52 protein-coding genes, 2 tRNA genes and 1 pseudogene are annotated in these 41,140 nt (G+C 63.1%); 28 read left to right on the top strand and 27 right to left on the bottom strand.

The genetic code is table 11. From position 1 onward, the window contains the following. Positions 1-235 precede the first annotated feature (235 nt). The 7 genes from KBI52_RS12960 to rpmH all read right to left on the bottom strand — a co-directional run bounded on the left by KBI52_RS12960 (position 236) and on the right by rpmH (position 5,652). Complete coding sequence (locus tag KBI52_RS12960) at positions 236-982, bottom strand: pyrimidine 5'-nucleotidase (protein ID WP_173946320.1); 747 nt, start codon at positions 980-982, stop codon at positions 236-238. A gap of 83 nt (positions 983-1,065) precedes the next feature. Beyond that, positions 1,066-1,971: an acetylglutamate kinase gene (gene argB, locus KBI52_RS12965; RefSeq protein ID WP_210807925.1), complete on the bottom strand. Its 906-nt coding sequence runs from the start codon at positions 1,969-1,971 to the stop codon at positions 1,066-1,068. Positions 1,972-2,046: 75 nt separating this feature from the next. After that, a complete protein-coding gene (locus KBI52_RS12970; protein ID WP_210807927.1) occupies positions 2,047-2,415 on the bottom strand; it encodes a DUF423 domain-containing protein in 369 nt (122 codons plus the stop codon). Next, on the bottom strand, positions 2,412-3,077 hold the full coding sequence (gene yihA / locus KBI52_RS12975) for a ribosome biogenesis GTP-binding protein YihA/YsxC (RefSeq protein WP_210807929.1): 666 nt from the start codon (positions 3,075-3,077) through the stop codon (positions 2,412-2,414). The genes KBI52_RS12970 and yihA overlap by 4 nt, the downstream gene beginning before the upstream one ends. Positions 3,078-3,212: 135 nt before the next feature. Continuing rightward, positions 3,213-5,072: a membrane protein insertase YidC gene (gene yidC, locus KBI52_RS12980; protein WP_210807931.1), complete on the bottom strand. Its 1,860-nt coding sequence runs from the start codon at positions 5,070-5,072 to the stop codon at positions 3,213-3,215. Further along, positions 5,065-5,499 carry a ribonuclease P protein component gene (gene rnpA / locus KBI52_RS12985; RefSeq protein ID WP_210807933.1) on the bottom strand — a complete coding sequence of 145 codons (435 nt, stop codon included), beginning with the start codon at positions 5,497-5,499 and terminating at the stop codon, positions 5,065-5,067. Before rnpA ends, yidC begins: the two co-directional genes overlap by 8 nt. An 18-nt stretch (positions 5,500-5,517) precedes the next feature. Beyond that, positions 5,518-5,652 (bottom strand): 50S ribosomal protein L34, encoded by a 135-nt coding sequence (gene rpmH / locus KBI52_RS12990; RefSeq protein WP_027314822.1) that lies wholly within the window; start codon positions 5,650-5,652, stop codon positions 5,518-5,520. Positions 5,653-5,919: 267 nt separating this feature from the next. Here rpmH and KBI52_RS12995 point away from each other — a divergent pair, with 267 nt between their 5' ends. The 3 genes from KBI52_RS12995 (at position 5,920) to KBI52_RS13005 (ending at position 8,490) form a co-directional block, all read left to right on the top strand. Beyond that, positions 5,920-6,714 carry a TVP38/TMEM64 family protein gene (locus KBI52_RS12995; protein WP_210807935.1) on the top strand — a complete coding sequence of 265 codons (795 nt, stop codon included), beginning with the start codon at positions 5,920-5,922 and terminating at the stop codon, positions 6,712-6,714. Positions 6,715-6,871: 157 nt separating this feature from the next. Further along, positions 6,872-8,308, top strand: a complete 1,437-nt coding sequence (locus tag KBI52_RS13000; RefSeq protein WP_210807937.1) for a HAMP domain-containing sensor histidine kinase — start codon at positions 6,872-6,874, stop codon at positions 8,306-8,308. A 105-nt stretch (positions 8,309-8,413) separates the two neighbouring features. Next, positions 8,414-8,490: transfer RNA gene (locus KBI52_RS13005), tRNA-Arg, on the top strand. Between the two features lie 94 nt (positions 8,491-8,584). On the opposite strand, the gene KBI52_RS13010 is transcribed toward KBI52_RS13005, so the two are convergent. Next, positions 8,585-8,752 (bottom strand): hypothetical protein, encoded by a 168-nt coding sequence (locus KBI52_RS13010; protein WP_173946328.1) that lies wholly within the window; start codon positions 8,750-8,752, stop codon positions 8,585-8,587. 147 nt (positions 8,753-8,899) lie between these two features. Here KBI52_RS13010 and KBI52_RS13015 point away from each other — a divergent pair, with 147 nt between their 5' ends. Then, positions 8,900-9,166 carry a GlsB/YeaQ/YmgE family stress response membrane protein gene (locus KBI52_RS13015; protein ID WP_173946329.1) on the top strand — a complete coding sequence of 89 codons (267 nt, stop codon included), beginning with the start codon at positions 8,900-8,902 and terminating at the stop codon, positions 9,164-9,166. Between the two features lie 56 nt (positions 9,167-9,222). On the opposite strand, the gene KBI52_RS13020 is transcribed toward KBI52_RS13015, so the two are convergent. Continuing rightward, positions 9,223-9,450: a YgaP-like transmembrane domain gene (locus KBI52_RS13020; RefSeq protein WP_173946366.1), complete on the bottom strand. Its 228-nt coding sequence runs from the start codon at positions 9,448-9,450 to the stop codon at positions 9,223-9,225. A 146-nt stretch (positions 9,451-9,596) separates the two neighbouring features. On the opposite strand from KBI52_RS13020, the gene KBI52_RS13025 reads away from it, so the two are divergent. After that, positions 9,597-10,091: a ferritin-like domain-containing protein gene (locus KBI52_RS13025; protein ID WP_173946330.1), complete on the top strand. Its 495-nt coding sequence runs from the start codon at positions 9,597-9,599 to the stop codon at positions 10,089-10,091. Positions 10,092-10,168: 77 nt separating this feature from the next. On the opposite strand, the gene KBI52_RS13030 is transcribed toward KBI52_RS13025, so the two are convergent. From KBI52_RS13030 to KBI52_RS13040, 3 genes are all read right to left on the bottom strand, one after another. After that, positions 10,169-10,417: a hypothetical protein gene (locus tag KBI52_RS13030; protein WP_210807939.1), complete on the bottom strand. Its 249-nt coding sequence runs from the start codon at positions 10,415-10,417 to the stop codon at positions 10,169-10,171. Continuing rightward, on the bottom strand, positions 10,404-11,048 hold the full coding sequence (locus KBI52_RS13035) for an acyl-homoserine-lactone synthase (protein WP_210807941.1): 645 nt from the start codon (positions 11,046-11,048) through the stop codon (positions 10,404-10,406). Before KBI52_RS13035 ends, KBI52_RS13030 begins: the two co-directional genes overlap by 14 nt. Before the next feature lie 84 nt (positions 11,049-11,132). Then, complete coding sequence (locus tag KBI52_RS13040; protein ID WP_173946333.1) at positions 11,133-11,864, bottom strand: LuxR family transcriptional regulator; 732 nt, start codon at positions 11,862-11,864, stop codon at positions 11,133-11,135. Positions 11,865-12,092: 228 nt separating this feature from the next. On the opposite strand from KBI52_RS13040, the gene KBI52_RS13045 reads away from it, so the two are divergent. The 10 genes from KBI52_RS13045 (at position 12,093) to KBI52_RS13090 (ending at position 17,533) form a co-directional block, all read left to right on the top strand. Then, positions 12,093-12,305 carry a helix-turn-helix domain-containing protein gene (locus tag KBI52_RS13045; RefSeq protein WP_210807943.1) on the top strand — a complete coding sequence of 71 codons (213 nt, stop codon included), beginning with the start codon at positions 12,093-12,095 and terminating at the stop codon, positions 12,303-12,305. After that, a complete protein-coding gene (locus KBI52_RS13050) occupies positions 12,290-12,460 on the top strand; it encodes a hypothetical protein (RefSeq protein ID WP_210807945.1) in 171 nt (56 codons plus the stop codon). The genes KBI52_RS13045 and KBI52_RS13050 overlap by 16 nt, the downstream gene beginning before the upstream one ends. A 68-nt stretch (positions 12,461-12,528) precedes the next feature. Next, a complete protein-coding gene (locus KBI52_RS13055; protein ID WP_173946334.1) occupies positions 12,529-13,056 on the top strand; it encodes a hypothetical protein in 528 nt (175 codons plus the stop codon). 11 nt (positions 13,057-13,067) lie between these two features. Next, complete coding sequence (locus tag KBI52_RS13060; RefSeq protein ID WP_210807947.1) at positions 13,068-13,460, top strand: phage holin family protein; 393 nt, start codon at positions 13,068-13,070, stop codon at positions 13,458-13,460. Next, on the top strand, positions 13,460-13,876 hold the full coding sequence (locus KBI52_RS13065) for a DUF3618 domain-containing protein (protein ID WP_173946336.1): 417 nt from the start codon (positions 13,460-13,462) through the stop codon (positions 13,874-13,876). Before KBI52_RS13060 ends, KBI52_RS13065 begins: the two co-directional genes overlap by 1 nt. Before the next feature lie 21 nt (positions 13,877-13,897). Further along, positions 13,898-14,605, top strand: coding sequence for a hypothetical protein (locus KBI52_RS13070; RefSeq protein WP_173946337.1), 708 nt, complete (start codon positions 13,898-13,900; stop codon positions 14,603-14,605). 441 nt (positions 14,606-15,046) lie between these two features. Then, complete coding sequence (locus tag KBI52_RS13075) at positions 15,047-15,400, top strand: response regulator (protein WP_210807949.1); 354 nt, start codon at positions 15,047-15,049, stop codon at positions 15,398-15,400. A gap of 50 nt (positions 15,401-15,450) precedes the next feature. After that, positions 15,451-16,491: a UV damage endonuclease UvsE gene (locus KBI52_RS13080; protein ID WP_247654365.1), complete on the top strand. Its 1,041-nt coding sequence runs from the start codon at positions 15,451-15,453 to the stop codon at positions 16,489-16,491. 80 nt (positions 16,492-16,571) lie between these two features. Further along, the gene (locus tag KBI52_RS13085) at positions 16,572-17,024 is read left to right on the top strand and encodes a response regulator (protein WP_210807954.1); all 453 of its coding nucleotides are present in this window, start codon (positions 16,572-16,574) and stop codon (positions 17,022-17,024) included. A gap of 185 nt (positions 17,025-17,209) precedes the next feature. Then, positions 17,210-17,533 carry an SWIB/MDM2 domain-containing protein gene (locus KBI52_RS13090; protein ID WP_152713681.1) on the top strand — a complete coding sequence of 108 codons (324 nt, stop codon included), beginning with the start codon at positions 17,210-17,212 and terminating at the stop codon, positions 17,531-17,533. Positions 17,534-17,539: 6 nt separating this feature from the next. Here KBI52_RS13090 and KBI52_RS13095 read toward each other — a convergent pair whose 3' ends face one another. Beyond that, entirely contained in the window at positions 17,540-18,145 is a 606-nt protein-coding gene (locus tag KBI52_RS13095; RefSeq protein WP_173946341.1) for a hypothetical protein, read from the bottom strand. Positions 18,146-18,268: 123 nt separating this feature from the next. On the opposite strand from KBI52_RS13095, the gene KBI52_RS13100 reads away from it, so the two are divergent. Together KBI52_RS13100 and KBI52_RS13105 are read left to right on the top strand one after the other, a co-directional pair. Beyond that, entirely contained in the window at positions 18,269-19,132 is an 864-nt protein-coding gene (locus KBI52_RS13100; protein ID WP_210807956.1) for a D-amino-acid transaminase, read from the top strand. 54 nt (positions 19,133-19,186) lie between these two features. After that, positions 19,187-19,540, top strand: a complete 354-nt coding sequence (locus tag KBI52_RS13105; protein WP_210807958.1) for a hypothetical protein — start codon at positions 19,187-19,189, stop codon at positions 19,538-19,540. 36 nt (positions 19,541-19,576) lie between these two features. Here KBI52_RS13105 and KBI52_RS13110 read toward each other — a convergent pair whose 3' ends face one another. The 3 genes from KBI52_RS13110 to KBI52_RS13120 all read right to left on the bottom strand — a co-directional run bounded on the left by KBI52_RS13110 (position 19,577) and on the right by KBI52_RS13120 (position 22,357). After that, a complete protein-coding gene (locus KBI52_RS13110; protein WP_210807960.1) occupies positions 19,577-20,581 on the bottom strand; it encodes a hypothetical protein in 1,005 nt (334 codons plus the stop codon). A gap of 158 nt (positions 20,582-20,739) precedes the next feature. Next, complete coding sequence (locus KBI52_RS13115; RefSeq protein ID WP_210807962.1) at positions 20,740-21,342, bottom strand: DUF1134 domain-containing protein; 603 nt, start codon at positions 21,340-21,342, stop codon at positions 20,740-20,742. A 181-nt stretch (positions 21,343-21,523) separates the two neighbouring features. Then, the gene (locus KBI52_RS13120; protein ID WP_173946346.1) at positions 21,524-22,357 is read right to left on the bottom strand and encodes a 3'(2'),5'-bisphosphate nucleotidase CysQ; all 834 of its coding nucleotides are present in this window, start codon (positions 22,355-22,357) and stop codon (positions 21,524-21,526) included. Between the two features lie 172 nt (positions 22,358-22,529). Here KBI52_RS13120 and chpT point away from each other — a divergent pair, with 172 nt between their 5' ends. Next, positions 22,530-23,171, top strand: a complete 642-nt coding sequence (gene chpT / locus KBI52_RS13125; protein ID WP_173946347.1) for a histidine phosphotransferase ChpT — start codon at positions 22,530-22,532, stop codon at positions 23,169-23,171. Positions 23,172-23,180: 9 nt separating this feature from the next. Here the strand turns inward: chpT and KBI52_RS13130 are convergent, their stop codons facing one another. Together KBI52_RS13130 and ctrA are read right to left on the bottom strand one after the other, a co-directional pair. Further along, positions 23,181-23,618, bottom strand: a complete 438-nt coding sequence (locus KBI52_RS13130; RefSeq protein WP_210807964.1) for an EamA family transporter — start codon at positions 23,616-23,618, stop codon at positions 23,181-23,183. Positions 23,619-23,695: 77 nt separating this feature from the next. Further along, positions 23,696-24,397: a response regulator transcription factor CtrA gene (gene ctrA / locus KBI52_RS13135; protein ID WP_009763776.1), complete on the bottom strand. Its 702-nt coding sequence runs from the start codon at positions 24,395-24,397 to the stop codon at positions 23,696-23,698. Between the two features lie 518 nt (positions 24,398-24,915). On the opposite strand from ctrA, the gene KBI52_RS13140 reads away from it, so the two are divergent. Beyond that, positions 24,916-25,305: a flagellar export protein FliJ gene (locus KBI52_RS13140; RefSeq protein ID WP_173946349.1), complete on the top strand. Its 390-nt coding sequence runs from the start codon at positions 24,916-24,918 to the stop codon at positions 25,303-25,305. 54 nt (positions 25,306-25,359) lie between these two features. Here KBI52_RS13140 and KBI52_RS13145 read toward each other — a convergent pair whose 3' ends face one another. Further along, positions 25,360-25,983, bottom strand: a complete 624-nt coding sequence (locus KBI52_RS13145; RefSeq protein ID WP_173946350.1) for a GNAT family N-acetyltransferase — start codon at positions 25,981-25,983, stop codon at positions 25,360-25,362. Between the two features lie 251 nt (positions 25,984-26,234). Between KBI52_RS13145 and KBI52_RS13150 the strand changes: the two genes are divergently transcribed. Next, positions 26,235-27,248 (top strand): lysylphosphatidylglycerol synthase domain-containing protein, encoded by a 1,014-nt coding sequence (locus KBI52_RS13150; RefSeq protein ID WP_173946351.1) that lies wholly within the window; start codon positions 26,235-26,237, stop codon positions 27,246-27,248. Then, positions 27,245-28,072, top strand: a complete 828-nt coding sequence (locus tag KBI52_RS13155) for a class I SAM-dependent methyltransferase (protein ID WP_210807966.1) — start codon at positions 27,245-27,247, stop codon at positions 28,070-28,072. The genes KBI52_RS13150 and KBI52_RS13155 overlap by 4 nt, the downstream gene beginning before the upstream one ends. Before the next feature lie 11 nt (positions 28,073-28,083). Here the strand turns inward: KBI52_RS13155 and KBI52_RS13160 are convergent. Together KBI52_RS13160 and KBI52_RS13165 are read right to left on the bottom strand one after the other, a co-directional pair. After that, a pseudogene (locus KBI52_RS13160) lies at positions 28,084-28,338 on the bottom strand (helix-turn-helix domain-containing protein); the annotation flags it as partial. Positions 28,339-28,525: 187 nt separating this feature from the next. Next, positions 28,526-28,801, bottom strand: a complete 276-nt coding sequence (locus KBI52_RS13165) for a DUF1153 domain-containing protein (protein WP_009763782.1) — start codon at positions 28,799-28,801, stop codon at positions 28,526-28,528. A gap of 352 nt (positions 28,802-29,153) precedes the next feature. On the opposite strand from KBI52_RS13165, the gene mnmA reads away from it, so the two are divergent. From mnmA to KBI52_RS13185, 4 genes are all read left to right on the top strand, one after another. Next, on the top strand, positions 29,154-30,308 hold the full coding sequence (gene mnmA / locus KBI52_RS13170) for a tRNA 2-thiouridine(34) synthase MnmA (protein WP_173946354.1): 1,155 nt from the start codon (positions 29,154-29,156) through the stop codon (positions 30,306-30,308). Positions 30,309-30,330: 22 nt separating this feature from the next. Further along, on the top strand, positions 30,331-30,972 hold the full coding sequence (locus KBI52_RS13175; protein WP_210807969.1) for a class I SAM-dependent methyltransferase: 642 nt from the start codon (positions 30,331-30,333) through the stop codon (positions 30,970-30,972). Positions 30,973-31,111: 139 nt separating this feature from the next. Continuing rightward, complete coding sequence (locus KBI52_RS13180) at positions 31,112-31,330, top strand: hypothetical protein (RefSeq protein ID WP_173946356.1); 219 nt, start codon at positions 31,112-31,114, stop codon at positions 31,328-31,330. 144 nt (positions 31,331-31,474) lie between these two features. Further along, positions 31,475-31,551: transfer RNA gene (locus tag KBI52_RS13185), tRNA-Met, on the top strand. Between the two features lie 402 nt (positions 31,552-31,953). Here KBI52_RS13185 and KBI52_RS13190 read toward each other — a convergent pair. The 6 genes from KBI52_RS13190 to dapA form a co-directional block, all read right to left on the bottom strand. After that, positions 31,954-32,295 (bottom strand): hypothetical protein, encoded by a 342-nt coding sequence (locus KBI52_RS13190; RefSeq protein WP_210807971.1) that lies wholly within the window; start codon positions 32,293-32,295, stop codon positions 31,954-31,956. Positions 32,296-32,370: 75 nt separating this feature from the next. Continuing rightward, positions 32,371-33,141, bottom strand: a complete 771-nt coding sequence (locus KBI52_RS13195; RefSeq protein WP_173946358.1) for an amino acid ABC transporter ATP-binding protein — start codon at positions 33,139-33,141, stop codon at positions 32,371-32,373. A 7-nt stretch (positions 33,142-33,148) separates the two neighbouring features. Continuing rightward, positions 33,149-33,811, bottom strand: a complete 663-nt coding sequence (locus tag KBI52_RS13200) for an amino acid ABC transporter permease (RefSeq protein ID WP_173946359.1) — start codon at positions 33,809-33,811, stop codon at positions 33,149-33,151. An 88-nt stretch (positions 33,812-33,899) separates the two neighbouring features. Then, a complete protein-coding gene (locus KBI52_RS13205) occupies positions 33,900-34,742 on the bottom strand; it encodes a transporter substrate-binding domain-containing protein (RefSeq protein WP_173946360.1) in 843 nt (280 codons plus the stop codon). A gap of 75 nt (positions 34,743-34,817) precedes the next feature. Continuing rightward, positions 34,818-36,266: an FAD-binding oxidoreductase gene (locus KBI52_RS13210; RefSeq protein WP_210807973.1), complete on the bottom strand. Its 1,449-nt coding sequence runs from the start codon at positions 36,264-36,266 to the stop codon at positions 34,818-34,820. A 12-nt stretch (positions 36,267-36,278) separates the two neighbouring features. Next, entirely contained in the window at positions 36,279-37,178 is a 900-nt protein-coding gene (gene dapA, locus KBI52_RS13215; RefSeq protein ID WP_210807975.1) for a 4-hydroxy-tetrahydrodipicolinate synthase, read from the bottom strand. A 305-nt stretch (positions 37,179-37,483) separates the two neighbouring features. Between dapA and KBI52_RS13220 the strand changes: the two genes are divergently transcribed. The 3 genes from KBI52_RS13220 to KBI52_RS13230 all read left to right on the top strand — a co-directional run. Next, complete coding sequence (locus KBI52_RS13220) at positions 37,484-38,143, top strand: helix-turn-helix domain-containing protein (RefSeq protein WP_173946363.1); 660 nt, start codon at positions 37,484-37,486, stop codon at positions 38,141-38,143. 16 nt (positions 38,144-38,159) lie between these two features. Further along, a complete protein-coding gene (locus KBI52_RS13225; protein WP_210807977.1) occupies positions 38,160-39,317 on the top strand; it encodes an alpha-hydroxy acid oxidase in 1,158 nt (385 codons plus the stop codon). A 391-nt stretch (positions 39,318-39,708) separates the two neighbouring features. Further along, the coding region (locus KBI52_RS13230; RefSeq protein ID WP_210807979.1) for a M10 family metallopeptidase at positions 39,709-41,140 on the top strand (1,432 nt) is incomplete at its 3' end.

The raw sequence follows: 41,140 nt of genomic DNA on the forward strand, positions 1-41,140 counted from the left end.
ATCCCGATCCGGAAGAGCGCCGCACCTCAGACAATCGAGATCACCGGGACAAGCCCGGTGATGACGCGGAGAGGATCAGGACGGGCCCATCCCGATCCGGTGAGGCGCAGCGCCCTACAGGAGCGGGATCACCGGCACAGGGCCGGTGATGACGGAGGGGGTGTCAGCACCCGCCATTCCGATCCGGACAGGCACCGCGCCTCGCAGCATCATGATCGGGACGTGGAATGCCGGCCTATCGAGCCCGGCTCTCTTTCGCCGGCAGCGCGTAGGCGCGCAGGAAGTCCGCGAGATCGTTGGTGATGTAGTCGATGTCCGGCGTCTGGACGGCCTCCTGCTCGAAACTTTCCCGGAACGGATCGAACGTCTTGGGAACGATGAGCGTCGTCGTCATGCCGAGCTCGTGGGGCACGGTCAGGTTCTTGGCGATGTCCTCGAACATGGCGGATCGGGAGGGTTCGACCCCATGCTTCTCGAGGAAGATCTCGTAGGCGCGCCGGTCCGGCTTGGGCACGAAATTCGAGGCCGCGATGTCGAACACGTCCTCGAAATGGTCGAGGATGCCGATCTTCCTCGCCACGTTCTCCGCATGCTTGCGCGAGCCGTTGGTCAGGATGAGCTTGCGGCCCGGCAGCCTCTCGATGGCTTCGCCCAGGCTGTGGTTCAGCTCGATATCCGTGTGGTCGATGTCGTGGGCGAAGTCGAGAAAGTCGTGCGGATCGATGTCGTACTCGTCGATGAGCGCCCGCAGGGTCGTGCCGTACTTGTGATAGAAGTACTTCTGCAGAGCCTGGGCGGACAGCCCGTCGAGCCCGAAGAGCTCGGTGATGTAGAGCGTGATGCGCTGGTCGATCTGCGGCCAGACCCGGGAGGTGTGCGGGTAGAGCGTGTTGTCCAGGTCGAAGACCCAGGTCTCCACATGCGAGAAAAGCCGGGAGCCGGCGGATGACAGATGGTTTTCGGCAGACGGTTTCGCGTTCATGGATCCCAAAGACGACAATGGGGCCGTGCGGCCCCACTGACGGAAATATAGGGGTTTTCGGTCGATCCGTGAAGGGCGACGCTTTAGCCCCTCCGGATCAGGGTGCCGGCACCATGATCGGTGAACAGCTCCAGGAGCACCGCGTGGGGCACCTTGCCGTCGAGGATGACGACCGCCTCGACGCCCTTTTCCAGGGCATAGATGCAGGTCTCGATCTTCGGGATCATGCCGTCCGTGATCGTGCCGTCGGCGATCAGGCGGCGGCAATCCTCGATCGTCATCTCCGGGATCAGGTTCTTGTTCTTGTCCAGGACGCCCGGGACATCCGTCAGGAGCAGGAGGCGCTTGGCCGTCAGGGCGCCGGCGATGGCCCCGGCGAAGGTGTCGGCATTGACGTTGTAGGTCTGGCCGTCGTGGCCGGTCGCCACCGGGGCCAGGACGGGAATCAGCTCGGCCTGGAGCACCTGGTCCAGCACCGCCCGGTTCACGTGTTCCGGCTCGCCGACGAAGCCGAGATCCACCACCTTCTCGATGTTGGAATCAGGGTCGACGGCCGTCCGGGTCACCTTGCGGGCCGTGACCATGTTGCCGTCCTTGCCCGACAGCCCGACCGCCTTGCCGCCCTCGGCCCCGATCCAGCCGACGATCTGCTTGTTGATGGAGCCGGCAAGAACCATCTCGACCACCTCGACCGTGGCCGCATCCGTAACGCGAAGCCCGCCCTTGAACTCGGACTTGATGCCGAGCTTTTCGAGCATTCGGCCGATCTGCGGCCCGCCGCCATGGACCACGATGGGCTTGATGCCCGACTGCTCGAGCAGAACCACGTCCTCGGCGAAGTCCTCGGCGGCTGCCCGGTCGCCCATGGCGTGGCCGCCATACTTGATCACGACGACCTGCTGGTCGTAGCGCTGCATGTGCGGCAGGGCCTGCACGAGCACTTCGGCCTGCACATGAACGTCGGGGAGGGGCGTAGACGGATCGGACATGAACGGCTCCGGCGCGGGATCAGGATCAAACGGCCTGCCTTCTAGCCGAAGGATGGGCCGGTGCAAACAGCGACTTCAGGCTCGCAGGCGCAGAAGCGCCGAGATCCCCACCAGCACCCACCCCAGCATGAGGAGAATTCCTCCCGTCGGGGCGGCCCTGGGAAAGAGCGCCGCGCCCGAGAAGGCCCGGCGGGCAAGGTCGCCGCAGAAGAGGACAAGGCCGAGAATCAGCACGTAGCCGGCGATCTGGGCCAACAGGGGGTTCACGACCCCGGCTGCGATCAGTGCCACGAGGGCGAGCAGGGCGGGGGCGTGGAACAGCAGGAACTGGGCCGCCGTGGCGAGATTGCCACCCGTGATGTGCGCGGCGGCCGCCGACAGGCCCACGCCGAGGAGGCCCGACAGGGAGGCCAGGACGAGGAGAAGGCGGGCAGCGAGGCTCATCCCGCGCCCCGTTCGCTCAGGAGCTGGGCGACTTTGGCGCGCAGTTCCGGAATGCCGAAGCCGGTGCGGCTCGAGGTCGCCAGGATCTCCGGATAGGCGGCGGCGCGCTTCTCGATCTTCTGCAGGGTCTCGGCCATGCGCTTGTCGAGCTCGCCCTTCTTCAGCTCGTCGGCCTTGGTCAGGACGATCTGGTAGGAGACCGCGGCGGTGCCGAGGGTCTGCAGCACCGTCTCGTCCACCGGCTTAATGCCGTGGCGGGCGTCGATCAGCACATAGACGCGGGCAAGGCTCGCCCGGCCGCGCAGGTAGTCGTGGATCAGCTGCGTCCAGGCCGCGACCTTCTCCTTGTCGACGGCGGCATAGCCGTAGCCGGGCATGTCGACGAGATGGAAGCGGTCGTTGATGTTGAAGAAGTTGAGCTGCTGGGTGCGGCCCGGCGTATGCGACGTGCGGGCGAGCGTGTTGCGCCCGGTCAGGGCGTTGACAAGACTCGACTTGCCGACGTTCGAGCGCCCCGCGAAGGCGATCTCCACCTTGCTCATGGGCGGCAGGTTCTTCAGGGAATTGGCCGCCCAGATGAAGTCCGCCTCGCCGGCAAAGAGCTTGCGGCCGATCTTGAGGAAGGGGTCGACGTCCGGGTTCGGGGGGCTTGTCTCGGTCATGGGGTCCTTATCGGCGCTCGGACGGCATTCTTCAAGGCATCCGGTTGAATTCCTGTCGGGGCGTTGGATCGCAACGCCCCATACGAAAATCCCCGGGACGATGCCCGGGGATGATCCTGGTCGATCCGTGGCCGGTCAGCCCTTGGCCGGGCTGGCCTTGCGGCTGAAGGTCTTGCGCAGGTTGTCGAAGAGCTCAATCTTCACGCCGTTGCGCTTCATGATGAAGCCCTGCTGGGTCACCGAGAGCAGGTTGTTCCAGGCCCAGTAGATCACGAGGCCGGCCGGGAACGAGCCGAGCATGAAGGTGAAGATCACAGGCATCCAGGCGAAGACCTGCTTCTGAACCGGGTCCGGCGGCTCCGGATTCATCTTCATCTGCAGCCACATGGTGATGCCCATGATGATCGGCCAAACGCCGAGCATCAGGAAGTGGCCGACCACCGGCACCGCACCCGGGTTGTAGGGCAGGAGGCCGAACAGGTTGAAGATCGTGGTCGGATCCGGTGCTGCGAGGTCGCGGATCCAACCGAAGAACGGTGCATGGCGCATTTCGATGGTGACGAAGAGCACCTTGTAGAGCGCGAAGAACACCGGGATCTGGATCAGCACCGGCCAGCAGCCGGCGACCGGGTTGATCTTCTCCTTACGGTAGAGCTCCATCAGCGCCTGCTGCTGCTTCATCTTGTCGTCGGCATAGCGCTCGCGGATCGAGGCCATCTCCGGCTGCACCGCCTTCATCTTCGCCATCGAGGCGTAGGACTTGTTGGCGAGCGGGAAGAACAGGATCTTCAGGAGCACCGTGACGAGCAGGATCGCGATGCCGAAATTGCCGAACAGGTGGAAGAAGAAGTCGAGCACCTTAAAGAGCGGCTTGGTGATGAAGTAGAACCAGCCCCAATCGATCAGGAGATCGAAGTTCTTGATGCTGTACCGCTCGTGATAGGCATCGACGGTCGCGACCTCCTTGGCGCCCGCGAACAGGCGCTGGGTCACTTCCGTAGTCGCGCCGGGCTGGAGCGTCTGGGACGCGCCGGCGATCGTGGCCTGGTAGGTGCGGTCCGCCGTCTGGCCCTGCTGAGAGGTGAAGGAGCCCTGGAAAGGCTGCGTCTGGTCGGGAATGACGGCGGCGGCCCAATACTTGTCGGTGATGCCGAGGAAGCCGCCGGTGACCGAGTTCCAGATCTGGCCGACCGTATTGCCGCCCGAGATCGGCTCCTTCTTGTCCAGGTTCGCGTAGGTGAGCTCCTGCAGGCCCTCGTCGCCGAGAACGCCGATCATGCCCTCGTGCAGCACGTAATAGCCGAGGGTGACCGGACGGCCGTGGCGGGACACGAGGCTGTAGGATTGCAGGGTCACGGGTGCGGTGCCGCGGTTCTCGACCGCATCCTTCACCGTGAACATGAACTTGTCGTCGACCGAGATCGTCCGCCGGAAGACCAAGCCCTGCTCATTTTGCCAGGTCAGGGTGACCGGGCTGCCCGGCGTCAGCGAGGTCTTGTCGGCCGTCCACACCGTATTCTGGTTCGGCAGGCTGCCAGCCTGTGCGCCGATCCAGCCGAATTCCGCGTAATAGGGATTCTGGACGCCGGTGGGCGACAGGAGCACGATGATCGGGCTCTTGGGGTCGACCGTCTCGCGGTAGTTCTTCAACGCCACATCGTCGATGCGTCCGCCGCGCAGGTTGATCGAGCCGGCGATGGAGGGGGTGTCGATGGCGACGCGCGGCGAGGCGGCGAGGGCGGCCTCGCGGGTCAGGACGGAAGGAGCCGACGGGGTGCTTGGTACCGTTCCCGGCACGGTGGGCGAGGCTCCTCCGGCCTGGCTCGGGCTCGCGGGCGGATTGGGCGCATTGGGATTGACCTGCGTGGACTGCGCCTGCTGGGCGGCCTGCCGCTGCCGCTCCGCCTGTGGAGCCGCAAAGAAGTACTGCCAGCCCAGCAAGATCGCCAGCGACAGGGCGATGGCGACGATGAGGTTTCTATTGTCTTCACGCATTGGAATGTCCGCGACGCTCGCCGTTGGGGGGAGGTGAGGAAGATTTGGGACGCTCTGCGGGAGCCGCGCTTCTCGGCTTGGTGACCGTCCGCAGGGCGCGCCGAAGATCGTCGATGAGCACGTCGAAATCGGCGGAGAGGATGTCGCGGCGTCCGATGACGACGACGTCCGCATCGATATTCGCGTAATCCCGGCCCGCCGTGGGAATGGCGGCCCGGAGCCGGCGCTTGATCCGGTTGCGCTCGGTGGCGTGACCAACCCGCTTCGTGACCGTGAGACCGAACCGCAGGCCGAGGCCGGAGCCTTCGCGCAATCGAGCCTGGACCGACATCCGCTCGGTATGAAAGCGGCGGCCAGAGGCCGCCGCGACGAAGTCAGGTCTTTTCGTCAGACGCCCGAGGCTTAGCTCTGCGCGAGGCTCGCGCATCGGGCGATCCTAGGCTGCTTACGCCGACAGGCGCTTGCGGCCATGGGCGCGGCGAGCGGCAATGACCTTGCGGCCACCCTTGGTCGCCATGCGCGCACGGAAGCCGTGGCGGCGCTTGCGAACCAGCTTGCTCGGTTGATACGTCCTCTTCACGGCACATCTCCGGTCGAATGGGGCAGCGGTGCTCGATGGCTCGCGCCCGTCTGGTAATGATGGGGTTGCCCCCGAAACTGTCTCGAAAAAACGATCAGCGCCCCAGAAGAGCGCTGTCAGCTTGCGGGCTTATGACGGAATGGAGGGGCAAAGTCAACGCCGCTCTGGTCTTTATGCGGCAATCGGCCCGGTGGTATGGCCGCCCCGGCAGACCGGTAGGCCCGATCCGGCGAAGCCCTACATAAGGCATGGAATTCAGGAGGGGCCGTGCCCGACACGCAGCCAAAACTTGATAGCCCAAGAGAGCCGAGCCGTCTCCGGCGCATTTTGCCTCTCGTGTTGCTCACCCTGGCCATCGGCAGCATCTTCGCCACAGGTCTGCATCGCTCTCTGAGCTTCGAAGCATTCATCCGCTACCAATCCTGGCTTCAGGGACTCGTGGCAGCCCATCGATGGGTGATGCTGGGGCTTTTCGGCCTGATCTACGTCGTGGCCGTGACCCTGTCGCTGCCGGTCTCGGCCTTTCTGACCACCATCGGCGGTTATCTCTTCGGATGGCCGACCGGCGGAGCGGCCGCCTCCGTCGCGGCTACCCTAGGGGCGAGCAGCCTCTTCCTGATCGCCCGCACCTCCCTGGGGCGTCCGCTCCTGCAGCGGGCCGGTCCCCGGATCCAAAGCCTCGCGGCGGGCTTTCGCAGGCAGGCCTTCCTCTATCTGCTGTCCTTGCGCCTGATCCCGGTCGTGCCGTTCTGGCTGACCAATCTCGCGGCCGCCTTCTTCGGCATGCGGGTGAGGTCGTTCGTGCTGGCCACCCAGTTGGGCATGCTGCCGGTCTCCTTCGCCTTTGCCGTTGCCGGGTCGGGCCTCGACGAGGCAATGTCCAGGCATGAGAAGATCCGAGCCGATTGCCTTGCCGCGGGCAGAAGTGAATGCAGCATCGATTTCAGCCCCGGAAGTCTGTTGACGCCCGAATTGATGACCGCTCTAGCTATCTTGGGAATATTGGCGCTGGTTCCGGTTGCGCTGCGACATTGGCGCGGGCGCGTTCCCGGCAAGGGATGACGGCCGAGGGGTGGGAGAGGGGACGGACTTGATTCAGCCCTGACTCCATTTATCCCAACCGATGTTGGACCCGGCGGTGGAGTTTCTCGAGCCGTCAGCCCAAAATCCGTGACCATGGCGACAGGATCCCTGGTGCGCCGCCTGGAATGAAACCGGAATGAGCCGCGAGCAGACCACTTTGGCAGGACGCTTTTTGAGCCAGTTCGGGCTCTCCGCACGCCTGCTCCTGCTGACGGTCCTCTTCGTGATGATCGCCGAGGTGCTCATATATGTGCCCTCGGTGGCCAATTTCCGGCTGACCTGGCTCAACGACCGCCTGGCGGCGGCCCAGATCGCCGCCATGGTGCTCGATGCCGCGCCCGAGGAGAGCCTGTCCGAAGAGTTGGAACTGCGCCTCCTTCACGGGGTCGGGGCCAAGGCCATCGCCCTGAAGGGGGGAGGGCGCAGGAGCCTGCTGGCCACCGGTGACGTGCCGCCGGAGGTGAGCAAGACGGTGGATCTGCGCGACGCCAAGTGGATGACGCTGGTCCAGGACGCGTTCGATGCCCTGTTCAACCCTGCCGACAAGCCGATTCGGGTCATCGGGGCCGGCATGGGAGTGGAATTCGTCGAGATGATCCTCGATCAGGCGCCCCTTCGCCGTGCCATGATCGAATTCTCGCGCAACATTCTGTTCCTGTCCCTCTTCATCTCCATCATCACGGCGAGCCTCGTCTATCTGACCCTGCAATGGGTCATCGTACGGCCCGTCCGGCGGCTGACCGGGAATATCGCGGATTTCTCCAGCAACCCGGAGGATGCCTCGCGGGTCATCCGGCCGACCGACCGGGTCGACGAGATCGGCCTCGCCGAGCAGGCCTTGGCCCGGATGGAGACGACCCTGGCGGACGAACTGCGCCAGAAGCGGCGTCTGGCGCAACTGGGGCTGGCCGTGAGCAAGATCAACCATGAGCTGCGCAACATGCTCACGACGGCTCAGCTCCTGACGGATCGTCTCGACCGGGTGAGCGACGAGAGCGTGCAGCGCATCGCCCCCCGGCTCGTCAGCACCCTCGACCGTGCCATCGCCTTCTGCGAGACCACTCTGGCCTATGGCCGGGCGACGGAGCCGCTGCCGCAGCGGCGGATGATTCCCCTGGCGCCCCTGATCGACGAGCTGTCGAACCTGACGGACCTGGCTCCCGAGGTGGGGATCGTCTTCGAAGCGCGGGTTCCCGGAGATCTCATGGTGGACGCGGATCCGGATCAGCTCTCCCGGGTCCTGGTGAACGTGGTCCGCAACGCGGTCCAGGCCCTGAGCCAGACCGGCTCGCCGGAGGGACAGCCCCGGGTCGACGTAAGCGCCTCACGGGAGGGCGGCACGGTGTGCATCCTGATCAAGGACAACGGTCCCGGCATCCCCGAGAGGGCAAAGGCCAACCTGTTCACGCCCTTCCAGGGCTCCACCCAAAAGGGAGGAACGGGCCTGGGCCTGCCGATCGCGGCGGAACTCGTTCAGCTTCACGGCGGGACGATCACCCTCGACGAGGGCCATGGCAAAACCTGCTTCAAGATCATGATCCCGGACCGCCTATCGTTCGCGGGGACAAACTGAGGCTTTCCGCACGTCTTCTGCACGAAGAGGCTTGCCAACCGGATCAGATCCCTCTATGTCACCGGCCTCGGCCAACGTTGCTTCCCGCAACGACCTGCCGATCAAGCGCCCGTAGCTCAGCTGGATAGAGCACCAGACTACGAATCTGGGGGTCAGAGGTTCGAATCCTTTCGGGCGCGCCATTTTCCTTCCGACATCGATGCATCCAAGTCGAAGGTTCGAGGCTGCGGCCTCGCACGCCGCAGCCTCACATCGCCGAATGGATGTCCCTGGATCCTATACTTCGGCCGCTGGAGTGACCCCGAGGTCATTGAGCTTGGCACGGATCTCGGTGACCGGTCGCTTCAGCTTCAGGCTGATCACCGATACCGGGATGCCCTCTCGGGCAAGGGACAGAAGAGCTTGAACGGATTCGTAGTTCCAGTTTTCTCCGACAGGGCTCATGGCAGGCATCTCCATGCGAATGAAGCGCAAGCGTCTGCCGCAAGTGAGGCGAGATCATGAAAAAGAATGCTTGGGAAATCTGTCCGCCGCAACCTTAGCCGAAGCTGTGCGTTCCTTGTGGAGGCAACGCAGACTAAGGACCGCATCATGAGCATTATCTGGACCATCATCATCGGCTTCGTGGCTGGTGTGATCGCAAAGTGGATCATGCCTGGCCGCAACGAGCCGTCGGGCTTCATTTTGACGACCATCCTCGGCATCGTGGGTGCAGTCGTGGCGACCTATCTTGGCCAGGCTCTGGGCTGGTACCGGGCCGACGAGGGGGCAGGGTTCATCGGGGCGATCGTCGGAGCGATTATCGTCCTCTTCATCTACGGCCTGATCGCCGGACGTCGTTCCACGTCGTCGTACTGATTTCTTCCGATCTCAACGCCAAGGGCCACAGCAGCGCTGCTGTGGCCCTTCTCGCATCAGCTGTCGTGAGCGATGCGGCCGCTTCCGCCCGTGCCTGTGAGGGCCGCTTTGACGGGGCAGTTGCCCACATAGCCGCGCCAGGCGAGGTAAGAGCCGCCTGCGAGCGCGAGGATATTCAAGAGGGGATTGGGGCGTGGTTTTGCGGCCGCCGCCGCGAGGCCGAGGCCGGCCAGCATATAGGCCCCGCGCTCGACCGTGCTGAGGTTGGGCTCTCCATCCATCATGTTCGTCACATCGGTTCTCCTTGTTCAGACCTTGGCCGAACGCGACGCGAAGCCGTGTTGTTCCTCTCGAAACATGAAGCTGAAAACCGCAGGAACCCCAAAGCTTGACCTTCGTTGAGTCCACGCTCAACCGAGGAGTTGTTACAATGGCAGCCAAGGAAAAGACCCTGAACGACCTGTTCCTTCATACGCTGAAGGACATCTACTATGCCGAAAAGCAGATTCTGAAGGCTCTACCGAGAATGGCCAAGAATGCCGAGTCGGAGGAGTTGCGCCAGGCTTTCGAGACCCACCGCGACGAGACCGAAGGCCAGATCGAGCGCCTGGAGAAGGTCTTCGAGATGATCGGCAAGCCAGCCCGCGGCGTGCAATGCGAGGCCATCAACGGGATCATCGAGGAAGGCAAGGAAGTCATGGAAGACTTCGCGGACAGCGAGGCCCTCGATGCCGGCATCCTGGCGGCCGCGCAGGCCGTCGAGCATTACGAGATCACCCGCTACGGCTCCCTGAAGACCTGGGCGCAGGAACTGGGCATGGGCGATGCCGCAAAGCTTCTTGATCAGAACCTTCAGGAAGAGAAGAAGACCGACAAGCTGTTGACCGACCTCGCGGAAGCCCGCGTGAATATGAAAGCGGCCTGAGGAAATCGCATCGAGTGCACAGCCCCGTGCTTGTGGAGAGCACGGGGCCTCTTCGCATTCGGCTCAGAAGACAGGCTTCAATGCCGATGAGCAGGGTCCGGCGTAATTTTCGTGTCCAAGGTCAGGCGCATGGATCCCGATGGCGTGATCTCGAGCGAGGCTCTCATCGTGTCGGGATATTCCACCAGATGCATGAAGGCGAGGAGCCTCAACCGGACGATGGGAGGAAATTGGCCAAGGAAATGCGCCAAGTTCTGAGACGCGCGGTCGATGATCTCCTCCTGTATGCAGGAGGAGAGGGGAGGGTTCTCGTCAGGCAGCGACATGCGGCACCCGCTCATCGTAGGAGGCGACACCAGACATTCGCGAGAGGAAGGAGCCGTGGAGGCCGGCCAATCGGCTGACATGCTCCAGGCTCGCCTCGGAGATCTGGATGGCCGCTGCAATGCAGGGCTGGCCCTCAATCGTCGTCGGCAGACCGAGCGGGCGGGCCCGGAATCCGGCCTGATGCCAGCGGGGCAGCCACCACATCTCGACGATGGCCGTGACTTCCGTAACGTCCTCCTCAAGACAAAATTGCTGGAAGGCTGCCAGGAGGCGGCAATCCGTGCGACCGGTCCGCCGTTCCTTGACGATGAAGTAGCGCGTACATTCAAGGACCGACGGCCCCCTCAGGACGCTCCGGTTTCTAAGGAGATGGGGAAAGGTCTCGCTGATCATGTGCGGCAGGAGTGTGGGGTAGAGTCTCAGGCCGCCGATAACCCGTCCCTTGTCCAGGGCGACCAGATAGGTCGCATGATCGTTGTCGTAGGAATCCATCTCCCGCCCGTCGGGACGTCTCAGGGTCTGCCAACCTCTCTCCTCGACGAAAACTTGATGCCGAAGCTGGAAATACTCGTCGAGAATCTCGGAATAGCCTGCCTTGTTGTCGCGCGTAATTACCTGAATAGTGGTCATGCCCCATGCCCTCCGAAGGATCGGGGAGCAGTCTCCACAGCCCGCGGCACTTGAGTATTGTAGGAAACTACAGGTGCTTTTACGTCAAAGGTCGATCAGGCGGTGCTGAAGCGCCCGAGCGACCGCGTGAGTCTTGTTGGCAGCGCTCAGCTTCTGGCAGGCGCTGCAGATATGGGCCGTGATGGTCCTCTCCGTCACGCCCAGGATTTCGCCCGTGTCGGCGGCTGACTTGCCCAAGGCCGCCCAGCGCAGGGTCTCTCTCTCCCGGGCGGTCAGCGGGTTGGGTTGGGGAGCGGGTGCCAAGACCAGTCGCGCCCGTTCGAATGCGTATATGGCCATCAGATGGAGCGCCGGCTTGGTCTGCGGTGTCAGGTCGAGCTGTGGGCCGCTCATGGAAAGGCAAGCTTCGAAGCCGTTAAGCCCATGGATTGGCAGGCAATAGCCCTGCTTCATGCCGAATTCCGCGGCCCCGTGCATCACCTCCAGCCCCTTCGGGTTTGTGTCCGGATCGTAAGGGGCGTCCGCCCACTCGAAGGGTTGGACGGTTCGCCGGCAAAGGCGGATGACGGGATCGTGGCGGTCGTACCCGTTCCGAGTGTAGCGGCGAAACCAATCCATCGGCCACTTTTTCAGCAGAACCAGTGTTTCGATCCGTTGCTCCGGATGCGGTAGCCCGGTCATGATGAAGTTCTCGAAGCCGAAGCGGGCGAAGGATCGCTCCATCGCATTGATGATTTCATCAGGAGTAGCCAAGTGATCCAATTTTTCAATAAAATCAAAGGCTTCTATCGAATGATCAGGGCTTCGGCCGCTCACGGAGACCTCGTGGTTATCTCAACCTACAGGTTAATATAATAACTATACTACCAAAAGTTTTGGAAGTGGCATACAATCGCCCAGGTATCGCATGGCGCGCCGTGGGTAGAGCCGGTTCCCCATCCCGAAAGGTGTGCCTGGCGCAACGGCAGGAGCGATTGTTGCAGAAGAAGTCCCCCGGATCAGGTCGATAGGCGCATCGGCAGTTGCGTCAGAGACCGGCGCGTCATGCTCGGACTAAGCCAGGAGAAGCTCGCGGATGCCCCTCGGCTCACGTTCCAGCAGGTGCAGAAATGCAAGAAGGGGGTTAATCGGATCGACGCAAGCCGTCTGCTCCACATCGCCGGCATTCTCGACGTCGACATCGAGTTCTTCTTCGCGGGCGTTCCCGGGTTGCAGGCAGCGGGTTTACGAACGACAGCCTCATGGCCGAGTTTCTGAGGACCTCTGACAGCGACCGGCTCGTACGCGGCTTCTTGAAACTGAAAGACAACGAAGCCCGCCTGAAAGTCGCGGATCTTCGTTTGGCTTGCATCGGCGAGCCAGGTCTCTCGCCTGGAACCTGGCAAACCACGAATTTCCCTCTAAAGCATTGAGCTTCGGGGACGTTCGGAACCTGCCGCGCTTCTAATGGTTACTCACTCACGATTGAGAGAGGTTGACCATGGGCGTGGGACAGCAAAACACCAACAGGCAGCAGGACAACGGCAACGAGGATTGGGATGCGCTGAAGGGTGATGTCGGCGATATCGCAGGCGTTGCAGTGGAGCGCAGCCGTTACTTCATCGATTCCGCCAGGGAGCAGGCGACGGATTATGTCGACCGCCGCAAGGATGATGTCGCGCAATCCGTTGCAGACTTTGCCACTTCGTTGCGGGAATCCACCCATTCGTTCGATGAGCGGCCCAACATCCGTGCCGTGGTCGATACGGCAGCCGAAGGACTGGAGCAGCTTGCGGAATCCATCCGAGAGCGCACCTTCGCGGACTTCTTCAACGAGTTCGAGGATGTGGTCCGGCGTCGTCCGGCGACCGTCGCGGCTGTATCCGTGGCCGTCGGCTTCCTCGCGGCGCGCTTCATCAAGAGCACGGCCGAGGATCTTCGCTACGATGGTATGAATGCCGGCCGGGGACAGGGTGGGCAGGCTCGTGCGCGCCAGGCCCAGCACGCGCGTTCCAGAGCCGGCGCCTGATGGAGGCTGCCATGCAGAGCAACGGCAACCAAACCATTCAGGGCCTCGTCGGTGAGGCGCTCCGGGAATCGACCGATCTTGCCCAGAAGGAATTCACCCTCTTCAAGACCGAGGTTTCCCAGAATATCCGCACTCTGTTCTTAGGCCTCGCCATGGTGGTGGTCGCGGCAGTCTTCGCCATCGCGGCCCTCATGCTGCTGACCGAGTCGCTGGTCGAGTGGCTCGCCACTGTGGTCAATTCGGAGGCGCTTGCCGCGCTGATCGTTGGCGGCGTGCTGGCATTGATCGCCATCGGTCTCGGGCTCTGGGGACGCAGCGCCATGACCTCGTCTACGCTCATGCCGCAGCGGACGATGCGCTCGCTCAAGCGTGATGCGGAAGTCCTGTCCGAAAGAGGTGCATGATGACGACACAGAGTCTGCAGGAGATGGAGCGGGATATCGAGCGCAGCCGCGCTCAGCTCGACCAGACCATCGATCGTCTACAGGACAAGATGTCCGTCTCCGGTGTCGTCGACGACATGCTCGGTACGGCCCGGAACGGCCAGTACGGACCCCTCTACGAACAGGTTCTTGACACCGTCAGACGCAATCCGGTGCCGGTCATGCTGATCGCCATGGGTATCGGGCTTCTCGCCTACAGGCTCGGACGGTCCGCGGCGCCGCGGCGAACCCGCTTGATCGCGGCGGACGAGGATCTGATCACCGAGGAGCATCTCCTGATGGAGATGGAGGATCCTCGCCTCTATGGAGCTGAGGTCGCGCCCTTGCATTCGTCCGATCCGATGTTCGAGCGTCCCGGCGTCAATTCCCGCTTTTGATGAATAGAACAGGAGTTTCCTATGGCTAATACCAAGAATGAAGCCGGCAAGCCGACGGACAAGCCGAGCGGAGCCCCGTCCGGGACGACGGGCAATGTCTCTGCCGGAACGTCGGTGGGCAATATCGGCGAGGCGCCGATGCCTCATGCTCATGAGCAGAAATCCACTCAAGCATCGGGTTCCGCGGGCGGAAGTCAGGGCGCAGGCCAGCAGAGGAACCAGTCGTCTCAGCAGAATGCGCAGGGGCAGAGCGACTCCATGGCCGGCAAGGCCCAGCAGGCGGCCGATCAGGTGCGCCAGAAGGCGGAAGATGCCTATGAGGGAGCTTCCGACTGGGCCCGCGACACCTACGATCGGGCGTCCGGATGGGCATCCAGTACCTATGAGGGCCAGCGCCGCCGCGTGAACCAGATGGGTGGCCGCTCGGCCCGCGCTTTCGGCAACGCCCGCGGTGGCGTTCAGAACTATGTGTCGGAAAATCCGATGGTCGTCGGCCTCGTCGGGCTTGCCGCGGGTCTTCTCCTGGGCGCTCTGCTGCCGCGCACCCGCCGTGAGAACGAGATGTTCGGCGAGTGGGCGGACGAGGTGCGCAATCAGGGCCTTCGCTACGCCCGTGATGCTGCCAATCGCGGCCGTGAATATGTCGAAGAGACGTTCAACGGCGACGACGCGCGCTTCAGCCGGCATGAAAGCGAGTTCAACGGACAGCGGGACGCCAACCAACACTGACGCTTGAGCCGCATGACACGATCGGAAGCGCCGGCGAAAGCCGGCGTTTCTATTGGCTCATTGTCCGTTCTCAACGGGTCGAGTCATGCGTCGAAGAGACAGGAAATACGACAACGGCCACGGCGAAACGATGCGCGTACATCCGGCGTCATCGTCTCGGCATCGTGACCGTTTCTGGCAGGCGATGATGCCACCAGGGTGATCGCGAGATGGGAAGGACGATCCATGATTTCAAGGGTTTCACGATGAATGGCTCCTGGCCGATGAATCGAGCCTGACCCCTTTCTTAACCTTGTTTCTTCGAAAGACCCTTGTTGGAGAGACATGAGGGAACGAGGAGCCTCCCAACTTGTTGGCTCTGCACAAGGATAAACTTTCCTATCCCCGATGAGTGTGGTGCGAGAAACGATCCGCTTGCGGATCGGAGGGTGGAGTTGGGGCATGCGTATTCTGATCCTGGAAGACGATCCGTGGATTGCGACGGATCTGCAATCCATTCTCGAATCCGAAGGGCATGAAATCGTCGACTCGCTCGGTTCCCTCGACGAAGCATACCGACATCTCGATGACGAGTTCGATTGTGCCTTGCTCGACATCGACGTTATCGGCGGGAAGAGTTTCGGCGTGGCCGAAGCACTTATCGAGCGACGCATTCCGTTCGTTTTCGTATCTGCTTCGAGACCCTGCGATCTGCCCCAAGCACTTCGACAGGTGACCTTCGTCGCAAAGCCGTTCGAAGAGCGAGCGCTTCTCCAATCCGTCGAGCACCTCACCGTCAATCGTCTGCCCTGCTGATGACGCCGCAGGCGGGAACCTGGCACGACCCGATGACGTCATCCCTGGTCATGAAAGATTCCCGTTTCGGCTTCTGCTGCAAGTACATTCCCGAGGATGGCGACGCCCAGTCCGGGCGGGCGATGAACACGAGCACGGTGACCATGGCCTATCTCGGCCGGCTCGATCCGAGGGCGGCCTTCGATAAACTCAGTGCGGTCGTGTCTCACAACCTGGAGGCGTTCCGGCTGCAGATCGCCCATGTGGCGACCCGGCCGACAATCGAGCGTCTGCACCGCCTGTCGAGCGATCTTCTTCCGGGCTACACTCATCCAGGCTGCCGGGAATTCTACCGCGACCCGGATCTGCGCCGCTTGATCGAAACGAAACTCGCGGCCACGGGGCGGTTCGCCCGCGACAGCGACGTGCGGCTCAGCATGCATCCTGGCCAGTTCTGCGTCATCGCTTCTGCCAATCCTGCGGCGGCGGCGAACGGTCTGGCGGAGTTCGAGTACCATGCCGAGATCATGGCGCTCATGGGCTACGGAGACGGCTGGCATCCGCACGGCGCCCACATCAACATCCATGGCGGTGCGAAGGCGCTGGGAGCCGAGGGCATCCGGAGCGGGCTTGCCCATCTGTCGAACACGGCCCGCAATCTCATCACGATCGAGAACGATGAGGTCAGTTTCGGCCTCGACGACCTCCTGCCGCTCACGGATGACGTGCCGCTCGTCCTCGACCTGCATCATCACTGGATCATGAGCCAGGGCGAGTACATCGAGCCAGGCGACCCCCGGATCGCACGCATCATCGCGTCCTGGCGCGGCGCGCGTCCCGTGAGCCATGTCAGCGTGTCCCGGGAAGACCTGCTGCCCGATCAGGACATCGGGTCACTGCCGGATTTTCAGGCCCTCATCGCGGCAGGGATCAAGCCGAGGGATCTGCGCGCCCACTCGGATCTCATGTGGAACGAGGCCATCAATGATCTGGTGATGCGCCATTTGGAGTGGTCCGACTTTGAAATCGAAGCGAAACTGAAGAACATCGCCTCAGAAGGCTTGGCTCAACACATAGCGGAGCATCACGCATTGGGCGATGTTACGGCATAACACCCTACATGCATTCATGGGCTTGGAACCAAACCGTTTTGGCGGCGTTGTCGGACATTGTGCAACGAGTCAAGAAGTCAATGTCCGCCGAGCCTTCCACCGTTCTCCTCGTTGAAGACGAGCCTCTCATCCGCCTCTTCATATCAGATCTTCTCGAAGATGCCGGTTTCAAGGTGGTCGAAGCTGCCAACGCAACTGAGGCCTTGGTGCTTCTCGAGGCGAGCCTTCCCGTCAACGTCCTCCTGACGGACGTGGATATGCCCATGGGTTGCAACGGGTTCGAACTGGCTCACAGGGTCCATCATTCGTGGCCGGAGACCGAGATCCTCATCATGTCGGGACGGCAATGGCCCTCCCAGGGCGACCTGCCGCCCGGAGCGGCGTTTCTGGCCAAGCCGTGCCCCAATGAAGCCATCGTGTCCCATGTGATTTCCGCGGCGGAGCGGACAAGGCGCTTCAGCCATGTTGCCAAAAGTCCACGGCCCCCAGCCGAACAGGCGGCCAAGATCCTCCCGTTTCCGAAAACCGCCTAAATTCCTGAACTCTGGCTTGCTGATGACGTTGAGCGGACATAAGCTCTGCCGGAATTGACCTTCTGTCAGGGGGCCGGGCTCCGGTATGCCTTTCCGCGACGTCCGACCGAAGGCCGGTCAATGAGCTCTTCGGGCCTGAGTGAGGGCCGTCGACGAGCTTTCCCATACCATTCCCGGAGGAATACATGCCGACCAAGACTACAGACGGAAAAGCCGGTGCGAAGAAGGCTGCAGACAAGCCTGCCGCTAAGAAGGCTGCCGGCTCCAAGCCCAATGCTCTTCAGAAGCCTCTGCAGCCGTCCAAGGAACTGGCCGCCATTGTAGGCTCGGATCCGCTCCCGCGGGGCGAGGTCGTGAGCAAGATCTGGGATTACATCAAGAAGAACAACCTTCAGAACCCAGAGAACAAGCGCGAGATTCTCGCCGACGACAAGCTGAAGCCGATCTTCGGCAAGCCGAAGGTGACGATGTTCGAGATGAACAAGCACCTCGCCCAGCACCTGAAGTAGGCGCTTTTAGGAATCCTGCCGCCACTGCGTGAGCGGCAGGATATCCGGCCGCTGACCGGGCGCTTTCTCCCAGGGATCCACGGCCCAGGCCGCGCCGGTCCGCTTTTCCGCGATGACGGCCGTGAAATGCGGATAGCGTCCGTCGAGGAAGAAGCCCCGCGACTCCGGGTATTCGACGATATGATGGGAGAGAAGGCCCTGTTCCTGCAGAACCAGGAGCAGGCTCGTCGTGTTCGTGGTTTCGTCGAGGCAGTCCATCTGACCGTAAACGCCCGACATCTGAGGAGGAGACCCCGGCACATCGGGCTTTCCGCCCAGGGATGTCGCAAGATAGGCGGTATAGGCCCGCACCACCTCGCCCAAGGCCCGCCGCTCCGCGTCGGGCGAGGCTTGGCCGGCTTTCAGAGCGGCCCTGGCCCTGTCGATCCATGTCCCGTCGACCGAGATCTGCTGCCGACGCACGCACCCATAGCCGTGGCAGGCAATGATCCGGCCTCCTGACGGCCCGACATAGCCCTGCTGGTTGAACCAGCTTTGAGCCGGAAGCGCGCCTGCCGTAGCCGATGAAATGGTGAACAGGAACGGAAGGGTTTTCAAAATGAGAAGTGGCATCGATCTCATGATGGGGGTACCTATCGCCAGCATCGCTGTGGGTGCCCCAGGTCATATAGATCGGACCGCTCGTCTGCCCATAGGTTAAGCTTGGTTGAGTCGGGTTACGACTTTGGAGGTCCCATGTCCCGCATCGTGTTCCTGAACGGATCCTTCCTGCCCATCGAAGAGGCCAAGGTGCCTTTCATGGATCGTGGCTTCATGTTCGGGGATGGGGTCTACGAGGGCATCGGCATGCTCGACGGGCGCTTGATCGACAACGAGGCGCATCTGGAGCGGCTGGAGCGCTCGCTCGCCGAGATCCGCATCACCAACCCCTACACCAGGGCGGAGTGGACCTCTTTCCAGGAAGAGCTCGCGCATCGCAACGGTATGACGGAAGGCTTCATCTACTTCCAGGTCACTCGCGGTGTCGCCGAGCGTGACTTCTTCTTCCCGGAGGATACCAAGCCGACGGTTGCAATGTTCACCCAGGCCAAGGCCATCGCCGCCGCACCCGCTGCGCAGACGGGGATCGCCGTCATCACCGTGCCAGACCTGCGCTGGCAGCGGCGCGACATCAAGTCGATCAACCTGCTCGCTCAGGTTCTCGCCAAGCAGGCGGCCCGGGAGGCCGGTGCGCAGGAGGCCTGGCTGGTGGAGGACGGTTTCGTGACGGAGGGCGGCTCGTCGAGTGCCTTCATCGTGACGAAAGGCGGCAGCATCGTCGTGCGTCCCTTGTCCAACGCCATCCTGCCGGGCATCACGCGCAAATCGCTGCTGCAACTCTCGAAGGAAGCCAGGATCGTGCTCGAGGAGCGCCGTTTCACGGTCGAGGAGGCCTATGACGCCGCGGAGGCCTTTCTCACAAGCGCATCGAACTTCGTTCTTCCCGTTGTGTCCATCGACGGGCGCGCCGTTGCCGACGGCAAGCCGGGCCCGATCACGAAACGATTGCGGGAGCTCTACCTGGCCATGGCCGGCGCACCGGCCCTGGCAGCCGAGTAGCTGGGCCGGAACCCGCTCCTGGGTCGCCCGTTGCCTTCTCAAAGGAGCGACCCCATGAAGCGTGTGCTGGTCTTATCCACCATCCTGGCAACCGGCCTCGGCACGGCTGCCTTGGCGCAAAACCCCGAGGTTCTGAGGCAGCAGGCTCCGAACATGCCTGCTCCCAGCCAGATGCCGGCCGAAAAGGTCGAGCCGGACAGCAATCTCTCCGGCACGAACGGACCCTCGGAGACTGGTTCGACCAACACCTTGAGCGACAAGCTGGAGCGTTCCGACGGGGTGATCCGTCCGCCGGAGAACGCCTCACCGGACATCACCGTACCGGCGCCGGTTCCCGATCCGGGCACCACCCCGGTCATCCGCCCACCAGGAAGTCCCGGGGGCAATCAGCAGGTGGATCCAAAGTAGGTGCACGGCCCTCGACAAGTCCGTTGCCGGCGGGTGCTACTTTCCCGCCGAGCGACGACGCTTGCCGTCGCGTGACCTGGTGTTTTCGCGGGCTCTCCCGTTCTCTGGCTGACCGCCGCTTTTCATGATCTGAGCGGCCACCTCGGAGATCTCGCGGCGCAGCTCGTCGTTCTCGCCTTGCGAGCTTTCCAGTCCCGCAGAGCGGGCTTGGACCTCGTCCCGCTCGCTTTCGATCTCCCGGATTTTCTGCTCCAGGATCAGGCCGCGCTCCTGCTCGGCGGCCAGACTCTTGGCCAGCTCGGCCAAGCGCAGACGCTCGTCCGAGAGCTCGCTGTGGCGTTCGCCCAGCGCTCTCTCGAAGTCGTTGCCGCGGGCGGTCTGTGTCATCAGGCGGGTTTCGAGGTCCGAAATGGTGATGCGCTTGGTATCGAGTTCGCTCAGCGAGGCCGTGAGCCGCCGTTGCGTATCCGTGAACTCAGTCTCGAGACGGGAGAGTTTCTCGTCCGCGTGGATGAGTTCGTTCCTGAGCTTGGCGCGGTCTTGCTGCGCCAGATCCAGTTCCATGCGGGTGTTGGACAACTCATCCAGGGTGGCGCGGTGGGCATTTTCGAGAGCGGCCAGCGTCTCGCGCGTGCTCGAGAGATAGGTTTGCGTCTGGGTCTGATCGGCCTCGGCGGCTGCCAGGCGGGTCTGGGTCTCGGCCAGCCTGGTCTCCAGTTCCGACACCGTCCTGTCCCGTTCGGTGAGAGTGGCTTCGAGCGCCTCGATGCGGATAGCCCGCCGGCCCAGCTCTTCCATGCTCTCGTGCTTGAAGGCGAGGGCCTCCTCGGCCTTGCGCTCGATCCGCCGCTGCAGCACGGCGAATTCCGCCCGGAGGTGGTCCTTCTCCGCCGTCAGTTCCGAGATCGACATGGGAAACAGAGCTTCGGCCCTGCGCCGGGCCAAGCGCTCCGCACGCGCATTGACGGCCGGGATGATGAGAAGCGCGATGAGGGATGCTGCGACGAATCCCAGCGCAAAGATCATGATGCTTTCGATCACGCGGACGCCAACTCCAAGGTGCTTGACCGGTAACGCTCAAGCACCTTGCCTTGTGCCTGCGCAGCTTTCCAGAGCCATCTGGCCCCAGACGGCCCGTTGTAGCGCATTCGCGGGCCGTTTCCACTGGCGGGCGAGCAGATGCTGACCCGCGCCGTGTCCTAGAACGGATTCCAGGTCGGCTCCGAAGTGAATTTCAGATACCCGACATTGACGCCGAGGCGTGCGCCGACGCCGGCCCGGATCGGCACCACGATCATCTCGTCCGCGGCCACGGCCGTCACACCGAAGCCGCCAATGAAGTAAGCCGAGCCGTCGATGCCCACGAAGCGCTTATAGAGGGCCTCGGTGAAGGGCATGTTGTAGACGAGCATCATGGTGCGGGCTCCGTCGCCGCCCACATCGAAGCCCAGCGACGGTCCCTGCCAGAAAATGCGGCGGTCTCCCGCATTGCGGGTGAAAAGCTTGCCCTCGCCGTAGCGCAGGCCGCCGAAGAAGGCGCCGGAGGCTTCCTGGCCCAGGATGTAGCCGTTGGGCTCGCCCCAACGCCGAATCGCTTCCTGCAGAGCAAGGGCGATGCCGCGGGAGGCCGAACCGAAGAACTGGTGCCCCGATTCGACCAGTTCGTTGGAATTGAACGAGTTGGGATTGCCGGGATTGCTCGCGTAGGCGCGGTGAACGGATTGCGCCGAGACCTGGAGGGGCAGGGCGCCGACCAGCGCGGCAAAGGCCGCTGCCGCAAGGAACGTGGATCGGGAGCGCATGGGCTATCTCCTCGCATGAGACAGGGGTGCGTCCGGCCGTTCGGGCCGGAGGGCTGCTATCGAGGCCCGAAGTTTAAGATCATCAACCCTAACAATCTCTGTACGGAGAGCCTGATGGACGTGCGGGATTCATCATTCCGACCGCCAATGTCCCGCGAGGCTCCCAAATCGGCTGCAAGCCTCAGGCGACCGAGGCCGAAACCGGCAGATCGAGGCGTGTCGCCAGAGCCGCGTCTCCGATGGCCGCGAAGGGACCGTTGCGATAGCCCCTTCCTTCGTGGCCGTAGGTCAGCGGAGCGCCGCCCGGTCCGACAACGCTGCCGCCCGCACAGGTGAGGATGTGATCCCCGGCTGCCGTATCCCATTCCATGGTGGGGCCGCAGCGCACATAGACATCGGCCTCGCCGGACGCGATGAGGCAGAATTTCAGGGCCGACGAGGTCATGCGTCGTGTGCCAATCGACAGGACGGACAGGCAGGTTTCCGTCGCCATGTCGCCATGACGGCGGCTCACCAGGGCCACGAGGTCCTTTTCCGGGGCCGGACGAACCCTCGCCTCGCGCCAGTCGAACCCCGTCTCCAGCCCGTTGGGGAGGGGACTCTTCCGGGCCGTATCCCCGGCAATCCACACCGATCCCATGGCCGGAGCCGCCACCACGGCCGCCATGGGCCTGTTGCCATGGATCAGCGCGATATTGACGCTGTATTCACCCGTGCCGTGAATGAAATCCCCCGTGCCGTCGAGGGGATCGACCAGGAAAAAGTAGTCGTCCGTCTGCGTGGAGCTGGAGGTTTCCTCCGCCACGACCGGGACGCCGCGCCACGCCTCGTCGAGACGTTGGATGATCAGGTGTTCGGCTGCGAGATCCGCCGCCGTCGTCGGAGTTCCGTCATCCTTGATGCGCTTGTCGACGATCGCGCTTTCCATGCCGCGCAGGATGCGGCCTGCCTCCCAGGCGATATGGGCGAGCTTGAGGGCGATCTCGTCGGGATTTTGACCATCGAAGCGCATCATGGCTTTGTGCCTGCTCCCTTAAGAACTGTCGATCTCTTTTTGCCCGCTTTTCAAAGAACTCATAGCCGGGTATCCCGGTTCACGTTCTCTTTCCTGTTTGGCTGTATGCATTCTGGTCGAAATTTCGATTTCATGAACACATAGCTGACATTACGGTGCTTCCGGAGCCCTCATGGCCACGATCTCGCTCGATTCGCTCGACCTCGCCGCTCTCCTCTGCTCGCGCGTCTGCCACGACGTGATTTCCCCGGTGGGCGCGATCGTCAACGGGCTGGAGGTTCTGGAGGATGACAACGACGCCTCCATGCGCGACTTCGCTCTCGATCTCATTCAGAAGAGCGCCCGCCAGGCCTCCGCCCGGCTGCAGTTCGCGCGCCTCGCCTTCGGGGCGGCCGGATCGGCGGGCGCTTCGATCGACCTCGGCGACGCCGAACAGGTAGCCCGCGGACTTTTCCTCGACGACAAGATCTCCTTCTCCTGGTCTTCACCTCGGCTTCTCTTCCCGAAGAACCGGGTGAAGCTGCTCCTCAATCTCGTCATGATCGCCACTGCGGCCATTCCGCGGGGCGGCTCGATTGCCGTGACCGTCACGGGAGATGCGGAGAACTGCGCCTTCACGATCGTCTCGAAGGGCCTGAACGCCCGCATTCCCGCGCATTCCGAGGCGCTGCTGGCCGGCAATTCTGAAACCGGCACCGTCGATGCTCACGGCATCCAGATCTACTATGCCGGCATGGTGGCGCGCGCCTCGAGCATGAGCGTCGCGTTCAGCATCGAGGGTGACGAGGTGACGATCAAGGCCGCCATGGCCTGAGGCCGCCGGTCAAGCCTTATAGGCGACGAGAACCGCGCCCGACGCGATCAACGCGATGCCGATCCAGTTCGGCATCGCTAGCTTCTCGCCCAGAAAGAGCACGCCGAACAGGGCGACGAGCACGACGCTGAGCTTGTCGAGCGGGGCGACGCGTGCCGCATCGCCGAGCTTCAGGGCCCGGAAGTAGCAGAGCCAGGACGCACCCGTGGCCAATCCGGACAGGACAAGGAAAAGGTAGGTTCTTCCAGAGATGGAGGTAGGCGCCTGCCATTGGCCGCTGGCGATGAGAATTCCCCCGAGGACGAACAGGATCACGACCGTCCGGATGAAGGTGGCGAAGTCCGAGTTGATCTGCTCGATGCCGACTTTGGCGAAGATGGCCGTCAGAGCCGCGAAGGCGGCGGAAAGCAGCGCCCAGAACTGCCATGAGACGAGAACGGATTTCATGAGGGCCTCCATGCGCCGTCAACAAAAAAGCCCGGGTCTGAACCGGGCCTTTTTGGGTTTGTAGTCGATCGCGAGGCTTAGATCGCGATGCGCTCTTCCGCCTCGTTCGGCTCGCGCAGCACGTAGCCGCGGCCCCAGACGGTCTCGATATAGTTGCGGCCCTGCGAGGCATTGGCGAGCTTCTTGCGCAGCTTGCAGATGAAGACGTCGATGATCTTCAACTCGGGCTCGTCCATGCCGCCGTAAAGGTGGTTAAGGAACATCTCCTTGGTGAGGGTCGTGCCCTTACGCAGGGAGAGGAGTTCCAGCATCTGGTATTCCTTGCCGGTCAGGTGAACGCGGGCGCCGCTGACCTCGACCGTCTTGGTATCGAGGTTCACGATCAAGTCCCCAGTGGTGATCACCGACTGAGCGTGACCCTTCGAGCGGCGGACGATCGCATGAATGCGGGCCACCATCTCGTCCTTGTGGAACGGTTTGGTGAGATAATCGTCGGCGCCGAAGCCGAGGCCCTTCACCTTGTCCTCGATGCCCGCCATGCCGGACAGGATCAGGATCGGGGTCTTCACCTTCGCGACGCGGAGCGTCCGCAGAACCTCGTAGCCCGACATGTCGGGCAGGTTCAGGTCGAGAAGGATGATGTCGTAATCGTAGAGTTTGCCGAGGTCGATGCCCTCTTCGCCGAGATCCGTCGTATAAATGTTGAAGTTCTCGGACTTCAGCATCAGTTCGATGCTTTGCGCTGTCGCGCTGTCGTCTTCGATCAGAAGTACGCGCATGTTCAATCCCCAGCCCTTGCCCTTGAGCTTGAGAGCAGCGGAGGGCTGCCCATCCGACGCCGGGCCTGCGACGGATGCTCTTTTGAACTGATTCGAAACGCTAATTCAGAATGGTTAACAAACACTGATTCTGGGATGCAAGCGCTTAACGACCTTGGCCGGCAGATCATCCGCCGAAGACGATTGTCCTGTGGATTCTGGGTAACCATAGGGAACCGCCTCACATCATCCCAAATTCTTGTAACCTAAGCGTTTCAGGTGAATCCGGAGGCGGATCCGGTCTGGCCGCGCCCGTGACCGACCCAGTGTTAACGAAACCGGTAAACGAAAGGTTTACAAACCCGGAGGATGTCGCTCCCGGGCCCAGGCGCGCCTCAGGGGAGCCCCGGGATAGGAAATTTTTTGTCGCAGCCGGTAAGGAAAGCTCAACCTCCATGGGCGATGGTCAGGCCTGTCTGGCGGATAACTGAGCGATCCGTGAGATGCAGTGAAACAGCGACGTGTGGAGTTGAATCAAGATGAAGTCGCGGGATACGCTCATCCGCCTCAAGCGCTTTCAGGTCGACGAGAAGCGTCGGCGGGTGGCGCAGATCGAGATGATGATCGCCGAGTTCGACCGCATGGCGGCTGACCTCGACCGGGAGATCGCGGCGGAAGAGCAGAAGGCCGGCATCGCCGACCCGAACCACTTTGCCTATCCAACCTATGCGCGCGCCGCGGCCCAGCGCCGCGACAACCTCCGCCACTCGGCTCAGAACCTTCACATCCAGCTCGACGACGCGAAAGCCGAGCTCGGCGAGGCCTTCGAGGAGCTGAAGAAGGCCGAGAGCCTGGAGGATCGCGAGCGGACCCTCGATGCCGCCATCAGCCAGACCGGACAGGGCCGGGCCGTCCGCGCCACCGCCTGACCGTCCGAACAATCCACGTGATCGAAGGGCGCGCTCGACCGACCGCGTCCTTTTTCATGTCTGAGCCGTCAGGATCGGCACCTGGGGGGCGGCATCCCGTGGGAGGAACCCGAGGAGGCGAGGATCGTCGGCCACCTCGATGGCGCGCCGGTAAGGCGTGAAGCCCGACCGCATGTAGAAGGCGAGGGCCCCCGGGGCATCGAGCGTGCAGGTATGGACGAAGAAGCGCTCGGTCGGCCGGGCGAAGGCGCGGGCGATAGCCTCGTTCATCAGGAAGCGGCCGGCGCCCTGGCCGATGAACCCGGGAACGAGGCCAAGAAACGCCAGCTCGACCTCCCGGTCGACCCGGAAATCGAGTTCAAGCAGCCCTACATCGGCCGTGCCGTCGTGAAGGGCATAGGCCTCCACGTCGGGATCGTCGAGGATGGAAGCCAGCCTGTCGTCGGCCATGACCACGCGGCTGAACCAGAGCCAGGGTTCGCCGATCGCCTTGAACAGCGCCCGGTAGCGCGGGCGATCCCGATCGATCCGCCGAAGGCTCCAGCCGGCGGGCTTGGAAAAGGGCGAAGGACTGGGGCGCTCGCGCATTTCGAGATACGTGACGATCGCGGCGATCTTGCCGGGCGGCAGGTCCGTATAGCCGTCGAGGTTGAGGGCCGCTGCAGGTTCCGTCGTCATGGGTCAGGCCTTGTGGACGCGATGGGGGGAAAAGGGACGACGCTCGATAGGGGCATCGCGGCCCCGCGTCACTCCCTTTCGGTGGCAGGCCCGACATGCATCCCAGCTTCCATGGAACCGCCCGGGCCTTCGCCTCCCGTAGCGGGTGCCGGAATTGAACCTTATGTCATGCTGCGGCAAGGCATAATCCCCTTGCGGAACAATGGGATTGTGGGCACAGAAGAAACCAGCGAGGGAGTTCTGCCGGCTCTATGAAGAATGTGCGTGAGTTCATTTGGCCCGTGATCGGGTTGCTGGCAGTCGTCGTGTCGGGCTGGCTTCTGTATCGCGAGCTGCGCGGCATGTCCCTCGATGACGTCTGGGACAGCCTGACCGCCGTTCCGGCCCATCGTTATGCCCTCGCGGCGCTGTCCACCCTCGTCGCCTATGCGGCCCTGGCCTGGTACGACCGGATCGCCCTGCTGCACCTGGGCGTCCGCCACATTTCGTGGCTGTTCGTGTCCATCACGTCGTTCACCACCTACGCCCTGTCGCACAATATCGGCGCGTCGGTCTTTTCCGGCGCCGTCGTGCGGTATCGCGCCTATACCTCGAAGGGCCTGGGCGCGCCTCAGATCGCCGTGCTCGTGGCCCTGTGCTCCTTCACCTTCGGGCTCGGCACCATCCTGCTCGGCGGCATCGCCCTGGTGGTCGACCCGACCCTGTTGCACCGGCTCGAGGAGCTGCTGCCCTCGGTCCTGACCAACCCGGCGACGGCCCGCATCGTGGGAATCCTGCTCCTCGGCTTTGTGGCGCTTTACGTGGTCGGCTCCATTCTGCACCTCCCGCCGCTCGTCGTTCGCAAGGCCAAGCTGGAATACCCCCGGCCGGCCGTGATGGTGCGCCAGCTGATCGCGGCGCCGCTCGAGCTCCTGGGCGCGGCCGGCATCATCTATTTCGTGCTTCCGGCCCATCTCGAGCCGAGCTTCATCATCGTGCTGGCGGTCTTCCTGGCGTCGTTCTCGGCGGCCCTGGTCAGCCATGCGCCCGGCGGACTCGGCGTGTTCGAGCTCGTCTTCCTGACGGCGATGCCCGATATTCCCAAGGCCGACGTCCTGGCGGCCCTCATCATCTTCCGTCTCTTCTATCTCCTGATCCCGTTCGGACTCTCGCTCGTGGTCGTGCTGATGTTCGAGCGGGCCCGGCTGGCGCAGGCCTGGCGCGGCCGGGTCGTGGCGCCCGACGGCTCCGTGCCGCCGCCGCCTCTATCCTCTTCCGATCAATGACGTTCTTCTGGCGCCGGCTGCGCTTCGGCCTCGCGACGCTGCTTGGCGTCAGGCCGCTCGGCTTCTTCATTCCTTACCGCTATGCCGGGAGCGTCGAGCCGCAGGACTACCCTGCGCTAAGCCCCGTGTTCGAGGCCGCCCTGCCTCGTTTCACGGAGGTGCTGGAGGCGATCGACTCCCATGCGGAGGATCTGCGCGCGATCCTGCGGGGCAGGGGGCCTGCGCGGTTCGACCAGAGCTGGTTCCCCCGGCTCGACGCGGCCGCGGCCTATGCCATGGTCCGCCAGGGAAAGCCGGGGCGGATCGTGGAGATCGGCTCCGGCCACTCGACCCGTTTCATGGCCCAGGCGGTCCGGGACGGGGGGCTTCCCACCCGGATCATCTGCATCGATCCCGCCCCCCGGGCCACGTTGAGGAAGCTCGACGTGGAGCACCGGCAGACGCTCCTGCGCGACGCCGACCCGGGCGAGTTCGAAACCCTCGCGGCCGGCGACATCCTGTTCATCGATTCCAGCCACATCGCCATGCCGGGCTCGGATGTCGACCGCCTGTTTCTCGACGTCCTGCCGCGCCTCGCCGGCGGGACGCTGATCCACGTCCACGACATCACGCTGCCCTACGCCTACCCGGTGATTTGGGAGTGGCGCGGGTACAATGAGCAATTGCTGGTGGGGGCACTCCTGCAGGGAGGCGCCTATGAGCTGGTTTTCGCGAGCCATGCTCTCGTCAGGGACCATGGATCTGCGCTCTCGCAGGGCATCCTGGCGGAGCTGCCGCAGGTCCCCGGGGCTCACGAGACCAGCCTGTGGCTGCGTAAGCTGTAGACCGTCCGCAATCAGGCGGTTGCCGGCCGCTGTCCGGGCTCCGGCACGGCGATGCCGGCTTCCATGTACTCGTTCAGCTTGTTGCGCAGGGTGCGGATCGAGATGCCGAGGATCCGCGCCGCGTGCGTCCTGTTGCCGAAGCAGGAGGCTAGGGTATCGAGGATCAGATGGCGCTCGACGTCCGCGATGGTGCGCCCGACCAGGATGCGCCTGAGCGCGTCGATGGTCTGCTCCCCGTCGGCGGAAGGGGGCTCCCCCATAGGGGCCCGAGATGAGCCCTGCTGGTCCAACGGATCCGGTATGCCAAGCACGATGAGGAGCCTGCCTTAAGGGAAATGATTCAGGAGTTTATGCTCATCGTATGGTTAGGATCATCTTAACGGCCGCGCTTCCCGATGAAAAAGGCGCCGGTCGGAGGACCAGCGCCTTTTTCGTGGGGTCCGTGACCGCGGCCTATTGCCGGTATTGCTGGATGCGGGTGGTGCGCAGGCCGGCCAGGCCATGCTGATCGATGGACATCTGCCAGCTCAGGAATTCCTCGGTGGTCAGCGTGTAGCGCTGGCAGGCCTCTTCCAGGCTGAGCAGGCCGCCGCGGACGGCAGCGACAACCTCGGCTTTGCGGCGGATGACCCAGCGGCGGGTGCTGGACGGGGGAAGGTCGGCAATCGTCAGGGGACTGCCGTCGGGCCCAATGACATACTTGACCCTTGGGCGGTGGGGTTCGGTCATGATACGCTCACACAAAAATTCAACGACCTTTGACAGGCTCGAACCTACGCGAGGGGACTTAATGTTTCCCTAAGCCCATCAGGTGGTTACGAGAATGCCTAAGCTTAGCCATAAACGTTAACGTTGGCTTATTGCGGGGCACTTTCCCTTTAAGAATTGTGGCATCGGGGCATCGGACCCGGAACGGTCCTGCCCGTTCGATCCCGGGCCTGTGGTCCCGCCCGGCCCATCGCCTTGCCTGAACCCAATGGACCGCGTCAGTGAAAACGGGTCCACTTTTCCTCTTGATGCGCTATAGAGGGGCCTTGGCCCCTCCCGTGCGCCGCCTTGAACGGCGCCTCTGGATGGAAAGATGCTCAATTCACTCGACCTTCCCACCGATCCCTCGAAGACCCGCGTCGTGGTTGCGATGTCGGGCGGCGTGGACTCGTCGGTCGTCGCAGCCCTGCTCAAGCGCGAGGGCTACGACGTCATCGGCATCACGCTCCAATTGTACGACCATGGCGCCGCCGCCCACCGGAAGGGCGCCTGCTGCGCCGGCCAGGACATCTACGATGCCCGCCGGGTGGCCGAAGCCATCGGCATTCCCCATTACGTGCTGGACTACGAGGCGCGCTTCCGCGAGGCGGTGATCGACCGCTTCACCCAGAGCTACCTGGCCGGCGAGACGCCGATCCCCTGCGTCGAGTGCAACCGCTCGATCAAGTTCCGGGATCTCCTGGAGACCGCCCGGGAGCTGGGGGCCGACGTGCTCGCCACCGGCCATTACGTGGCCAGCCGTGCCCTGCCGGACGGACGCCGCGCCCTCCACCGGGCGGCCGATCCGGACCGGGACCAGAGCTATTTCCTCTATGCCACCACGCCGGAGCAGCTGGATCTCCTCCGCTTCCCCTTGGGCGAGCTGCCCAAGGAAAAGACCCGGGAGCTCGCCCGCGAGTTCGGCCTCACCGTGGCCGAGAAGGCGGACAGCCAGGACATCTGCTTCGTCACGCAGGGGCGTTACAGCGACGTGATCGAGCGCCTCAAGCCGGGCGCCGTGCAGGGCGGCGAGATCGTCCACGTGGACGGCCGGGTGCTGGGCCGGCATGAGGGCATCATCCACTACACGGTGGGGCAGCGGAAGGGACTCGGGCTCTCCGTGGGCGAGCCGCTCTATGTGGTGCGCCTCGAGGCCAAGGAAGCCCGCGTCGTCGTGGGACCCCGGGAGGCCCTGGCCACCCGGCTGATCCGCGTGACGGACGTGAACTGGCTCGGCGACGTTCCCCTCGAATCCTTGGGCGAGAAGGGCATGGAGGTGGCCGTGCGCGTCCGCTCCACCCGCGAGCCGCGTCCCGCCACCTTGAGATCCACAGGAACCGGCACTACGGTCGAGCTGTTATCGGCGGAAGACGGGGTGTCTCCCGGCCAAGCTTGTGTCATCTATGAGAGCGATGCTCCGCGGGCACGTGTGCTTGGCGGCGGCACCATTGCTCGGACCATCGCCGAAGCCGCCCCCGCTGCGGCCTGAGGTGCTTACCTAGGGATAGTTTATGACGGATGGAGCGACCACGGTCCTGATGCGCAAGGCTTATGCGCGTTGGGCCCCCATCTACGACCTCGTCTACGACAAGCTGACCGAACCGGCCGCCCGCGCGGCCGTGAACGCCGCTGTCGCCTGCGGGCCCAAGGTTCTCGAGGCCGGCGTCGGCACGGGGCTGTCCCTCGGGTACTATCCCCGGCACGCCGAGGTCTATGGGGTCGATCTGTCCGAGGACATGCTGCGCCGGGCCCAGGACAAGGTCGAGAGGAGGGGGCTCGGCCATGTGAAGAGCCTGCAGGTGATGGACGTCACCCGTCTGGGATTTCCGGACGAGAGCTTCGACGCCGTCACGGCACAGTTCATCATCACCCTGGTGCCCGAGCCCGAGACGGCGCTCGACGAGTTCATGCGCGTGCTGAAGCCGGGCGGCGAGATCGTGCTCGCGAACCATTGGGGCCAGCCCTCCGGTCCGATCGCCGCCCTGGAAGAGCTGGCCTCCCCGGTCGCCAAGGCCATCGGCTGGAGCTCGGCCTTCAAGGCGGCCCGGGTCGAGGACTGGGCCCGCGGGACAGGCCGCATGGAAGTCGTGGAGCTCAGGACCCTGTTCCCGGTCGGCTTCTTCAAGCTGATGAGGATCAGGAAGCGGGCCTGATGATCCGGCGCGAGCCCAGGGGGCGCTCCATCCGCCGGGGTCGCGAAGGAGATTGGCGCGGTTCCGGTCGGGTGACTTTCGGGGGACGGGCCCTATCTTTAGGGGAAGCTCCCATCCTCCCATTACGAAAGTCATCCCCATGCGCCTCTTCATGTTCACCTCCCAGGCCAAGGACGACCTGCACGCGTTCGCCGGCGACGAGGCGGGCAGCAAGCTTCCCGCCAAATACGCTCCCTGGGGGCTGACGGGCACCCTCGCGTCCCGCGAGGCTCCGCCGCACAAGTTCTCGCGAAAGGCCATCGAGCAGGCGATTTCCTCGGAGGGATTCCAGCTCTGGCGCATGAAGCCCAAGGGCTGAGCGATCGACCGGCCGGCCGGTGCCGATTCCTTGAGAACGCGCGTGTCACAAATCCGCGGCTTGGCCGCGTGTCTTTCTTGACACTGGGGGGCAACCTTCCCTATATCGCGCTTGCCTGATGCGGGGTTCGGCCCCGCTTCCTGGGGCGGAGTAGCTCAGTTGGTCAGAGCAGAGGAATCATAATCCTTGTGTCGGGGGTTCAAATCCCTCCTCCGCTACCACCTTTACCCCCAATGCCCGCACCTTGTTTGGAGACGCGGCCTCGCCGAGGAGGACGTTCAAGCGTCCGCTGATCTCGACCGTCGAGGGGGCTGAATGGGTAGCCCGCAATCCGAGCCGGTTGGATCGCAGCCTGGGATCGTTCAAAGTGAACGTCCGCACGGGCAAATGCAGCATATCGGCATTGTTCGTCGTGCGGGCACTAAGCGCACGGCTTCGCGGCTCTTCCACAGGCACCTCAGCCGAGCTCATGCTTCTGGAATTCGTCAGGACAGCCGATAGGTCGGGAAACAGGTCCAGGACAGCGTCCAGATGAGCATGGGCCTGCTGGCCGCAGCCGATGAAGCCGAACACGAACCTGAGCTCGGTCCGCAGGATCAGCGAGGCTGCATCGGCCTACCCGGCTAGCCGGACATGGCCGACGACCGTACCGCGGCACAGCTGAAAGCGATGGTCTCGCATCTATCGATCTGCGCCCAGGTTCGACCCGCCATCACGAAACGCCAGAGCCAAGGCAGCAGCTCGGGACGATGACGCCAGCGGATGACGAAGGGCCCCGTTGGGTCGAGAAGGAAGCCCGGCACCTTCTTCCAGAGGCCAGGCACGGAAATGAGCATCACCGCGCCGGGGCTGAGCCAAGCGCCGTTGCCGTAGGTGGCGGATTGGCTTCCGCCTGGTTGACCGGGCTCGATGAGGAGCACTTTGTGACCGCCACGCTGAACCTCCAGCGCAGCCGCAAGTCCCACAATGCCGCGCCGATGACGGCGACCCTCAGCTGCTCCCGACCTTGCGATGCCTCCGTTCCATCGGGCGGTACGGCATCAGCTCCGTGCGTGGAAATGGCTGAGGAAGGCGCGGGTTGCATCCTGCGTGGGATTGTCGATGACATCGCGCGCCGGGCCTTCCTCGACGATGACACCGTCGCGCATGAACACGACGCGATCCGCGACCTCGCGCGCAAAGGCGATCTCATGCGTGACGATGATCATCGTCATGCCCTCTGCCGCCAGGTCGCGCATGACGCCAAGCACTTCTGCGACAAGCTCCGGATCGAGCGCGGAGGTCGCCTCGTCGAACAGCATGACCTCGGGCTCCATTGCCAGCGCTCTGGCGATGGCCACACGCTGCTTCTGTCCCCCCGACAGGCGATTGGGGAAAGCGTCCATCTTGTCGCTCAGCCCTACCTTCGCCAGTAGCTTCCTCGCGATGTCCGCCGCTTCGCCTTTCGGCATCCTCTTCACCGAAACCGGCCCTTCCATGACGTTCTGCAGGACTGTCATATGGGGGAACAGGTTGAAGTGCTGGAACACCATCCCGGTGTTCGACCGGAATCGGGCCTGCTCCTTCACCCTGGGGAGGCGCGAAGTCTGGCCGAAGGAGAAGCTGTCGGTTCCGATCCGGACACGTCCCCCTTCCGGGATAACCAGCAGGTTCAGGCAGCGCAGTAGGGTCGACTTGCCTGATCCTGACGGACCGATCAAAGCGACGACGCTGCCGGGCTCGACCTTCAGGTTGATGTCGCGCAGCACCACATGGGTGCCGAAGCTCTTGCGCAGGGAGGCGACTTCGATCTTAGGTTCGTTCCTGTCCATTGCGGCCTCAGTTGCTCAGCAGCAGACGTTTCTCGCTTCGTTTCACGATAGCCGTGAGTGGCACGAGAACAATGAAATAGATAACCGCGATCACCGTGTAGACCTCAAGCGGCCGATAGGTGTCCATTGCGGCGACCTGGCCCTGGTAGACGAGATCGGGGACGGCCAGGACCGATACCAGCGACGTGTTCTTGAACTGGATGATCGATTGGTTCATGAGCGGAGGCATCATGCGCGTGATCGCCTGTGGCAGCACGATCCTGCGCATGACACGGGCAGGAGTCATGCCAAGGGCAAGACCGGCCTCGGACTGCCCGGGATCGATCGACACGATGCCGCCTCGGATCACTTCCGCATAGAACGATCCGCCGTAAAGCGAGAGCGTCAGCACGGCGGCCGTCGTGGCCGTCATCTCAATGCCGGTCAGAATGGGCAGCGCGTAATAGAACCAAAGGAGTTGGACCAGCAGCGGCGTGCAACGGAAGACCTCGATATAGAACCAGGAGGCCCATCTCACGGCCGCAAAGCGCGACAGCTGCGCGAGACCTGTTACAAGGCCGACGAGAAGGCCGAGAATGATGACGCCGATGGTCAGAGCGACTGTCACGAGCGTTCCGTTCAGAAACAGCCAGCGATAGCCCCAAAGAATGTTGTAGTCCCAAGTATACATGTCTTCCCTTTCCGGAGGGGGCGAGCGCACAGCCGCGCGGCCTGCGGAGATCGGCTCTTCCCGCCACCGGGAAGAGCCGTCTGCAGCATCAGAACGTGATGCCTTCCGGGATATCGGCGAGCGTGATGTCGACCTTCTCGAGGCTCGAGATCACGGCCGTTCGGATCAGGCCGAGGCCTTGCGCATAGACGATCCAGGTGTTGACGAAATCGCGCCAGGTCTTGTCCGTCTCGCGGCGGAACGCAGCGTTCGACGTGGAACCGAACAGCGGCTGCGGGACAATGACCTTGCCGATGGCCGCATCGCGCTTCACCGCGCGAACCGCACCCTGCCAGAAGATGCACTGGGCATCGACGCGGCCGCTGCGGAGGGCGAGAGTGGCCTCGTCGATCGACTTGAAGCGGACGATCTGCGCCTGCGGGCACAGGCGGCTGATGACCTGATCGTGCGCGGAACCGACATCCACCGAGATCTTGACTTCGGGCTTGTTCATGTCGACCCACTTCTTGGGCTCGAATCCCGGCTTGCCGATCACCACGAGAGCGCTGTTGTAGACCGGCCCGGAGAAATCGACGGCCAGAGCGCGTTTCGGAGTCGGGTTCAAGCCGAACATGATGTCGATCTTGTTGGCCTGCAGGTCCAGGACGGCATTGCCCCATGAGGTCTCGACCAGCTCGAGCTGAACTTCCATGTCGGCGGCCAAGGCCGAGCTGATGTCCCAGAACTGTCCGCCCCATTGGCCGGACGCCTGATCCTTCACCCACCAGGGGGCGCCGGCGGCAACGGCGCCGACGCGGAGCTTCTTGGTGCTCATGATGCGTTCGAAGGAATTCTGAGGCGCCGATTGTGCCTGGGCCGGGCCGACGCCCAGGAGAGCTGCCGCTGCGGCGCCAAAGGTGATCTGGCCTGCGAGTTCTCTGCGTGAAACCATGTCGAGTTCCCTTCTGGTTTTCCAAAGCCTCGTGATCGATGAGGCGAAGACCGTCTTTGCGACGGGTTACTGTTTTTATGTTGCCCGGCCCTCAGCTGCCGCCTTCGTCGAAGGCAGCAGCACGCCGGGGTTCATGCGATTGTCAGGATCAAGCATCTGCTTGACCTGAAGCATCAATTCGTAGCGAACCGGATCGCAAAGGCGTTCAAGTTCCTGCGTCAGCTTGCGGCCGACGCCATGTTCTGCGCTGAACGTGCCGGAGAAGGCTGCGGCAACGTCGTGAATCGCCTGCTCGACCTCAAGGGCGAACGCATCCTTGTCGGCGAGCGCAGCCCAATACGCGTGCGCGAACATGAGGATGTAGTGCACGTTGCCGTCGCCAAGATGGCAGACGACCTGCGTGACGGCCTCCGGAAACCTCTCCGACGAAACCCTGTCGGCGGCCGCGATGAAGCCGGGCACGTCCGAGGTGCGCACCGCGACGTCGTGAACGACACCGATGCCTTCCTTCTTGTTGGCTTCGGAAACGGAATGACGGATGTGCCAGATCTCGGATGCCTGACGCTCCGAAGCGGCAATCACGGCATCGGTGGCGATGCCGGATTCGAAGGCGTCTCCGAGAGCTGCTTCGAGAATCTCCGAGAGGCCCGTCGAGGCATCGACGCTGCTCAGTTCGATCATCACCGACCAGGCCGGAATGGCCGAGAAGGGGATCCTGACGTTCTCGACGTGGCGGGCAACGAGCTGGATCTGCGAGGCGGAGAGCAGTTCGAACGCCTCGATGTAGGGACCGGCCTTGTCCTGAAGAACCGCGAGGAGAGCGACGGCGGCGGCTGGGTCGGGAACCGCCACCCAGGCGTGGGCGGAATTCGCCATCAGAGGGTGCAGGTGAAGTGCCGCCCCGGTGACGATGCCGAGCGTGCCCTCGGCACCGATGAAGAGATGGCGGAGCAGATATCCGGTGTTGTCCTTCCTGAGGCCGGCGAGATCGCGCAGGACGCGCCCGTCGGCCAGAACGACCTCGAGGCCCGCCACTAGTTCCCGCATCGGACCGTAGCGCACGACGCCGGTTCCACCCGCGTTCGTCGAGATGAGGCCGCCGATCTGGGCGCTGCCTTCACTGCCCAGATGCAGCGGGAACTGTCGCCCCACCGCGTGAACCGCTTCGTGCAGATTGGCCAGGATCACTCCGGCGTCGACCGTCGCGACATTGGCGGCTCGGTCGATGCTGCGGATCTGGTTCATGCGGCGCAGCGAGAGGACGATGCCGGACTTGTCCGCCTTCCGGCTTTCGGGTACCGCCCCGTAGCAAAGCCCCGTGTTGCCCCCTTGAGGGAAGACCGGCTGTCGCTCGGCGGTCGCGAGGCGCATCACGGCGGCCACTTCATCGGTCGTGGCCGGCAGGACCACGCAGAGAGCCCGACCCTGCTTGCGGCCCCGCCAATCTGTCAGATACGGCTCCATCTCGCCCTGGTCGGTGATCAGGCCCTTGCTTCCGACGATATCCCGCAGCCGGTCGATCATGCTGGTCTCCGATCAGGCGAGAGCAGCCGACTGGGCTTGCTTCGCGACCGCTTCCAGTTTCGCCAGCGTGTCGGCGCTGGGCCCCTGCAGCGGCAGCCGCACCCCGCCGACGGGCATCCCGGCCATGGCCATATAGCTTTTCAGCGGGCCCGGATTCGTCTCCAGGAAGATGGTGTCGATCACGGGATCGATGCGGTTCTGCAGCGCCAGCGCCTCGTTTAGTTTTCCATTCCGGGCCAATTCGAAGATCTGCAGCCAGATCTTCGGATAAATCGAGGCCGATGCGAGCACGCCGCCCTTCGCCCCGAGTGCCACGTGGGTCGCAAAGAGTGGCTCCTCACCGCTCAGGATGGCGATCCTGTCGCCGACATATTTGATCGTCTTGATGTATTCCGGCATGTCGTAGGACGAGAACTTCATGCCGATGATCGAGCCGTCCTCGGTCATGGCCTGCACGCCCTCGGCGGTCACGGCGACGGTCGTCCGGCGCGGGATCTGGTAGAGCATCACCGGAAGATCGACTGCGTCGCGATAGGCGCGGAAGTAGGAGCGCATGCCGTCCTGGGTGCCAGAGGCATAATAGGGCGTGACCGTCATCACGGCCGCCGCGCCAGCCTCGGCGAAGTCACGGCCCGCCTCGACGGCATCTTCAAACCCGGTGGAGAGCACGCCCGGGATCACCGGCTTGCCGCCAGCCGCTTCGACACAGGCCGCTACGATGGCCTTACGCTCCTGGCGGGACAGAGCAGGATACTCTCCGGTTCCGCCGATCGGCACGATCCCGGATGCGCCGGCCTCCAGCTGATACCGGACCAGCTTCTTCAAGCCGGCGATATCGACCTGACGATCGGCCGTCATCGGAGTGACGATTGCCGTATAGAGGCCGGTGAGCTGATCGTGCGTGAGTGCCATCGTAGGTCCTGTCAATACGTTCCCGTCGAGCAAGCCGAATGGCTGCTCGCCCAGTGATCTGGTGCATTTGAGAGAGGGGCTCTTGGAGCGAGGAAGCCCAGAGAGCGATGTTCCGCGACTGACCTCAACGATTATCCAGGGTCGGACACGTGTCAATACGAAAGTGAAAATTTTTCCGATAGTATAATTCGTATCTCATACGCGTGTTTTTCCTTGCATCTTCGAAAGGTTGAGCTACCGATATAAAGGCACGCTGCTCCTTGCTTCGGCCTAGAGCAGCGTCTGGCAGGCAAGAAGGGAAACCGATGTCCGAGGCATCGCTCAAAGATCAAGGGGAGCTGATTCAGGACGTGATCCGGCGCATCGACGTCGGTGCGCGCCGTTCCGAGCTCGATCATCCGGCGGAAGACGTCAATATCGGCGCGCGGCTGAACCAGATCCGGAAGGATCGGCAGATGACCCTCCAGGAGGCGAGCCGTGCCACGGGGGTTTCCGCCTCGGCCTTCTCCAAGATCGAACGGAACGAGTTATCTCCCACCATCTCGACGTTGCAGCGCATCGCACAGGGGTTGGGAGTCGAACTGGTCGCCCTGCTCAGCGAACAGGAAAGCGGTGTGGTCAACTACGGCCGCCGCAGCGTGTCGCGCGCTGGCGAGGGGAACCCTCACAAGACGATTACCTGCAACAACACGCTGCTGTGTCCTGACCTGCGCAATAAGCGCATCACCCCGATCCTGACACGGGTGACGGCGCGATCGCCCGAGGATTATCGTTCCTGGGCCAAATCGGAGGCGGAAATCTTCCTGATGGTGCTGGAGGGGACACTCGTCGTTCACAGCCGGCTCTATGAGCCCCTGACCCTGAACGCGGGAGACTCGATGTACTACGACGCGAACTCCGAACATGTCTGGACGTCCGTCGGACCAGAGGACGCCAAGGTGCTCTGGGTTCTGACCGTCACCTGAGTACGGAGCTCAGAGCATGGGACAGCTCCTCAATGCAGCGGATTTCAGGCACGCGGCGCAGCGGCGGTTGCCCCGAGGGCTGTTCGAGTATATCGACCGCGGCGCGGAGGATGAGCTGGCGTTAAGCAATCTGCGCCGCAGTCTCGATGCAATCCGCCTTTCACCTCGTGTGTTGACGGGGCATCCCGAACGCGATCTGCGCGTTCGTGTAATGGAGCGGGAGATCGCGATGCCCGTGGTTGTCGCTCCGACTGCTCTCGCTGGTCTCGTCGCCTATGACGGCGAAACGAAACTCGCTCGCGCAGCGGCACGGCAGGGAGTTCCGTTTTGTATCTCGACCCAGTCGATCACGACGATTGAAGAGGTGCGCGCAGGCGCTCCCGATGCCGATTTGTGGTTCCAGCTCTACCTCTGGAAGGATCGTGAGCTGACCCGCAAGCTTCTCGATCGTGTCTGGGCCTGCAACGTGACGACCCTAGTGGTCACGGCCGACACACCCATCGGCCCTAAACGCGAGTACAACCAGCGCAACGGCTTCTCCATTCCTTTCATCTATTCCTTGCGGGCTGCTCTTGATGTCGCCATGCGCCCGCGCTGGCTGGCCGGAGTGCTTCTGCGCTATCTTCATACGACCGGGATGCCCACTTATGGCCATTACCCTGAGGAGTTCCGCAGCGCGATCACCCGACCGTCCATTGTCGAGGCTGTGAAGCTGGAGAACCTCCTGAACTGGGACGACCTGCGTATTCTGCGGCAGCAATGGAAGGGACGCCTCATCGTGAAGGGTATCCTCCATCCTCAGGACGCGAGAGAAGCTGCGGATCTGGGAGCGGATGGCATCGTCATCTCAGCCCATGGCGGGCGCAATCTCGATATTGCGCCCGTGCCGGCAGAGGTGCTGCCGGACATTGCCGATGCGGTCGGGAACCGTCTTGAGATTCTCGCTGACAGCGGAGTTCGCCGCGGCAGTGATGTGCTCAAGTACATTTCGCTTGGAGCACAAGCTGTCATGCTCGGCCGCCTTCCGCTCTGGGGGCTCGCGGCGGGAGACGAGAAGGGTGCAGACCAGATGCTTGCCATGATCCGCACGGAAATTGATATGACGCTGACGATGCTAGGTGTCCGGAGACCTGAGGATTGTCGCGGTCTCCCCATCCGGTCGACTTGGATTTAGACCGACTTCGCTCGTTGCACTTGTCGGTAAGGATACGTGCGGCAAGTTTCGGGATAGTCCGGAATTAGCACAAAGCTGAAATCACCTGAATATCCGCTCTGGAGTCTAAGTCGGCCGTTAAGCCGAGACGTCCTGCCCTCCAGTCGCTCATAATCCACCGTTTGTGAGCGGCATTCCCGAGCCACCGGGGAGGAAGCTTCAATGTGTGGATGTGCAATCGCGAAGCGGTCGATGTGCCCTTAGGGAAGATGCCCCATGTCCAAGTGAGTCACAGCCGCAAGGCGACCGCTTGCCGGCGCAGCCCGGGTTCGCTGCAACGGGATCGCACTTTAGGATTAAGGAACCGAAATAACGTTTCCAAGTTCCTTCATCGACGAAAAAAGGTCGATGGATGTCTCAAGTTCCTAAAACCGCAAGCGCTGCAACGGGCCCGACAACCCAGCAGACCGATGTGACGGCCCTCCTCTGCGGCTACCAGTGGGGAGGGTCCATCACCTATGCCTTTCCGGACGAGATGTCCGATTACGACGGTGAGTGGGATGACCCGCATGTCTATCGGCTCTCCTTCGAGAGACAGCAGGCGGTCTGGCATATCCTCGAGGGCTGGGGGCCCTATGAGACGGCCTCCCGTTTCGGTCTGACTCCCGTCGAGGGCTTCACGAGACTGTCAATCACCTATGCGGGCTTCGGGCAGGGGACCCTGCAGATTTCCGGCATCAATTTGGAGGATGCTCCCGAAGTCGAGAATCGTCGTGTGCTCGGATACAGCAACTTTCCTGGAAATCGTTCGGGCGGCGCGGGCAACGTCGCGCTTGTCGAAAACAAGTATTCTTACGAAGTCGAGATCCTCCCCGGGTCTTGGTCCTACTTCGTCATAATTCACGAACTCGGACACGCCCTCGGCTTGAAGCATCCCCATCAGGAGGCGCCGCGCGGCTCCTTCCCAATCATGTCCGAAGAGCACGACAGGGACGACTTCACGGTCATGTCGTACAAGGGCGCCGGTACTAATCCACAAACTTTCATGCAGTACGATATCGCCGCCTTGCAGATGATGTACGGGGCTAATTTCGAGTTTCGCAGCGGCGACACGATCTATCGCTGGGCTGCGAACGGAGAGACCTTCGTCGATGGAGTATCCCAGGGGGCCATGGTGTCGCGCTTCGTCCTCCAGACCATCTGGGACGGCAACGGCAACGATACCTATGACCTGAGGGCGTTCGAAGGCAGCACAGTTGATTTGGAACCTGGAGGCTTCACGATCTTCGAGATCGGTAGCCGCTCGCGGATCGAAAAAGGCAATATCTCGAATGCCTTCCAGTATGGCAGCGATCCCCGGTCGCTCATCGAGAACGTCCTCGCGGGCGAGGGCAACGATAGGATCTCCGGCAATGCCACTGCAAATATGCTGGTCGGAAACGGCGGCAACGATGAACTGCGCGGCAAGGGCGGCAACGACGGTCTGAAGGGCGGAGCCGGCAACGATTGGATGGACGGCGGCAGCGGCGCGGACATGATGGATGGCGGCGACGGCTGGGATGTTGCGTCTTATCAAAGCATCTCTGCTTCCGAGGGCGGGGTCGTGTTCAACCTCGAGACCAACAAGAATGGCGGCGCCGCCAGGGGTGACAAGCTGTATCGCATCGAGGTGGTGCAGGGGACAAACGCCAACGACAGCCTCACCGGGCTCGACCGCGGCAACGGCAACGGCGTCCAGCTCTACGGCGAGGGCGGCGATGACGGCCTCACCGGCAAGGGCGGCGGCGATGCCCTGTTCGGCGGCGCCGGCAACGACTGGCTCGACGGCGGCCCGGGCGGCGACC

This window comes from Microvirga sp. HBU67558 (genome assembly GCF_018069605.1).
Classification (GTDB): domain Bacteria; phylum Pseudomonadota; class Alphaproteobacteria; order Rhizobiales; family Beijerinckiaceae; genus Microvirga; species Microvirga terrae.

Excerpts from the sequence above, each read along its gene's own strand:
- KBI52_RS13035 (WP_210807941.1), bottom strand. The coding sequence starts at position 11,048 with ATGACCACTATTCAGGTAATTACGCGCGACAACAAGGCAGGCTATTCC.
- ctrA (WP_009763776.1), bottom strand. The coding sequence starts at position 24,397 with ATGCGCGTACTTCTGATCGAAGACGACAGCGCGACAGCGCAAAGCATC.
- KBI52_RS13100 (WP_210807956.1), top strand. The coding sequence starts at position 18,269 with ATGTCCCGCATCGTGTTCCTGAACGGATCCTTCCTGCCCATCGAAGAG.
- KBI52_RS13130 (WP_210807964.1), bottom strand. The coding sequence starts at position 23,618 with ATGAAATCCGTTCTCGTCTCATGGCAGTTCTGGGCGCTGCTTTCCGCC.
- KBI52_RS13055 (WP_173946334.1), top strand. The coding sequence starts at position 12,529 with ATGGGCGTGGGACAGCAAAACACCAACAGGCAGCAGGACAACGGCAAC.
- KBI52_RS13200 (WP_173946359.1), bottom strand. The coding sequence starts at position 33,811 with ATGTATACTTGGGACTACAACATTCTTTGGGGCTATCGCTGGCTGTTT.
- KBI52_RS13115 (WP_210807962.1), bottom strand. The coding sequence starts at position 21,342 with ATGCGCTCCCGATCCACGTTCCTTGCGGCAGCGGCCTTTGCCGCGCTG.
- KBI52_RS13015 (WP_173946329.1), top strand. The coding sequence starts at position 8,900 with ATGAGCATTATCTGGACCATCATCATCGGCTTCGTGGCTGGTGTGATC.
- KBI52_RS13010 (WP_173946328.1), bottom strand. The coding sequence starts at position 8,752 with ATGAGCCCTGTCGGAGAAAACTGGAACTACGAATCCGTTCAAGCTCTT.
- KBI52_RS13150 (WP_173946351.1), top strand. The coding sequence starts at position 26,235 with ATGAAGAATGTGCGTGAGTTCATTTGGCCCGTGATCGGGTTGCTGGCA.
- KBI52_RS12960 (WP_173946320.1), bottom strand. The coding sequence starts at position 982 with ATGAACGCGAAACCGTCTGCCGAAAACCATCTGTCATCCGCCGGCTCC.
- KBI52_RS12970 (WP_210807927.1), bottom strand. The coding sequence starts at position 2,415 with ATGAGCCTCGCTGCCCGCCTTCTCCTCGTCCTGGCCTCCCTGTCGGGC.
- KBI52_RS13165 (WP_009763782.1), bottom strand. The coding sequence starts at position 28,801 with ATGACCGAACCCCACCGCCCAAGGGTCAAGTATGTCATTGGGCCCGAC.
- KBI52_RS13030 (WP_210807939.1), bottom strand. The coding sequence starts at position 10,417 with ATGTCGCTGCCTGACGAGAACCCTCCCCTCTCCTCCTGCATACAGGAG.
- rnpA (WP_210807933.1), bottom strand. The coding sequence starts at position 5,499 with ATGCGCGAGCCTCGCGCAGAGCTAAGCCTCGGGCGTCTGACGAAAAGA.
- KBI52_RS13080 (WP_247654365.1), top strand. The coding sequence starts at position 15,451 with ATGAAAGATTCCCGTTTCGGCTTCTGCTGCAAGTACATTCCCGAGGAT.
- KBI52_RS13205 (WP_173946360.1), bottom strand. The coding sequence starts at position 34,742 with ATGGTTTCACGCAGAGAACTCGCAGGCCAGATCACCTTTGGCGCCGCA.
- argB (WP_210807925.1), bottom strand. The coding sequence starts at position 1,971 with ATGTCCGATCCGTCTACGCCCCTCCCCGACGTTCATGTGCAGGCCGAA.
- dapA (WP_210807975.1), bottom strand. The coding sequence starts at position 37,178 with ATGGCACTCACGCACGATCAGCTCACCGGCCTCTATACGGCAATCGTC.
- yihA (WP_210807929.1), bottom strand. The coding sequence starts at position 3,077 with ATGACCGAGACAAGCCCCCCGAACCCGGACGTCGACCCCTTCCTCAAG.
- KBI52_RS13025 (WP_173946330.1), top strand. The coding sequence starts at position 9,597 with ATGGCAGCCAAGGAAAAGACCCTGAACGACCTGTTCCTTCATACGCTG.
- KBI52_RS13145 (WP_173946350.1), bottom strand. The coding sequence starts at position 25,983 with ATGACGACGGAACCTGCAGCGGCCCTCAACCTCGACGGCTATACGGAC.
- KBI52_RS13105 (WP_210807958.1), top strand. The coding sequence starts at position 19,187 with ATGAAGCGTGTGCTGGTCTTATCCACCATCCTGGCAACCGGCCTCGGC.
- KBI52_RS13050 (WP_210807945.1), top strand. The coding sequence starts at position 12,290 with ATGGCCGAGTTTCTGAGGACCTCTGACAGCGACCGGCTCGTACGCGGC.
- yidC (WP_210807931.1), bottom strand. The coding sequence starts at position 5,072 with ATGCGTGAAGACAATAGAAACCTCATCGTCGCCATCGCCCTGTCGCTG.
- KBI52_RS13195 (WP_173946358.1), bottom strand. The coding sequence starts at position 33,141 with ATGGACAGGAACGAACCTAAGATCGAAGTCGCCTCCCTGCGCAAGAGC.
- KBI52_RS13045 (WP_210807943.1), top strand. The coding sequence starts at position 12,093 with ATGCTCGGACTAAGCCAGGAGAAGCTCGCGGATGCCCCTCGGCTCACG.
- KBI52_RS13090 (WP_152713681.1), top strand. The coding sequence starts at position 17,210 with ATGCCGACCAAGACTACAGACGGAAAAGCCGGTGCGAAGAAGGCTGCA.
- KBI52_RS13140 (WP_173946349.1), top strand. The coding sequence starts at position 24,916 with ATGAAGTCGCGGGATACGCTCATCCGCCTCAAGCGCTTTCAGGTCGAC.
- KBI52_RS13095 (WP_173946341.1), bottom strand. The coding sequence starts at position 18,145 with ATGCCACTTCTCATTTTGAAAACCCTTCCGTTCCTGTTCACCATTTCA.
- KBI52_RS13060 (WP_210807947.1), top strand. The coding sequence starts at position 13,068 with ATGCAGAGCAACGGCAACCAAACCATTCAGGGCCTCGTCGGTGAGGCG.
- KBI52_RS13065 (WP_173946336.1), top strand. The coding sequence starts at position 13,460 with ATGACGACACAGAGTCTGCAGGAGATGGAGCGGGATATCGAGCGCAGC.
- KBI52_RS13155 (WP_210807966.1), top strand. The coding sequence starts at position 27,245 with ATGACGTTCTTCTGGCGCCGGCTGCGCTTCGGCCTCGCGACGCTGCTT.
- KBI52_RS13000 (WP_210807937.1), top strand. The coding sequence starts at position 6,872 with ATGAGCCGCGAGCAGACCACTTTGGCAGGACGCTTTTTGAGCCAGTTC.
- KBI52_RS13070 (WP_173946337.1), top strand. The coding sequence starts at position 13,898 with ATGGCTAATACCAAGAATGAAGCCGGCAAGCCGACGGACAAGCCGAGC.
- chpT (WP_173946347.1), top strand. The coding sequence starts at position 22,530 with ATGGCCACGATCTCGCTCGATTCGCTCGACCTCGCCGCTCTCCTCTGC.
- mnmA (WP_173946354.1), top strand. The coding sequence starts at position 29,154 with ATGCTCAATTCACTCGACCTTCCCACCGATCCCTCGAAGACCCGCGTC.
- KBI52_RS13120 (WP_173946346.1), bottom strand. The coding sequence starts at position 22,357 with ATGATGCGCTTCGATGGTCAAAATCCCGACGAGATCGCCCTCAAGCTC.
- KBI52_RS13225 (WP_210807977.1), top strand. The coding sequence starts at position 38,160 with ATGGGACAGCTCCTCAATGCAGCGGATTTCAGGCACGCGGCGCAGCGG.
- KBI52_RS13020 (WP_173946366.1), bottom strand. The coding sequence starts at position 9,450 with ATGATGGATGGAGAGCCCAACCTCAGCACGGTCGAGCGCGGGGCCTAT.
- KBI52_RS13220 (WP_173946363.1), top strand. The coding sequence starts at position 37,484 with ATGTCCGAGGCATCGCTCAAAGATCAAGGGGAGCTGATTCAGGACGTG.
- KBI52_RS13075 (WP_210807949.1), top strand. The coding sequence starts at position 15,047 with ATGCGTATTCTGATCCTGGAAGACGATCCGTGGATTGCGACGGATCTG.
- KBI52_RS13175 (WP_210807969.1), top strand. The coding sequence starts at position 30,331 with ATGACGGATGGAGCGACCACGGTCCTGATGCGCAAGGCTTATGCGCGT.
- KBI52_RS13210 (WP_210807973.1), bottom strand. The coding sequence starts at position 36,266 with ATGATCGACCGGCTGCGGGATATCGTCGGAAGCAAGGGCCTGATCACC.
- KBI52_RS13180 (WP_173946356.1), top strand. The coding sequence starts at position 31,112 with ATGCGCCTCTTCATGTTCACCTCCCAGGCCAAGGACGACCTGCACGCG.
- KBI52_RS13085 (WP_210807954.1), top strand. The coding sequence starts at position 16,572 with ATGTCCGCCGAGCCTTCCACCGTTCTCCTCGTTGAAGACGAGCCTCTC.